We start from the raw sequence: 54,641 nt of genomic DNA, 5'->3' as shown, positions 1-54,641 counted from the left end.
GCGGAGCATGGCCGCGGAGCCTAGCCGCGGCACATTAATTTTCCCTTGGGAAGGCCGCGTCAGGGCGTTGGATTGACGGCATCCATGATCGTGATCTTCCGGCCCGGGCTCGCCCCGACGCGTGATTGGGTGACGAGGATCGTCGTGCCGCGGGCCAGCGCGCCGCGCACCGACCGGTAGAAGGCGCGGGGCATCCGCACCTTGTTGAGCACCGACTCGTCGATCGCGCGGCCGGCTTCCTCCTCGTGCCCGGGCAGGCCGACATAGATCCAGCGCGGCGATCCGTCGGGTGCCGCGGCCAGCGTGATGACGTGGCTGCCGGGATCGTCGTCGTCGATATGCGCCGCGGCGCGGCCGATCTCGATTCCGCCGCGAAGCACGACGATACGCTGGTCGCTTTTCGAGACGATGATGGTCAGCGGACCGGCAGGCGCCAGATCGGGCTGCCAGCGATATTCCTCGCCGTCGAGCTGGCGGTCGGCGAGCGGCGTTCCCCTGGCATCGAACGGGGCGAGCAGGCTGGCGTCGCTGGTGCGGACATGGTCGGCGGCATCGCCCTGCACGACCACGGTCGCGCCCAGCCCGGTGATCCCGAACACTGCCTGGGCAAAACTGTAAGGCAAGTGCACGCAGCCATGGCTTTCGGGATAGCCGGGCAATCCGCCGGCATGGAGCGCGACGCCGTCCCAGGTCAGCCGCTGCATATAGGGCATCGGCGCGCTGCTATATTTGCTCGAACGGTGTTTGGCGTCCTTCTGGAGGATGGTGAACACCCCGGTCGGCGTCTCATGGCCGGGCTTGCCCGAGGAGACCGTGCTCACTGCGATCCGCACGCCGTTGCGATAGACCGTCGCGCGCTGGGCGGAGAGATCGACATAGACGAGCACCGGCCCCTTGGGCGCGACTTGCGGCGCCCACACCCATTCGCCAGGCTTGAGCCGGTCCGCCGCGCGCGCCAGTTCGACTGCGGAGCTGGCTTTGGATCCCTGGGCGAGAGCGGGCGTGGCGATCGCCGCGGCAGCGATCAGGAAGGAAAGCAGGATGGCCGATCGCTTCATACGCTTCACTCCTGTCAGGTCGTGGCTCAACTCCGAACCGGAATCCCTGCCGCCGCCAGCGCCGCATGCGCTTCGGCGATGGTCGCCTCGCCAAAGTGGAAGATCGATGCGGCGAGCACTGCGGAAGCATTGCCGTCGCGGATGCCCGCGACGAGGTGGCTGAGGTTGCCGACGCCGCCCGATGCCACCACCGGCACGGTCACCTGGTCGGCGATCGCGCGGATCAGTTCGAGGTCATAGCCGTCGCGCGTCCCGTCGCGGTCCATCGATGTGACGAGCAGTTCGCCGGCGCCGAGCTCGGCGAGCTTGAGCGCATGTTCGACGGCGTCGATCCCGGTCTCACGTCGGCCGCCATGGGTGAACACTTCCCAGCGTTCGCCGACGCGGCGTGCATCGACCGAGGCGACGACGCACTGGCTGCCCATCCGGTCGGCGATCTCCGCGACGACTTCGGGGCGGGATACCGCGGCGGAATTGACCGCGACCTTGTCGGCGCCGGCGAGCAGCAGCGCGCGGGCGTCCTCGACGCTGCGCACCCCGCCGCCGACGGTGAGCGGCATGAAGCAGACCTCTGCCGTGCGGCGGACGACGTCGACCATCGTTCCCCGGCCCTCATGGCTGGCGCCGATATCGAGGAAGCAGAGCTCGTCGGCGCCGGCGGCGTCATAGGCGCGTGCCTGCTCGACCGGATCGCCGGCGTCGATCAGGTCGATGAAGTTGACGCCCTTGACGACGCGGCCTCCGGCCACGTCGAGGCAGGGGATGACGCGGGCACGGACGGTCAAATTCCCCTCCCGCTTGCAGGAGGAGTTAGGGGAGAGGAAGGCAGCGAGCGATCAGCCTGAATTGGCAGGCCCTCCCCCTCCCGCAAGCGAGAGGGCAGCGATCGGTGCGCGCTCATCCCTTTGCCACTCCGATCGCTTCGGCGAGATCGAGTCGGCCGTCGTACAGCGCCCGCCCGGTGATGACGCCTTCGATCCCGTCGCCGACGTGCCCCTTGAGCGCATGGATGTCGCCGATATCGGTTACTCCGCCGCTGGCGATTACCGGGATCGAAACTGCGCGCGCCAGTGCAACCGTCGCCTCGACATTGCACCCCTTGAGCAGCCCGTCGCGGCCGACGTCGGTGAACAACAACGCCGCCACGCCGGCATCCTCGAAGCGGCGGGCGAGGTCGGCCACCGACACGTCGGAGACATCGGCCCAGCCATGCGTCGCGACCATGCCGTCGCGTGCGTCCACCGCGACGACGATCCGCCCGGGATTCTCGCGTGCGGCTTCGCGGACCAGATCCGGATTCTCCAGCGCTGCGGTGCCGATCACTACGCGTTCGACGCCGAGATCGAGCCAGCGCGCGATCGAATCGCGATTGCGGATGCCGCCGCCCAATTGGACCTTGCCGCCGAAGCGCCCGAGGATCGACGCCACTGCGCCTCCATTGACCGATTCGCCTGCAAAGGCGCCGTCCAGATCGACGACGTGGAGCCATTCGGCGCCGGCATTGGCAAAGCGCTCCGCCTGCGCGGCGGGATCGTCGCCATAGATAGTGGCGCGGTCCATATCGCCCTCGGCGAGGCGGACGACCTGCCCGCCTTTGAGATCGATGGCGGGGAAGACGATCAAGGACGCCATGCGAGGAATCTCTCCAGCAGCGCCAGCCCAAAGCGCTGGCTCTTTTCGGGGTGGAACTGGACGCCGGCCAGGTTGTCGCGGCCGATCGCGGCGGTGACCGGGCCGCCATGCTCGGTGGTCGCCAGCACGGCATCGCCTTCGAAGGCGAAGCTGTGGAGGAAATAGGCCTCGCCGGCTTCGATCAGCGGGTGCTCGGCGGCGGGGATCACATCGTTCCAGCCCATATGCGGCACGCGGACGCTGGGGGAGGGCGGCAGCTGGCGCACGACGCCCGGGATCCAGCCTAACCCGGCATGCGTGCCGAGTTCTTCGCCGGTGGTGGCCATCAATTGCATGCCGACACACACGCCGAGGAAGGGCGCACCATCCTTCAGCACGCGCTGCTCCAGCGCCGCGATCATGCCGTCGATGCCACGCAGCCCCGCCGCGCAGGCGCCGAATGCGCCGACGCCGGGCAATACGATGCGATCGGCCTTCGCGACTGCTCCCGGATCGGCGGTGATGACGAGTCCTTCGGCGCCTGCAGCCTTGAGCGCATTGTGGACCGAGTGGAGATTGCCCGCGCCGTAATCGATCAGCGCGACGCTCACGGAAGCAGCGATTCCAGCCCCGGCGCAGCCATGCTCGGGGTGAACTCGACGAAGTCGTTCTCGGCCACGCCGGCGAGCCGGTACGGATCCTGCGCCGCCCATGCCTCGATTTCGCTCCGATCGCCGCGCGCGATCAGCACGCCGCCGGTTTCGGGCTGGCGGCCGGCGGTGATCAGCCGGCCCTCGGCCAGCGCAGTGCGCAGCCAGGCGACATGCGCATCGCGGTGCGGCGTGACGTCGCCGGTGTAGCGGAGGAGCACGATGATCATCAGAGTACGCCCTTGGTGCTGGGGATTGCGTCGGCCTTGCGCGGATCGATTTCGATCGCCTCGCGCAGCGCCCGGGCGAGACCCTTGAACATGGCCTCGGCGATATGGTGGTTGTTGCTGCCGTAGAGCGTCTCGACATGGAGCGTCACGCCCGCGGTTTGGGCGAAGCTGTGGAACCAGTGTTCGAACATCTCGGTATCCATCTCTCCGAGGCGCTTCTGGCTGAACTCGGTCTTCCAGACGAGGAAGGGCCGGCCGGAGATGTCGATCGCCACCCGCGCCAGCGTCTCGTCCATCGGCGATAGCGCGTCGGCGTAGCGGCGGATGCCCTTCTTGTCGCCCAGCGCCTTGGCAACCGCCTCGCCGATCGCGAGGCCGGTGTCCTCGACCGTATGATGCTGGTCGATATGGAGGTCGCCTACTGTCTTGACGTCCATGTCGATCAGCGAATGGCGGCTGAGCTGCTCGAGCATGTGATCGAAAAAGCCGATGCCGGTCGAAACCGCATAGGCGCCGGTGCCGTCGAGGTTCACGGTGACCTCTACCGAGGTTTCGCTCGTCTTACGGCTGATCGTGGCGGTGCGCATCGCGCCCCCATAGCGGGCGCGCGGCCCCAAGCAAAATAGCCTTGCTTGGGGGCAAGCAGCATACGCTTGACCCGTGGGCACGAGACGCTACCCAAGGCCAATGACTGTGCAAGTGCCCGACAGCCTGATTCCCTATGACGAAATCGTCCAAGAGGCGCTGCGCGCCGTGGTAGGACGCGTCCTGGGAACGGTCGCCGCGACCCAGGCTCTGCCGGGTGCGCACCATTTCTACATCACCTTCAAGACGCATGCGCCGGGGGTGGACATCCCCCAGCGGCTGATCGAGCGCTTTCCCGACGAGATGACGATCGTCCTCCAGCACCGGTTCTGGGATCTCAAGGTCGACGACAGCAAATTCTCGGTGGGGCTGAGCTTCAACCAGGTGCCGGCGATGCTCAACATCCCATTCTCGGCGATCACCGGCTTCCACGATCCCGCGGTAAACTTCGAGTTGCGCTTTCAGGCACAGGACGTGCCCGAAGGCCCGGAGCCGCACGAAGAGGCCGAGAATGACGGCCCGACGATCACCCCGGCGGACGACGGCTCGAATGTCGTCTCGGTGGATTTCAAGCGGAAGAAGTAATCGGTCCGGGGACGGATTACTCCGCCGGAGGCAAGCCTGAGCATACTGCCGGGCGCTATCTGTAATCCCTAGAACGAAATCCGCGCCCGGCCGATCAGGCGGTCGCCGCTGTGGCGCGCATCGGCGAAGGGCGACAGGCCCGGGCGGTTCTCGATATCGGTGCCGACATAATCGAGCCCAAAGGTGATCGGGAAGCTGTTATATTCCAGTCCGATCCGCCAGTCGTTGTAGGTCCCGGTCGGCCGCAACCGCGCGGCACGGATGGGATCGTCGGTGTCGCCCGAGCTTCGCCCGATCGCCGCGGAAGCGCTGAGCGGGGTCATCGGCACCCCGGCATTGGCGCCGGCGTAGAGGTAAAGGTTGCTCCCGCCGATCGCCGACTGGTCGGGCGCATAGACAGCGCCCGCGTTCAGCTGGACCGGGCCGAGGCTGTAGCTGCCGCTGCCGCCCAGCTCGATATAGTCCATTCTGCTGCGCGCGCCGGCGAAGACATGCCCGGTGACGTGTCCGCGCACGCGGAACGGCCCCAGGTCGGTCACGGCGCCAAGCTCCAGATCGGCGACCACCTCGGCGCCGTCGTGACGCACCGAATCGCGCACGGTGGCAACGCGCGCCGATGCCTCCAGCGGGCCGAACGGCACGAGCAGGTCTGCCGAAGTCGCGATCCGTCCCTCGCTCCAGCTCAGGCCGCGGCGGCTTTCGTCGGTCGCCGCCTCGATCCCGCCGGTCAGGCGCTGTGCCTGTGCCGGAAGCGAGGTGATGCCGCCAATCAGGATCGTAGTGAACACTAGGGTACGCATTGTCATCCTTGCCGATTTCCGTTCAGCCGCTCGAGTTCCGCCTGGAGGACGCTTTCGTCCTCGCGCGCCAGCGCGACCACCTGGTCGTGGATCTCGCCGGTGCGGCGGGCGACCTGCGCGGCGATAGCGTTGCGCCCGCCATTGCACCAGCCGGGCTGATGCCCCTCGACGACGCCGTCGCGCGCGATCTGGCGGCTCAGGCTCGCCCCCGATCCGTGGACCGCGCTGCGCTCGACATGGATGTTCGCCCGCCACACGCAGCGCAATGTCGCGGGCGTGCCCGGCTTGGTGGCGCTGCCGATCTGGCGGTGGCTGATCGACACGCGCGTCTTGTAGAGTGCGTCCACTGCGCCCTCGGCATGCTTGACACGCGTGCGATGCTCGATGGCGGGAAGGGCCGGGTCGATCGCGGCCATCAGGCCCAGTGCCAGAACGATGCTCATGATGATCTCTCCTTGCGGTGCCCAGGCCCATGCTGGCCGGTGACATCCGCCGAATGGGGACGCCCGGCGGGACGCGCAACCGCCCGGAAACACTTCCTTACGCAGCCGCTTGGCAATCTGCCCGCGCAGCCGCTAGAGCCCGCGGCGACTAATCGCCCCGCGCGGCGGAATGGATGGAGGAAGCTGTGACCACTCGCACCGAAACCGATTCGATCGGCGCCATCGAAGTTCCCGCGGACAGCTATTGGGGCGCGCAGACCCAGCGTTCGATCGAGAATTTCCCGTTCGGCGCGATGGAGCGGATGCCGCTTGGCATCGTCCATGCCCAGGCAATCGTGAAGCAGGCCGCGGCGCGGGTGAACCGCAAGCACGGGCTCGACGCCACGGTGGTCGATGCGATCGAGGCCGCGGCGCAGGAGATCGTCGCGGGCAAGCTCGACGACCAGTTCCCGCTGGTGATCTGGCAGACCGGCAGCGGCACCCAGACCAACATGAACGTCAACGAAGTGATCGCCGGGCGCGCCAACGAAGTGCTGACCGGCAACAAGGGCGGCAAATCGCCGGTGCACCCCAACGATCACGTCAATATGAGCCAGTCGTCGAACGACAGCTTCCCGACCGCGCTGCACGTTGCCACTGCGATCGCCACCCGCGACGTGCTGATCCCGGCGCTCGATCAGCTCACCGCCTCGCTCACTGCCAAGGCCGAGGCCTGGGATCATATCGTCAAGATCGGCCGCACCCACACCCAGGATGCGACGCCGCTGACGCTGGGCCAGGAATTTTCGGGCTATGCCGCACAGCTGGTGAGCTGCAAGGCGCGGATCGAAGGCGCGCTCAACGGCAATATCCGCAAGCTGGCGATCGGCGGCACTGCGGTCGGCACCGGGCTCAACGCGCCGGCGGGCTGGGCCGAGGACATGACCGCGGCGATCAGCGACATCGCCGGAACGGCGTTCGAGAGCGCGCCGAACAAGTTCGAGCAGCTCGCGGCCAAGGATGGTCTCGTGTTCTTCTCGGGCGCGCTCAACACGCTGGCGGTGGCGCTCAACAAGATCGCCAACGACATCCGCTTCCTTGGCTCGGGACCGCGCTCGGGGCTGGGCGAGCTGTCGCTGCCGGCCAACGAGCCTGGCAGCTCGATCATGCCGGGCAAGGTCAACCCGACCCAGTGCGAATCGCTGACGATGGTCGCGGCGCAGGTGATCGGCAACAACCAGGCGGTGACGGTCGGCGGCATGCAGGGGCATTTCGAGCTCAACGTGTTCATGCCGCTGATCGGCGCCAATGTGCTGCGCTCGATCCACTTGCTTGCAGTGGGAATGACCAGCTTCGCAGAGCGCTGCGTCGACGGCACCGAGGCGAACGAGAAGCAGATCGCCGACCTGGTCGGCCGCTCGCTGATGCTGGTGACCGCGCTGGCGCCGGTGATCGGCTATGACAATTCGGCCAAGATCGCCAAATACGCGCACGAAAAGGGGCTGACGCTCAAGCAAGCCGGACTCGAGCTCGGGCTGGTCGATGAGGCGACGTTCGACCAATATGTGAAGCCTGAGACGATGATCGGGCGGTAACTCCGAATTCCTCCCCGGAACGGGGAGGAACTTGAGCGGGCTTCGACCGCTTAGCTCCCGAACAGCTTTCAGGAGCCCCACATGATCGGCAACGCAATCGCCGCCTTTATTGGCCACAAGATCGATGCCAGCGACGGCGAGGGCGGCACGCTCGGCGCGGTAGCCGGAGTCGCGGCGTGGAAGATCGCCAAGAACGTCGTTCCCGCGGTGCTGGTGTTCGGCGCGATCGCCTATGGCGTGCATCGCTTCGCCAATTCGGAGAGCGCGATATGATCCGCAACCTGATCGGCGCCTTCATCGGCAATCGGATCGACCGGCGCGACGGCCGCGGCGGAGTCAAGGGCGCCGCGATCGGCTATGTCGCCCAGCGCGCGATCACCCGGATGGGCGTGCCGGGGCTCGTCCTCGCGGGCGGCTATGGCCTGTGGAAGATGCGCGCCGATCGCCGAAAGCAGCGCAAGGCGTGACTTGACGGGGGCCGAGTCCGCACGCCAGTAGCGCCCATGCCCCATCGCACCGAGAACGATCCGCACAAATTCCGCCGCCGCGGCGTCCTCTTCGTGCTGTCCTCGCCGTCGGGGGCAGGCAAGTCGACTATCGCGCGCAAGCTGCTGAAGGCGGACTCGTTCCTCGAAATGTCGGTGTCGTACACTACCCGGCCGATCCGCCCGGGCGAAGTCGATGGCGTCGACTATCATTTCGTCGACCTCGAGAAATTCCGCGAGATGGTGTCGAACAACGAGTTCCTCGAATGGGCGCACGTGTTCGACCATCGCTACGGCACCCCGCGCGAGGGGGTGAACAAGATCCTCGCCTCGGGCCGCGACGTGCTGTTCGACATCGACTGGCAGGGCGCGCAGCAGCTGTTCCAGCTCGCCGGCGGCGACGTGGTCCGCGCGTTCATCCTGCCGCCGTCGCTCAAGATCCTGCACGAGCGGCTGCTCAAGCGCGCCACCGACTCGGTCGAAGTGATCGACGCCCGCATGGCCCGCGCCACCGCCGAGGTCAGTCACTGGGACGGCTATGACTATGTGCTGGTCAACGACGAAGTCGAGCAGTGCTTCGAGTCGGTCCACACCGTGATCAAGGCCGAACGCCTGCGCCGCTCGCGCCAGACCGGGCTGATCGGGTTCATCCGCGGGCTGAATAAGTAGGCTTCATTCGGGCTGGTCTTCGCCGACCGTGCCATGCAGTCCAAGTGCTTCCGGTAACTGTTCTACGAAGGTCCTGTCTTCGCCTTCATAGTTCGATGCTATCGACCGAAAGCTCGCCGACAAAGCGTGCTGCGACGATTCGTCGAGTGCGTTGAGATCGCCGGCAAGTTGCTCCAGCGCTTGCATGGCAGCGTCCTCATCCAGGATATCCTGCGGTGAGAACTCCAGAAACATGACCAGGTTGGCGATGGCTCGCGCCATTTGGTCCATCATGGCTTGATATCCCCATCATGTCCGCGCCACCGGGCGCGCATCTTGCGAATGGAAAGTCACACAGGGGTCACACTGTCAGCCAGTTCCGCTGCCGATCGGTTCTATCGAGGCGTGGGCGATCTCGAAGCTTTCCAGCACGGCGAGCGCCCGCGCCGAAACGATAAGCTGGAGATTAGGGGTCAGGCCAAAATCGTCTCGCGACGGGTTGCTGCCCGGCTTCATCCAGAGAAATTTTGGCAAATCGCGGTTTGGATGCAGGTCCTCGAACTGCGGCGATTTCGATATCTTCACATCCTCGAACTCGGCACCGGACAGGCGTGACTCCAAGATTGCTTCGGATAGCTTTGCCGTAGCGATGTAGAATGGCGTGCTCTCGAGCAGATCGTCGCCGAGCCAACCATCAAATTCGTAGTGGAGCCGGTCAGCCGTGACGAGCTTCCCCGGTATCCTGATGATTTTGGTGTCAGCTCCCCAGCTTCCGGCGACTTCCGGCTCTACGCTGTAATATTTTGTCATCGGGCCTCTCAGCGCTTAGGGTTGAAACGCGAACCGTATTTTGAATCTATCTCAGTTGCTTTCTTCAGGATTTCATCTTTGGAGGGATTTATTCCTCTCGCCTCATAGTTCTTATAAAATCTATTCCACTCTTTGCGGATTTCGCTGAGGTGCACTTTTGAATTAAGGTCGCGGGGAATGCCGCGGAGGTTTTCGAGAGAATGTATCTCGCTCTTCGTCACAACGTCGGGAAATCGCCTCATAATCTGCTGCTCGACAGCGTGATGTACGACCACCCTGTCCTTGAGGTTGGGATGGGCGTCGAAAAAGGTGGTTCGATAGTTGGTTGATACCGCGGTGCCGAATTGGGCGCTCGCACTCTCGGAGGCCGCGGCGATCTTTCCGGCCGTGCCGATGCGCGCCGCCGTGGAAACTTTAGTGACCACAGCGCCCGGCACGACTGCCAATCCCACATTGCCGCCTAATGACCCAATGGCATAACCGATGTCGTGCGCCGACGCGTTAGCTATGGAATGTGCTGCCCGGCTGATTTGAATATGAGCAGGCGTATCTTCGGCCTCGATCGCATCGTCTATCATGCGAGCGAGACCGAACTCGAGGTTGCGCACGGTGGTGGCAGGGTGCGTGGTCACCAGCGAATAGAGACCGGCAGCCGCTGCCTTTCCGACGTCGGAAACTCCCTGACCGAACCCGTGTACGAAGTCCCCCGCCTTGCGCAGCGGATTTCGTGGACGTGACGCAAGCGCTTTCTTGTGAAGCTCGCTGCGGCTTTCAATCGCAGCTTTAGCGCCAAGCTTTTTTCCATGTATCGCGAGTACTTCTGCCGCCCACGCGTCGATTTCCTCGTCACTATTGAAGGGTGGTATCGATGGGTCTTCGCGGAACGTGAGAGGCGGCGCGTCCTGGCGCCTTCCGCCAGGTAAGCCCCCCTTTCCAGGAGCGAAATACCGTCCCTCTCCGGCGAACGTAAACTTGCCGTTCTCCGGATCATGCCAGGGATTGAACTTGCGCTCATACCCCAGAACGTCTGGCCGCCTGCCGGTGCGCAACCAGATGCCAAAGCTGCGCCGTCGCTGTTCTGCCGCGATGTCCATATGTCGCCCCGCTTTTCCAAGGGCGAGAACATTTGAGCAACATTTTCCTACAAGTCAATCGTTGATCCAGGGGCGTCGCGACGAGGCTTCGATTGTCCCAGCTCCGCCCGCATGGCCCGCGCCACCGCCGAGGTCAGCCACTGGGACGGCTATGACTATGTGCTGGTCAACGACGAAGTCGAGCAGTGCTTCGAGTCGGTCCACACGATCATCAAGGCGGAGCGGCTGCGGCGCTCGCGCCAGACTGGGCTGATCGGGTTCATCCGGGGACTGAACAAATAGGCACGTACGAGGTTCGCTCCCCGGCGGGCATCACTTCAGAAGCGGCAGAATCTCCTCGTCGAGAAATTTCAGGCGGCTCTCCAGCGCCGCCGCATACTCAGGCGTTGCCGGCACGTTGACCGGGATCATATCCGCAACCGATGCGCCGTCGCGCGCCGCCTGCACCCACTCCTCCATCGCACCGATATAGCCATCGAGTGCCTCATAGGGGCTCTTGGCGTCCTCGCAGGTGATGTAGGCGGGCGGGATGTCTCCAACGAAAACCCAGACCCAGTGATCGACATCGTCGCGGCCGGGCTCGATTCCGAACAGGAAGATCGAGAATATGCCGTCGAAGTGAGCTCCCAGGAACTCCGATGTGATATTTCCCCACTCGAAGAAGGTTAGAAATGACCGTGCTTCGGACAGAGCGTCCCGCAGTTCGCTACTGAGGGAGAGATCGACGTCGTCCACCGAGCTGACAGTGCCCAGATCGGGAGCGATTTCGGCGGGATCGTACATCATGCCCCTCTCCGCTGCGGTCCGCTTGTATCGGCCGGGGTGATCAAGCGGGCTATTCGCATCAAAGCTGGAAGCTGTCATGCTCTTCCCAGGGGGGATATACGATTGGCTTGTCCCCGAAATACCGGGCTACGATCCGTGTTCTGCGGTCGAGCGGCTCTTCGTCCGGGTCGATTTCCTCAGGATAGACGAAGGTCGCCTCGAACCGGCCATTGCGGACGATATACTCGATTTCGGCCCAGCGCTTCTCACCTTCCTGGGCGTACCATAGATCGAGTAGCGCATCGCCCAGCCGATCGAGATCGGGATCGCGATACAGGATATGATTTCCCAGATTCTTGAAAATGGAGGGGCCCACGGATGCTCGTTCGACTTCGGCGTGCAGAAGCGTGCCCTCCAGCGGGTACTCAGTATCCTCGGCCAGTAGCTGGCCGATCAGATCAAGCAGCTCTTCCGTTCTATTCTTTTTCACTCTTTCCTCCCTGAGGTTCGTTTGGGAACTTCTTGCTCTTCCTAACGCCATCTATCCAGAACCAGACATTGAGAACTGATGGTCGCTGGGACGAACCTTCGTAAACCGGGACAATCTTGACCCGCACATTTTTGCCGTCGTGCTTGGCCCTCGCCCATTCTTCCTCCAGTTTGGCGTAGTCGCTCTGGTTGAAATTTCCGTCCTGGGCGAAATGATTGAAAGCCTCGGTCGGCCCGTCGAACCGGCGCGCTATATAATGTCCGCCGTGATCGCTCGCGCGCCTGTCCGGACCGCCTGCGGCAAGTTGTGCAGATCGTGAACGGCCCTGCTCGGAATTCAAGGTGATCTCCCCCGACACTCGGCGCGTGCGGTTCTGCTCGTCAATTTCATAGAGATACCCGTTGCTCGATACCGGTCGCCACTGATCCGTCGGGCGCGAACCGACCGTCGCAACCTGGGCCGTTTCAGGGTGTTTTGCTTGCGGCTTGGGCGAGTCATTCCAGCGCCCACTCGCGCCTCCTCCGCCGGATTCGCCGCCACCTTCCGAGAGACCGCGCGCTGATCGGGGTTTCTGCCTTTGCGGCGCGGGGCGCCCGGGCGGATCTCCCCAGCTTCCGGTCGCACCGCCGCCACCGAAACCCCCTCTGCCGCCATCCGTGGATTCCTCTCCGATCTCTGCGCGGGATTCCCGCCTTTGCCGGGCTTGCGGAGCGGATGATTTGGCTGGACTTGCGCTCGCGCCGTCACGTCGGGCGCTTTGATGCGAAGAACGGGATTGCTGCTCGCCCCGCTTTGGTGATCATCGGAGCGGGCAACATTCGGGATCGCTTCCGCCTGGGTTCTAGGTGGATTGGCGAGTTTGAACAGATACCGCTGGTACTGCTCCTCGATGGCCCTCCGACGGTCGGAGTCGTACCTAAATTTGGCTAGCTCCCCGGCCCGCCAGGCATCTGCCTCCTCCTTGGTAGAAATAGGGGGCAGGCGAGGGTCTTCGGCATAGCCGCCGAACTTAATCCGTGGAGCGCTGCCGTTTTCCTGCGCGGTTGCGCCGCCAGGATCATAGTATCGACCCGACCCGCGAAAGGTGAACCGACCGTCCTTCGGGTCATGCCAAGGATTGAACTTGACCTCGGGTTGATCGCCAGGCGTCGGTCGCCTGCCGGTGCGTAACCAGACGCCAAAGCTGCGCCGTCGCTGTTCTGCTGCAATGTCCATGTGTAGCCCCCGCTGCTCAAGGGCGAGAACATTTGAGCAACATTTTCCTACAGGTCAATCGCCGATCCAAGGGGCCGTCGAGACCGGACCGATCGGTTGACCAGTGGCCGGCAGCGTCGTGGTCAAGCGGGGTCAAGTGACGAAGTTGACGCAAAAGCAGGTTTTGGAGCGTTGCTTGACTCGCTAATGCTTTGATTTTCAAAGATTCAGGCTTCGAGATGGTTGACTCGGAGTAAAGTGGCCCGGCGGCCACGCGGCACGGAAGCGCCACTTACGCATCTGCGACGCGCCACTAACGCGACACCAACGCGACATCCAAGCGTACCCGCCTTGTAACGCTGACGCCGCATCGACGGGTTGGTCGACGCGGCATCGAGAGGAGGGCGACAATATCAAGGAGCGGCCGCCTGGCGGCGACGCGTCGATCCCAGCAAATGAAATCCAACATTGCAAGGGAGCGCAAATGCCTATTCGGCGACCGCCACTTCGCCGGCGCGGACCCAGCCGGTGACGGTCCTCTCACCGGCATAGGCGACGCGCAGCCAGCCGGCGCGGCGACCGAGGATGCCGACCGCGTCGCCATCGACGACATAGGGGGCCTTGGCGGCCGCGCCCGGGCTGGGGCGCAGCACCGCGCGCCGGGCGGTGACCAAAGCGACGCCGGTCCAGCCCTTGGCGGCCTTGCCGAGATCGGCCTTGAACGGCTGGCCGACCATGTCGCCGCTGGTGTTGAGGCAGCCGCCGTGATTTGCCTGGAGCATCAGCGAAGCCTCCGTGCCGCGGAACGCCAGGCTGCCCTTGATCGGCTCCTCGCCGGGATACCAGGTGCGCACTTGCCCGCGGCCGTTACTCAGCGTTCCGCGCAGCAGGAAGATGCAAGTGAACTGCGGCGCCGCCTCGCTGCCATTGCCGGCGCGGGCTTCGGAGAACACGCCCGAGACGGTGTTGCCGGTCACCGCGAGGGTGAGTTGCTCGTAGCGACCGGAGGTCTGGGCCGAGGCGGCGGCGGGGACGGCGAGGGCGAGGGCTGCCAGGAGGATGCGCATGGGGGGAGGCTAGGGTGCGCGTGTGGCCGCGGTCAATCGCAGTCGAGCCACCGATTCTGGCCGGCTGCTGCCCAGAGCTTTCCCTTGGTACCGCGTAAGCTAACGCTTCAGATCACTGTGTCACCAACTGGCGATAGTGGTTGCTAGTCGAATGCGCGGTGGGCTCGGACTTCGTCTTCAATCCGGTCCACGAATCTGGTCAGGTCGCGTTCCTCATAGACATCGACGGAGCCAGGTGATTTTTTGAGAATGCGGATTGCTCGACGATAGGCCGGCATCAGACTATCGTTTGCCGGGGCTCCGACAATGAAATGGGCGTGGAATGGCTCGGCAGGATCGGACGTGACTGAGGTCAACTGCCCCAGCCAGCGATGGGCCTTGCGCACGATCCCTTCCTCGTCCGCTAGGTCCAACGAGACCGGCTCATAGGCGTGCCACACACCATTTTTCCAGGCATGCTGGAAATGAACCTTGTCGCCATCACCTACGATCGTTTTCTCGCCAAGTTCGACGGGGACGCCGCGCTCTTCAAGAAGCTTGCGGACTGGCTTCCAGACTTCCTCATCCGATCGGCGGGCGTTCGAGCGCTCATCATATTGGGCCACATGACGCTGGAAGAGGCGTTTGAACGTCACTTCGAAGTCCTCTGTGAGCCCCGCGCCGACAGGCGACCATTGTAGCGCGCTGTCGTCGCTTACCAGGATGCGCTGGGCAAAGACCGAAGCATCGAGTTCGCTCGAAAAGCCAAGTGCATCGCGCTCAACCTCGGGGCGTAATTTACGTGCAGCACGATCGATCGAGGACATCGCCGACAGGAAGTCAGCTTTGACTAGATCAGGGAACATCACGCGCATGCGGCCGATCGTATGCCGAGTCGCCGCTCTCAGCGCGCCAGACTCCCCGCGGGCAGGCGGCAAAAAGGCCACAATCCCGACATTGACGAATTCCCCCGTCACGCGGTCGTGCACATATCGCAGCACCGTGAATGTATATCGACGCTTGGTCACGATAGTACTCTTCGCACCTCCGCCACGCATCCCTCGATATTCTCACGCACAGCTTTAATTTTGTCGATAGCTGCGCGAAACGCTCCTCGCGCAGCCTCCCATTCGGGAGGAAGAACGGCCTCATAGTCGTCGAATTGCGCGTTGGACAGCCCCTGCCAGCTTGCAAGGATCGGATTCCAGTCGACCTCACGTCCCTTCAACGCATCACGAAAGATATGCTGCCCGGGCTGCTCCATGAAGTTGAGTGCACCCAGTATCCACGGCCTCGGAACTCCAATTAGCATCGGCGGAAAGGCCAACTCGTGATCGAATATCCGGATCTCCTCGCCGCGCACTAAGCAGTTAGGGTTAGCGGCGCGCCGATCAGGATTCTCGATCACGGCGTCGAAAAGGAGTATGCCTGCGGCGGTAGCCGTCATTTTCCCAACAGGCACCGTACCCGATATCCAAGCAGAATAAGCCGAGGGAAGGAGCCGCGAGCCGAACGCGACCCCGCAGCCAGTACGTGCAAGGCCTGCCCATTCCGCATTGGGAATAATGTCGATGAAATCGGGGTCGAGTTGAAGGAGGAAAGGCTCTGGGATCGGGATCCCTAGGTCACCGGCAAGAAGCGCGGAGACGACTTCCATGGAGAGAGACGTCACGCCCTGATCACAGCCGGCGGCTAGCTTCGCCACGACTTCTACAGAAGGGTTGCCATTTTCGCATATCAGGAGGGCTGGTCTGGTCCTGCCATTTCCCATGCGTCGGACGAATTCGGTTGGGATCAGCCTCGAAATCACGGCAAACGAATACGATGATTTGTTCCGTGTTTGCAACGCTGGGCGAGTAGGCTGAATGCATCTAGGCTGAACGAGGTTATCGCTATTTTGCAGGAGGCGAATGGCCGATAGTCCAGACACTCGCGGACTTCTAATTCACCGTACCCTAAACCAGCCCCAGAAACCGCACCCCCGCGTCAAAATCCCTCCGCCGCGCCTCGCGCGCCTGGGTTGCCAGCACGTCCTCGCCCCATTGCTCGGCCTGCCAGTCCTCGTCGACATGGGCGGCCTGCCAGATGGCTTCGGGGGTGGCGGCGTCCTCGGCAAGCGCGAGCGCGGCGACCAGCGAGCCGCTGATCGTCACGATCGGGGAGAGGGCGGCCAGGCGGAACGCGTCGAGCGCGGTGATGGCGTCGGCGAGCTGGACGACGGTCGCTTCGGGCTGGGGGACATGCATCACGCCGGTCGCCAGCTCGAAATGAATGTCGTAGCGCCCCCGCGCCCAATCGAGCAGCGGGTCCCAGATCGCGGCCTGGCGGTCGACCAGGGCGGCGGGCTCCGCGGCGCGGTAATAGAGGAGGTCGCTTTCGCCGTATGCGGCGAGGCCGGCGGCGAAGCGCGCGGGATCGGGGGCGACGCGGTCGATCGCGGCATTGGCGAGCCCGGTGAGCGGCATCGTCCGCGGATCGAGCGTATCGCCGATCCCGCGCCATTCCTGCGCGATCGCTTCGGCAAGCGCGCGGGTCGGCACTTCGAGCGGGACGCGGCCCGGCGTCCGCACCGGCTTGCCGTCCAGCGCCAGGCCATTGCCGGGCTCGACCGTAACCTGCTTCCAGAATCGTCTCACGGCTGCTCCGGTGTCCGCCAGCGCCGCGCGAGGCTGCGCGGCACGACCGCCATAACGTACAAGGCGGACAGAAGGATCGCGCCGCCCAGCACGCTGCCTGCCCAGCTGTTCGAGCGCCCGGCGACGAGCAGCCCGAGCACCGCGCCCGCAGTGGCGAGCAGGTTGACGCCGACGATCAGGTAATAGCGCTTCTGCGCGAGGCGGTCGGCGTCGGTCATAGGGCCTCCAGATGCGCGGGCAGCGCGGCGGCATTCTCCACGACATGGCCCGCGCCCGCTTCGCGCAGTTCATGCATGGTGTGGTATCCCCATGCAACACCTACTGCATGCGTGCCCGCCGCGCGTGCCATCGCCATGTCGAAGCTGGTGTCGCCGATCATCGCAGTGGTCTCGGGCGACGCGCCGGCCTCGGCCATCGCGGTCTCGATCATCGAGGGGTGCGGCTTGGAGGGGTGGCGGTCGGCGGTCTGGAGCGTGACGAAGCGGTGTGCCAGCCCGTGATGCGCCAGGATGAGGCCGAGCCCGCGATCGGACTTGCCGGTGGCGACGCCGAGCAGCCAGCCATTGGCGTCGAGCGTCTCGATCGCGTCGGCGACGCCGTCGAACAGCGGTTCGGGATCGAGGGCGCCGTTCGAGCGCATCGCGTGGAAGGCGCGCTTGTAATCCTCGGCAAGCAGTTCGTGCTGACGCGCCTCGCCCTGGGGCAGCAGCTGGGCGATCGCCGGGACGAGGCTGAGCCCGACGATCCGCCGGATGGCTTCGCGCGGCGGCGGATCGAGCCGGGCGGTGGCGAAGCAGTCCTCCATCGCGCGGCAGATATTGGCCTGGCTGTCGACTAGCGTGCCGTCGCAGTCGAACAGCGCGAGGCGGTTGGGGGCCGCCGTCACTTCTTCGGCTTCGGCTTCGGCTTTGGCTTCTCCTCGCCGCGGCCGCGCCGTTCGCCGCGGCGCTCCTTGCGCACCGACTTGGCATGGGCGCGCCCCAGCGCCTTCTTCTGATCGCGGCTCATCGGCGGACGGTCGTCGAGCGCGTCGGTGTTGCCCAGCGACAAGTCGAAGCCGAGCGTCTTCATCGATTCGGCGAAATGATCGGGCAGCTCGGCGGTGACGTCGATCTTGCCCTCGTCGGGATGATCGATGCGGATGCGCCGTGCGTGGAGGTGCATCTTTCGCGAGATGCCGCCGGTGAGGAAAGCTTCCTGCAGCCCGTATTTGCCGTCGCCGACGATCGGATGACCGATCGCCGCCATATGGACGCGCAGCTGGTGGGTGCGCCCGGTGAGCGGCTGGAGCTCGACCCAGGCGGCGCGATTGCCCGCCATCTCGATCACGCGATAGCGCGTGCGGCTGGGCGCGCCTTCCTTCATGTCGACCTGCATCTTCTCGCCGCCGGTGCCCGGCTGCTTGCCGATCGGGAGCTCGATGAGGCCGTCCTCGATCTCGGGCACGCCCATCACCAGCGCCCAATAGAGCTTCTTGGCGCTGCGGCCGGAGAAGTGCTTGGAGAAGAAGGCGGCGGCGCGGCTGGTGCGCGCGAGGAGCAGTGCGCCGCTCGTATCCTTGTCGAGGCGGTGGACCAGCTTGGGGCGACCCTCGGCTTCGAACTGGAGCGCGTCGAGCAGGCCGTCGACATGCTCGAAGGTCTTGGTGCCGCCCTGCGTGGCGAGGCCGGGGGGCTTGTTGAGCACGATCGCCTGGGCATCCTGGTGGATGACCATTTCGCGGGCGAAGGCGGTTTGCTCGTCGCTGAGCGGCGGACGGTCGGACTTGGGCTTGGCGACGCTGGCCTTGACCGGCTCGGCCGGGGGCACGCGGATCGTCTGGCCTGTGGCGATGCGATCGCTCGGATCGGCGCGCGCACCGTCGACGCGCAGCTGCCCGGTGCGGGCCCAGCGCGAGACGATGTTGAAGCTGGTGTCGGGCAGATGCCGCTTGAACCAGCGATCGAGCCGGATGCCGTCGTCATCCGCGACGACGATGAACTGGCGGACGTCGGTGCTCATGCTGCTGCCCTTGCGATGCCGAGGCCGATCGCGAGCGCCGCCACCGAGCCGATTACCGAGGCGAGCACATAGCCCAGCCCCATGCCCCAGTCGCCGCGCTCGATCATGGTCATCACGTCGAGCGAAAAGGCCGAGAAGGTCGTGAACCCGCCGAGCACGCCGACGCCGAGCAGCAGCCGCCATTGCTCGCCGCTCTCACCCAGCCGCACCAGCCCGCCGGCAAGCACGCCCATGGCGAGCCCGCCGATCAGGTTCACGGCCAGCGTGCCCCAGGGGAAGTTCGGTCCGAACAGGGCGAGCGTCGCGCGGCCGACAAGGTGCCGCGCGCCGGCACCGAATGCGCCGCCGAGCATGACTAGAAAAAGGGAAGGCATCGGAAGCCGGTAGCGCGGAATGCCCGCGAGGGGAACCGCGCTGTTCGTGGCAGCCGCGCTCAGCTGCCGTTGTTGGCGACCAGATCGACGTCGGTGCCGCCGTCCCTGCGGGCGGTGAGGAACAGCACATAGGCGCCGTCGTCGCGGCCGCGGGTGCCGCCGAGGATATGCTGGGCGCCGTCAAGCTGGTGCTCGGCGCTGTACCCGGCGCGGACCGCCTTGGTGTAATACCAGTCGAGCAGTGCCTCCAGCGGCTGGCCGGCCGAGAAGCTGACGACGCGCAGCGCGCATTTGCCGCCCTGCGCGCCGGCGGCCTCGATCACCCGGGCCTGCGGATAGAGCGGCAGGTCGGCGGGGAGCCGCTGTGCCCAGCCTGCCGAATATTGGAGCGCGCCTGCGCAGCCCTTGATGCCCGCATTGGGCTGGCGCGCCGCAATGCCGCCCAGCGTCACGGAATCGCGCGCGGCCCGGCACTGCGGGCAGTCCTTGCCCGCCGCGACCGGGGCAGGAGCCTTCAGCATGCCCGCGGTATCGACCTTGCTGCCGTTGGTGGCGACGGCGTCGCTCGGCACGCCGCCCGAATAGGGGGCGTTGGGCGGGCGGATCGCGTCGCCGTTCGCCTGACGGCCAAGCTGCGGATCGACCATGATCTGGTCCTGCAGCGCGCCGGTCAGCGCCGGATCGGCGGCGTTGCCGAGCTCGGCGTCGCTGATCATGTTGTTCGCCGGGCCCGCGCCGCCGCAGCCGGCAAGCGCCAGCGGCAGGAAGACGAACAGGAAGAAACCGAGTGTGCGGGCCATGCGAAAGACGCTCCTTTGGGCATCGTCACCCTGCGCGCGACGAGGTTAAGGAAGCGTTGGGAAGTGCGCGAGTGATGCGCTTTAGCTTGCCAACACACTTGGCAATCTCCATGTTGCCGCGATGCTCAATATCGTCTCGATCCTGATTGGCCTGTTCGCGATGCTCTTCGCGTTGGTGGGCGTGATCCCGTTCCCGTTCATCCCGCTGCTGAACTGGATCGCCTTCCCGATCGCGCTGGTCGGCGCGGTGATCGGGATGCTGTCGCGCAGCAATAGCGGGCGCAACCTCAACCTGATCGTGATGGCGATCAGCGGCTTGCGCCTCTTCCTGACCGGCGGGCTGATCTAGCGCATCGCCCTGCGGCCGCGCGCGCAGGCGCTACGGTATCGTATAGGCCGAGCATTCCGGAAGTGGCGCATCGGGCCGATAGGCGCCCGCTGCGGCGTCGAAGCGAAACCGGCGCGCGAAGCTGCATTCCGGGTCGCGTTCGTGGACGAGGTCGGATTTCTTCAGCCGCGGTTTCGCAGTCGAATCTTCCGTCCGCGAAACCCCGCGCGGGAAGGCACGTGCTTCAGTGGAATAGGCCAGCGCCGGCAGGCTGCCTGTGGTTTCGCCCGCTAGCGTGAGGCTCGCGGAAAAGCTGTATTCGTCATGACAGGCACCGCGGCGATAGCGCATGTCGCGCTCGCTGAAACAGGCCCGGATCAGCAGCGAGGCGCCGACCGGCACCTGCAGCACCGGCTTGGGAGCTTGCCCGTCCAGGGCAAGGCGAAACAGCTGCAACTCGGTGGCGCTGCCGCCGCCGCCCGAATAGGCGGTGCTCGTCCGGGTTTCGACACCCGCCAGAAAGCCGCCGTCCTTCAGAAGGATCAGCCTGGGCCAGACGGCGTAGGTCTCGTTCGAATAGGCCTCCGACCGCGCATGCGGCATCGGTGGGGCCGGGTCGCCGGTGCGGACGACCGGCAGGACCGGCGCTTCCGCGTCCTGCGCCTCGGAGAGCGATACGCACCAGCGCCGATCCTCGCTGCAATATTCCGCGCCCTCGCTGCCGCGCGGCACGAGGGACAGCATCCGATCGGGCGCAGGATGCACGGCCGCGGCGCTCGCGGTTTGCGGAAACAGCAGCATTGCGACGAAAAGGCCGGGCATTGGCGCTCCTGATTTGGACCGTGCAGATCCTCCGCCCACGCCGTGCAGTCAAAAGAAAAGGCCCGGCGCTTGTGCGCCGGGCCTCTCTCGCCTGCGTGGCAGAGCTGTTAGCGGCAGCGCACGTTGCCGCGGTCGACCGACGAACCCAGCGCCGCACCTGCCGCTGCACCGAGCAGCGTGCCGAGGGTGGCGTTGCGGCCGTTCGACAGCGTGTTGCCGAGGAGGCCACCGGCGACGCCGCCGACGATTAGGCCGGTCGTGCCGTCGTTGCGGCGGCAATAATAGCGGCCGTCATTGCCGCGATAGACGCGGTCGTTGCGGCTCAGGCGGCGCTCCTGATAATTGCGGCCGTCGCGATAATATTGATCGGCATAATAGGCGCTCTCGCCGCGCGGGAGGCGATTATAGTCGTAGTTGCGATACTGGCGCCAATCGCGGCTCTCGCGGCTGCCGCGCCAATTGCGGGCATCGCTGCGATATTCGCGCTGCGCCTGCTGCAGGTCGCGGCGGCACTCGCGCATTTCGCGGTCATATTCGCGGCGATTTTCGGCGCGACGAAGTTCGCGGTTACAGTCGCGCTGCGCGTCGCGGACGTTCTCGCGATACTCCTGGCGCGGGGTTTGTGCCATCGCGGGAACCGCCGGGATGGCCACGGCGGCGATCGCCGCGGCAAAAAGAATACGCATGGTCTGCTCCTGTTTATTGCAGCTGCAGACCCAACGTGTCGTCACCCCTAGGGGTTGCGTGAACGCGAAACTACCTCGCGTTCACGTCGCTGACAGGTTCAGATCCGGGCATCCCCGGGATAGGCAAACAACAGGTCGCTGCCGGTTTCGGCATGGAGTTCGCACGCCCCGGTCAGCGTCACGCATTCGCCGGCGCGAAATGCCACGCCGTCGACCACGCCTTCGCCCGCCAGCGGCACCAGCCAGCCGGTGACTCCATCGGGCAGCGCGAAGCTGCGATGGCCGCCTTCCCAGCGCTCGAGCACGAATTTGGGCCCTTCGACCAGGATCGCACGATCGTCCGCCACCTTGCCCGGCATCGGATGCGGCACGAAGGGCGTGGGGTCCGAGACCGCGACGCCTTCCTCGAGATGCAGTTCGCGCGGGCGGCCGTAATCATAGAGCCGGTAGGTGGTCTCGCTGTTCTGCTGAACCTCGACCAAGGTGATCCCGGCGCCGATCGCATGGACGGTGCCCGACGCGGAATAGAAGAAGTCGCCGGCCTTTACCGGCTTCCAGTCGAGCAGATCCTCGATCGAGCCGTCCAGCGCGGCGGCGCGCAGCGTTTCGCGATCGACCGGGCGCTTGGTGCCGAGTGCGATCGTCGAATCGGGTTCGGCGTCGAGGATCACCCAGCATTCGTCCTTGCCGCGCGGCAAGCCCTGTTCATGGGCCTGTTCGTCGTTCGGGTGGACCTGCACCGACAGCTTCTCGCTGGTGAACAGATATTTGATCAGCAGGTCGGGGGTGGCGTTGCCGGGCGTCTGGAACCAGACTTCACCCACCGGCTCCTGATCGGGCGCCGGATCGGCGAAGCCCGGCCAGAGCCGGTGACGGCCCCACGGCTTTTCGACGCGATGCGTGGCGAGGAGCGTGGCAGTCACTTGGATATTCTCCGGTCCGGATGCGCAATGAATTGTGCAACGCACCAATCGCGTCAAGCGATCCCGCATGGGGTGACCGAAGGGCGCCGCAATCTCCTGCGCCACAAAGCCGCCGCGAAAAGGATTGTTTGACGCCACCACGCTCGGCTAAGACCGCCCGATATGCGTATCCCCAATGCCCGCGCGCTCGCGCTCGTCCTCGTTCCGGTACTGGCCCTTTCGGTCGCCGGTTGCGCCAAGAGCGGCCCACGCTCCGACCTGCCCTATGTCGCGCGCGACGTCGGCACGCTCTACAGCGCCGGCAAGGAACGGCTCGACCAGCGGCAGTACAAGCTCGCCGCGGCTCTGTTCGACGAAGTCGAGCGCCAACATCCCTATTCGGTATGGGCGCGCCGCGCGCAGCTGATGGGCGCGTTCAGCTATTATCTGAACCAGGATTATTCGCAGGCGATCGCCTCGGCACAGCGCTTCCTCGCGGTCCATCCGGGCAACCGCGATGCGCCTTACGCCTATTATCTGATCGCGCTGAGCTATTACGAGCAGGTCGCCGATGTTACGCGCGACCAGAAGATCACGCAGCAGGCGCTCGATTCGCTCGGCGAGCTGACGCGCCGCTACCCCAACACCCGCTACGCTGCCGATGCGCGCCTCAAGATCGATCTCGTCCGCGATCACCTCGCCGGCAAGGAAATGGAGATCGGCCGCTTCTACGAGGGCCGCGGCCAATGGCTCGCTGCGACGATCCGCTTCCGTACCGTGGTCGACAATTACCAGATGACCACCCACGTGCCCGAGGCACTGCTGCGGCTGACCGAGAGCTATCTCTCGCTCGGCATGCCCACCGAGGCGCAGAAGGCCGCCGCAGTGCTTGGCGCCAATTATCCGGGCACCGACTGGTACAAGCGCGCCTATGACCTGATGCAGGACAATCAGGACAAGCTCGCCAAGGTGCAGACCGCCGCGAGCTGATGCTCGCAAGCGCTTCCGTTCTGCGTCCGTTCCTGCAATAGGGAGCGCGCATGCTGACCGCGCTTTCCATCCGCGATGTGGTGCTGATCGAGGCGCTCGACCTCGAATTCGGCACCGGCCTGGGCGTGCTGACTGGCGAGACAGGCGCCGGCAAGTCGATCCTGCTCGATGCGCTGGGCCTCGCGCTCGGCGCGCGCGGCGAGAGCGGGCTGGTGCGCCAGGGTGCGGCACAGGCAACCGTCACCGCCAGCTTCGACACGCCCGAGCGCGACGGCGCCATTGCGAACCTGATGGCGCAGAACGGGCTCGAGCTCGAACCCGGCGAGCCGCTCCTCATCCGCCGCATCGTCAAGTCCGACGGCGGCAGCCGCGCGTTCGTCAACGATCAGCCGGCGTCGGCGGGACTGCTGCGCGAACTCGCGCCGCACCTTGTCGAGATCCACGGCCAGCATGACGATCGCGGCCTGCTCAATCCGCGCGGCCACCGCATCCTGCTCGACATCTTCGGCCGGCTCGATGCCGGCCCGGTCGCCATTGCGCATCGCGCCTGGCGCGAGGCGGAGGATGCGCTGGCGGTGGCGCGCGCCGAACAGGATGTCGCCGAGCGCGACCGCGAATGGCTCGACCACGCCGTGACCGAACTCCGCGCGCTGGCGCCCGAGGCGGGGGAGGAAGAGCGCCTTGCCGAGCGCCGCGCGACGATGCAGCGCGGCGAGAAGGTCGCCGGCGAGCTCCAGTCGGTCGCGCAGCTGCTCGAAGGATCCGAGGGCGGGCTGAGCCAGCTCCGCCAGGCGGCGCGCATCCTCGAACGGATCGCCGACAGCCATGATGCGCTCGCCGAGGCGCTCGCCGCGATCGACCGCGCGATCACCGAGGGCGTCGAGGCGCAGGACCGGATCGACGCCGCGGCGGAGGCGCTCGCCTTCGACCCCGCCGCGCTCGAAGCCGATGAGACGCGGCTGTTCGAGCTGCGCGCGCTCGCCCGCAAGCACCGCGTCCAGCCCGACGAACTGGCCGATCTGCTCGAACAGCTCACCGCGCGGCTGTCGCGAGTCGAAAGCGGCGGAGCGGGGATCGCCAGGCTGGCGCTGGCCGTCGAGGAGACGCACCGCGACTATCGCGAGGCGGCGCGTGCGCTTTCGGCGGCGCGCACCCAGGCGGCGGGGCGCCTCGACGCGGCAGTCGAAACCGAGCTCAAGCCACTCAAGCTCGACGCCGCGCGCTTCCGCACCGTAGTCGAGCCGCTCGACGAGGGGCAATGGTCGCCCGCGGGGATGGACCGCGTCGAGTTCGCGGTATCGACCAATCCCGGCGCGCCCTTCGCGCCGCTGATCAAGATTGCCAGCGGCGGCGAGCTGTCGCGCTTCATCCTCGCGCTCAAGGTGGCGCTGGCCGAGGAAGGCGGCGCCGGCACGCTGATCTTCGACGAGATCGATCGCGGCGTCGGCGGCGCGGTGGCAAGCGCGATCGGCGATCGCCTCGCCCGGCTCGCGTCGAGCGCACAGGTTCTCGTCGTGACGCACAGCCCCCAGGTCGCCGCCCGCGGCGCGCAGCATCTGCTGATCGCCAAGCGCCATGACGGCCTCGTCACGCGCACCGGCGTTACCCCGCTCGACGCTGCCCAGCGCCGCGAGGAAATCGCCCGGATGCTGTCCGGCGCAGAGATCACCCCGGAGGCACGGGCCCAGGCGGAACGGCTGCTAGCGGCCTGATTCTGAACGCAGGTTCAGACTCGTTTCGGTTCTGCGACAAACCGCGACACAAAAGGCCGAGCCGTGGGACACTTACGCGACGCGCGCGTTTCATAACCCCTTTTGACCGCAGCCGCGGTCCAGTTTCGAAAGAGGAGTTAGTCATGAAGAAATTCGCACTCGCGCTCGCCGGCCTCGGCATTGCCGCCGCGGCTGTCCCCGCCACTGCCATCGCAGCCCCGGCACCTCACGCCGCGAGCTATCAGGGCGGCTGGCAGAACATCAATGCGCGCCAGGTCCGGCTCGACGCGCGGATCAACCAGGGCATCCGCTCTGGCGCGCTCAGCCGCAGCGAAGCCACGCGTCTGCGCCAGCAGTTCCGTGAGCTCAGCCGGCTCGAGGCGCGCTATCGGGCAAGCCGTCCCGGCCTGACGCTGGCCGAGCGCCGCGATCTCGACCGCCGCTTCGACGCACTCTCGGCGCGGATCCGCATCGAGAAGAACGACCGCAACAATCATCGCGGCCGCCGCTCGTAACTTAAGGCGCCCATCGGGCAATGACGGGCTCCGCTGCAAGGCGGGGCCCGTTTCCGTATCGGTTCGCCATGTCTAAGCCATTGCACACCCAAGAAAAATTAGGGCAGCAATCCAGACACATCCTTCCTACAATAGGGCATGGCCACAGCCCACACCCCGTTCGATTCGGCGACGCTGCTCGTCGTCGATGACGATCACGACATTCGCCATCTCCTCGCCAACAGCCTCGGCGCGCGCGGCTTCAACGTCGAGACCGCGGCCGATGCGCGCGGCATGGACGAAGTGCTCGCCCGCACGCCGGTCGATTGCGTGATCCTCGACATCATGATGCCTGGGGAGGACGGCCTGTCCGCATGCCGCCGCATCGCGCGCCGCGACGGGCCCGAAGTGATCCTGCTCAGCGCGCTCGGCGAGGAACAGGACCGCATCCTCGGGCTGGAAGTAGGCGCGAGCCATTATCTTCCCAAGCCGTGCAGCCCGCGCGAGATCCTCGCCACGGTGCGCGCCGCGCTGCGCAAGCGCGATGCCGCGCCAGCGCCGGCAAGCGAAATCTACGCGTTCGACGGCTGGCGGATCGATCTGGGCAGCCATGAGCTGTTCGATCCCAACGGCGTGCTGGTCGGGCTCACCGACGGCGAGTTCGCGGTGCTGCGCGTGTTCATCGAACGGCCGCGCCGCGTGCTCTCGCGCGAGGCATTGCTCCAGGCGGCGCGGGGGCCCGATACCGACGCCTATGACCGCGCGATCGACGTCCAGGTCAGCCGCCTGCGCCGCAAGCTGCGCGCGGGCCCCGACGAGATCATCCGCACCGTCCGCAATGAAGGCTATCTGTTCGTGCCGCGAGTCGTGCGCGCATGAAGCCAGCCGGGAGCGCGGCGCGATCGCCGCTGTTCCTGCGCATTTTCCTGCTGATGCTGGGTTGCGTCGCCGTGGTCCAGCTGATGAACCTGGCGCTGCTGATCGCGGTCCAGACGCCCTCGGCAAAGCTCTACACCGTCGGTCAGGTCGTCCATGCGATGGGGCGGGGACATGATCCGGCCGGGGACCTGCAGGTCGAGCGCGTCCCCGCCGTCCAGCCCGTTCCGTGGAACCCGCGCGCCGAACGCATCGAGGCGGCGCTGGCCTCGGCGCTTGGCGTCTCCGCCGAATCGGTGCGGATCAGCTTCCCGACGCCGTTCCTCCAGCGCGAGCAGGTCTATCGGCGCACCGGCGTGCCTTCGCCTGCGCCGATCAGTCCGGCGGTTGCGCGCGACGTGGTCATCACCGGGGGATTCTCCGCGGCGTTGCGCCAGCGCGACGGCCAGTGGCTGCGAGTCGAGCCGGCCGAGGGCTTCGAGCCATGGCGCTGGTTCGTGCTGCTCTGGCTGATCTTCTCGGCGCTCGCCGTTGCGCCGTTCGCCTGGGCGCTGGCCCATCGCTTCGCCAAGCCGATCCGCGCCTTCGCCGCCGCTGCCGAGCGGCTGGGCCGCGATCCGCGCGCGCCGCAGCTCGAACTGGAAGGGCCGAGCGAGATCGCCGAGGCCGCCGCCGCATTCAACACGATGCAGGCGCGGCTCAATCGCTATGTCGACGATCGCACCACGGTGATCAGCGCGGTCGCGCACGATCTGCGCACGCCGCTGATGCGCCTCGGGCTGCGGCTCGAGGATGCGCCCGATGCGCTGCGCCATGCCTGCGAAGGCGATATCCGCGATATGCAGGGGCTGGTGTCGACGGCGCTCGCCTATGTGCGCGAGACCAGCGAAACGCCGGTGCGGCGCCCGCTCGATTTGCGCTCGCTCGCCGAGACGGTGGTCGACGACCTTGCCGATCGCGGCGAGGCAGTGACGCTCGCCCCGGGCGAGCCGGTGGTGCTCAACGGCAATCCCGCGGCGATCAAGGCGATGGTTACCAATCTGGTGATCAACGCCGTCAAATACGCCGGCGGCGCGGATCTGACGCTGGCGCTGGCCGAGGGTCATGCCGTGCTCGACGTGCGCGACGACGGGCCGGGGATCCCGCCCGAGGATCTCGAACATGTCTTCGAACCGTTTTTCCGCGGAGAACGCTCGCGCAACCGCGATACCGGCGGCGTCGGTCTCGGCCTGCCCAGCGCTCGCGCAGTCGCCCGTGCGCATGGCGGTGATGTCGAATTGCGCAACCGCGCGGAGGGCGGGCTGATCGCTACCCTGCGCCTGCCGGTCTGAACCTTCCCGGCCTACGACCATGAAGGCCTTTCGTCGCCCTCCGGCATCATGATAGCGCTGCCCGGCCTGCGGGCGAAAAATGGGAGAGGACGATGGGGAACGGACAAAGCCGCCGCGAGATCCTGACCGGCTCGGGCGCCGCGATCCTGGCGGCGAGCCTGCCGGCGTGCGGCTGGGCGCAGGAACCGCCCAGGCGCAAGCTCGGCTATGCGATCGTCGGGCTGGGCAGCTATGCCACCCGCCAGATCATGCCGCGGCTCAAGGATTGCGAATTCGCCAAGCTGGCGGCGCTGGTCAGCGGCACGCCCGAAAAGCTCGAACGCTATGGCAGCGAATACGGCATCCCCAAGACCCACCGCTACAGCTATGCCAATTACGACAGCATCCGCGACAATCCCGATATCGATCTCGTCTACGTCGTGCTGCCCAACTCGATGCACGCCGAATATTCGATCCGTGCCAGCCGGGCCGGCAAGCATGTGCTGTGCGAGAAGCCGATGGCAGTCTCGGTTGCCGAATGCGAGGCGATGATCGCCGCCGCGAAGAAGGCCGGCAGGAAGCTGATGATCGGCTATCGCAGCCATTTCGAGCCGTATAATCGCCGCGGCATCGAGCTGGTGAAGAGCGGTTTTATCGGCCGGCCGCGGCTGATCGCCTCCGAACATGGCTTCAATGCGCAGCCCAACCAGTGGCGGCTCGATCGGCCGATGTCGGGCGGCGGATCGATGATGGATATCGGCATCTACAGCCTCAACGCCGCGCGCTATCTCTCGGGCGAGGAGCCGATCGAAGTCAGCGCGATGGAATCGACCGACAGGAGCGATCCGCGCTTCCGCACGGTCGAGGACCGGATCGACTGGCAGATGCGCTTTCCGTCAGGCGCGCTTGCGACATGCGTGTCGAGCTACAGCTCGAACCATAATGGCTGGCGCGCGACCGGGACCGAGGGCTGGGTCGGGATGGAGCCCGCCACGCCCTATGAGGGCCAGCAGATGTGGACGCGCAAGGGCGGCAAGACCGAGCAGGTGACGCTGCCGCTACCGCCCAAAAACCAGTTCGTGGCCCAGCTCGACCATCTTGCCGAATGCGCGATCAGCGGCCGCGAGCCGATCGTCGCGGGCGAGGAGGGGCTCAAGGACATGCGGCTGATCGAGGCGATCTATCGCTCGGCGCGGGAGGGCAGGGCAGTGCGGCTGCCCAAGGCATGAAAGCGGATCGGCATGTTCGTCATAACGCTGCTGCGCCGGCCGTTCGTATAGAGGAAGCAACATGACTCATTTGATTCTGACCCGCCGCGCCGCGCTCGCCGGAATGGTGGCGCTTCCTTTCCTCCCCACATTCGCGCGCGCCGAGACGATCGGCAGCATAACCCGGTTCGATCCGGCGCTCGATGCCGTGATCGACGCGAACACGCCGATCGAGGTTCTTTCCACCGGCTATAAATGGGCCGAGGGGCCGGTATGGGTGAAGCGGGGCGGCTATCTGCTGTTCTCGGACGTGCCCGCGAACATCGTCTATCGCTGGAAACAGGGCGAGGCGGTCGTTCCCTTCCTCGACCCCTCGGGTCTCGTCGGCCCGATCCCCGCGGCGATCCGCGAGGCGGGTGCCAACGGCATGGCGGTGGACGCACAGGGCCGGCTGATCCTCGCCGATTCAGGCACGCGCGCAGTCACCGCAGTCGATCTCGCGACCAAGCGCCGGACGATCCTCGCCGACCGGTATCAGGGCAAGCGCTTCAACAGCTGCAACGACGTGGTCATAGGCAGGAACGGCGCGATCTATTTCACCGATCCGCCCTATGGCCTGGCCGAGGGCGATACCTCGCCGCTTAAGGAACTCGCCTTCAACGGCGTGTTCCTGCGCACTGCGGACGGCAAGGTCCGGGTGATCGACGACACGCTCAAGCGGCCCAACGGGATCGGACTATGCCCGAAGAAGACGACGCTCTACGTCGCGATGTCGGATGAGGCGCGCCCGCAGATCCTCGCCTATCCGCTCGACGCCGCCGGCATGCCGCGCGCCGCGCCTACCGTGTTCCACGATTTCAGCGCGCCGCTTGCCCGCAAGCTTCCCGGGCTTCCCGACGGGCTCAAGGTCGACAAGGCGGGACGCGTCTTCGCCAGCGGCCCTGGCGGCATCTATGTCCTCTCGCCGCAGGGCAGGGCGCTCGGCCTGATCGCCACGGGCAAGGCGACGGCCAATTGCGCATTCGGCGAAGACGGCAAGACGCTGTTCCTGACCTCCAGCGACATGCTCGCGCGCGTCCGGCTGAAAACCCCGGGCTGGTGAACCGGGGAATCGCCGCCTAGATCGGATCCATGTCCGAACCCGAGGCGATTCCCGCGGCCACCGTGATCGTGATGCGCGAAACCGCCGAAGGTCCGCCCGAGCTGCTGATCGTCGAGCGCGCCAAGGCGATGTCGTTCGCCGGCGGCGCATTGGTGTTTCCCGGCGGTCGCGTCGATCCGGGCGATCATGTGCTCGCGGCCACGCTGGAAGGCGATCCCGACGATCTCGCGGCGCGCATCGCCGCGGCGCGCGAGACGATCGAGGAAGCGGGTGTCGCCGTCGGCGTGACGGTGGACCCGGCGGCTATCCCCGATCTCCAGCGCCGCCTCTATGCCGGCGAGGCGATGGGTGCGTTGCTCGACGAAGCGGGCGGGGCGCTCGATCTCGACGCGCTGCTGCCCTTCGCGCGCTGGCTTCCGGCCGGGGTGCACCACAAGGTGTTCGACACGCGCTTCTATCTCGCCCGCGCGCCCGAGGGCGCCGAGCCGGTGGTCGACGGCAATGAGAATGTCCGCGTGTTCTGGGCGTCGGCGCGCGCAGTGCTCGACGCGGCCGATCGTGGCGAGGCGACGATCATCTTCCCGACCCGGCGCAATCTCGAACGCCTCGCGCTGTTCGCCGGCTTCGCCGATGCCGCCGCCGATGCTCGCGCGCACCCGGTGCGCACCATCACGCCGTGGATCGAGGCGCGTGACGGCGGCGATCATCTCTGTATCCCCGACGATCTGGGCTATCCGGTGACGTCGGAGCCGCTCGCCCGGGCGATCCGCGCATGAGGACGATCCGCCAGGCGATCCTTGCCATCGTGATCTTCGCGGTGCTGCTCGGCATCTTCTTCGCGATCTATGCGACGGTGCGGAACCGGCCGCAGGATCTGCCCTGGACCAAGCTCGACCTCGGCCAGCCGATCGGCGCCTTTACCGGCCGCAAGCTCGCCGGGCTGACCGATGATTTCGCCCAGTGCCGCGCGCTGCTCCAGGCGGCCGGGGTGCGCTACACAATCCTGCCGACGGTGAAGTCGGGCGAGAAATGCGGCTATTCGGATGCGCTGCGCTTTGCTCCGGGCGGTGCGCAGCAGATCGAGTTCACGCCCTCGCGGCTCGGCGTGTCGTGCCCGGTGGCCGCCGCGATGGCGATGTGGGAGTGGAATGTCCTCCAGCCTGCCGCGCAGAAGCATTTCGGCGCGCGCGTGGCGCGGATCGAGCATCTTGGTAGCTATTCATGCCGCCGCATGTACGGCCGCAGCGCGGGCGACTGGAGCGAGCACGCTACGGCCGATGCCGTCGATGTCGCGGGCTTCCTGCTGTCGGACGGCACGCATGTCGGCGTGCTCGAGGATTGGCAGGACGGGGGAAAGAAGGCGGCGTTCCTGCGCGAAGTGCGCACCGGCGGTTGCAAGCTTTTCTCGACGGTATTGTCGCCCGATTACAACGCCGCCCACCGCGACCACCTACACCTCGACCAAGCCGAACGCGGCGAGATGGGGTGGCGGGCGTGCAGGTAGTGTAGAAATCCTCCCCTCGCTCAGCGGCGGAGGGGCATGCGCAGCATGACGGAATGGGCCTAGCCTCGACGCGGCGTTTGCGTAGATCCCCTCCGTCGGCCCGGGCGCCACCTCCCCCGCTTGCGCGAGGGAGGATTTGGAAGCGTTCAGTTGGGCAATGCGGCTGCGTCGACCTTTTCCACCCATTGCGGGAAGAAAGCCGGCTGGCGGTTCGACCAGCCTGACGCAGTCGCGGCGGCTTCGCTGATCGACTGGAGCAGCTTGCGCCGCAGGTCCGGATGCAGATGCGGCAACGCCGCCGCCGAGCAGAACGCCGCGGGCAGCCAGGGACGAACCTCGGCGCCGATCAGCCGCTCATAGAGGAAGCGATAGGCCGAGAAGCTGGTCAAACGGCCCTGGCCGAGATCGAACGCCGACACGGTCACCAGCGGCGCGATGAACGGCTCGATCGTGTCGAGATCGGTGTCGTCGGGCATCAGCGCCCGCAGCTCGGGAATGCGCTCGTACATGCGGGCCTGGGCGCGGATGCTGGCGGCTTCGACCACGTCGCGCCCCCAGCGCTCAAGCGCGTCCTCGCGCTCCAGCCCGATGTCGAGCGCGCGGCGGACATAGCGCTGCGTCGCCGCGCTGAACCCCGCAAATTCCTTCATTTCGGCCAGCGTCATGGCGCCCTCGGCCGGCTTCATTCTCGATGCCATCACCTTAACTCCCACCCCACTCAATCCCCATCGGTGATCATGCAGCGGAATGGTTAACGCGCCGCTTAATCGCCCGTTGGCTCCCGTTCATTATAGGAATGGAAAAGGTATTGCAGCGCAACATTGCTGCGATGAATCGAGTCGGCGCATGCGGAAAACTTCGTAGCTGATGTTCCTGAGCAACAGGCGACGGTTATGGGCCGCTTATCGGACGACCGACTTCGAAATTAACAAATCATAAACCTTTGGAGGAGTCGAAAAGGGCCGTTTTCTGCGGTTTCTTGGGCTGTTCCTTCAGCCCATCGGCTCGCCGCAACGGTTCGTCGGATCGGTGAACCGCAGGGGTATACCGCCGGCCTATGATGCGGTTAGCAACACTCAACAGCTAGATTCCTGACCGGGGGGTCCATGAAGTTTCGTATTTTCACAGCGCGTTTCGCGCTGTTGGCGTTCTGCGCCCTGATGACTTCGGCGCCTGCCCAGGCGAAGAGCGCCTATCTGCAGTGCGCACCCTATGCGCGCCAGATCTCGGGCGTGAAGATCCACGGCAATGCCTGGACGTGGTGGGGCCAAGCCGCCGGCCGCTACGAGCGCGGCGATACGCCGAAGGTCGGCGCGGTGATGTCGTTCAAGAAGACCGCTAAGAACCCGTTCGGCCATGTCGCTATGGTTTCGGAAATCGTCAGCGACCGCGAAGTGCTCCTCACCCACGCCAACTGGTCGCGCCGCGGCGGGATCGAGCGCGGCGTTCGTGCCGTCGATGTCTCGGCGGAGGGCGACTGGAGCGAAGTGCGCGTGTGGTTCGCCCCGCTGGGCGGTCTCGGCACGTCGAGCTATCCCGTCAATGGCTTCATCTATTCGGACGGCGCCGAGGATGACGACGCATTCGATGCGCCGGTCATCATGGCGAAGAAGGCCGACAAGGTGCTCGTCGCCTCGCTCACTCTCGACCTCAGCGACCTCAAGCTCGAGACCGGCGTCAATTAAGCCTTTGGCGTGAACGCCAGCGCGACGCCGTTCATGCAATAGCGCTTCCCGGTGGGCCGCGGCCCATCGTCGAAGACATGGCCGAGATGGCCGCCGCAGCGCTTGCACAGCGTCTCCACCCGCGTCATCCCCAGCGACTGATCGCGCTTTTCGACGATCGCGCCGGGCAGCGCGCGATAGAAGCTCGGCCACCCGGTTCCGCTGTCGAACTTGGTCGACGAGGCGAACAGCGGCAGCCCGCACCCGCCACAGGCATAGGTCCCGGCGCGCTTTTCCTTGTTGAGTGGGCTCGTGCCGGCGAACTCGGTCGCGCCCTGGCGCAATACTCGATAGGCGGCGGGGGTCAGGCGCTTCTTCCACTCGGCATCGGTGAGCGTGAACGGGAAGCGCTGCGCCGCCTCGGCGGGCACGCCTCCGCAAGCGGCGGTGATGGCGCCGAGCCCGGCGACAGTGAGGAAGGTGCGGCGATCGTGTGTCATTGCGACGAGATGGGTATCGTCGCGTCCGCTGCCAAGCTTTTCGACAGCGCCTCGCGCTGTTCCGCCTCTTCCGAGCCCAGCGGCCGATCCTCGCCCTTGTCCGCGGCTGCGCGGCTCTCCTCGGCCAGCGCCGAAAGGAGCGGATCCTTCAGGCAAGCCGCTGCAAACTCCAGAAATTCGAGTCCATAACAGCTGGTATAGCCCTTGAGAGAAGGCAATATCGCCGTGCGATTGGTGATCAGCTGCGTGGTCACCGTGGCTTCCCATGATCGGATGACATCGAAGCGCTGGCGCTGCTCGCGTCGGTTGGTCAATGGATAAATCCACCATTGGGTGGCCAGACGCTTCTCCGCCTGGGACCAGGCAAATACCTCCTCGAGATAATAGAGCGCAGCCCCGCCGAAATCCAAAACCTCGCGCAAGCTGCCGGAGCGGCTGGCGGTGGGCTTCAACGCTTCACTAGCAAGGGCGCGGTGCTCGCTCGCGGCGTCGCGCGCTTCCAGATAGCGCAGGAACATCTGATGCATGTGCGCATGCGACGATGCCTGGGTACTGGCAAGAAAGGATTTGAGCGCGATCACGCCGCCCGCGATGGCGGTGCCGCCGAGGAGGGTCGCCCCCACGACTCCAGCCCAATCCCAGAGCCCATGGGAAGTATGCGCCACTAACCAGCTCGACAGCGCCCCCATCAAATCCCCCCGTCTTCATTTCAATACCGGCTCAGCTCCACCGGCATCTTCTTGTACCCGTGGACGAAACATGCCGCTACCCGCTCGGGCTCGCGCAGGACGTTCACGCGCAGCCGCCGCTTGGCCATTTCCTCGAGGAATATCCCGATCTGCAGCTCGGCCAGCCGCGCGCCGACGCAGCGGTGGATGCCGTGGCCGAACGCGAGATGCCGCCGCGCATTCTCGCGATCGACGATGATCTTGTCGGCATTGGGAAAGATGCTCTCGTCCCGATTGGCCGAGAGATACCACAGCGCCAGCTTGTCGCCTTCGCGGATCTTCTGCCCGTCCAGCTCGGTATCCTGCGTCGCGGTGCGGCGCATATGTGCCAGCGGCGTCTGCCAGCGGATGATCTCCTGCACCGCATTGGGGATCAGCGCCGGGTTCGCCTCCAGTTTGGCGCGCTCGTCGGGGGATTGCTCGAGCCCCCAGGCATAGGCGCTCATCGAATTGCGCGTGGTATCGTTGCCGCCGACGATCAGCAGGATGAGGTTCCCGAGGAACTCCATCTGGTCCATGTGCGCCATCGCGTCCGAATGGATCATCATCGAGATCAGGTCGGGCGTCGGCTCCTTGCCCAGCTTAGCCTGCCAGAGATTGCCGAAATAGGCGGCGCATTCGAACAGGATCGTGCGGCGCTGGTCCTTGCGCACCGGATCCTTGGCAATCTCGATATCGCCCGCCCAGTCCGACCAATGCGTAAGCAGCCGCCGCTCTTCCCACGGAAAGTCAAACAGGATCGCCAGCATCTGCGTGGTCAGCTCGATCGACACGGTATCGACCCAGTCGAATTCCTTTCCCACCGGCAGTGAATCGAGGATCTCGGCGCTGCGCGTGCGGATGTTCCCGTTCATCCGCACCATCTCGGACGGAGTGAACGCCGGCGCGACCGTACGCCGCTGGCCGGTATGCTTGGGCCGGTCCATCGCGATGAACATCGGCATCTTGATGTCGCCTTCCATCAGGTCGGCGATGGTGATGCCGCCGGCCTGCGACGAATAGAGACCGGGGAGCGATTCGACCTGGACGATCGGCTTGTACGACGAGACCGACCAGAACGGGCCGAAGGCGCTGTTCTGGGTATAATAGACTGGAGCCTTCTCGCGCAGTTCGCGGAACGGCGCCTGCCAGACATCGTCGCGGTACAGCTCCGGCCGGCTCATATCGAGCGGATCGACTGCGTTTCCCGGAATCGACTCGGTCGCCAGCGTCGCCATTCTGCCTCTCCTATTTGTCGGAGAGAAGAACCTTAACTGACAGCTGTGTCAATAGTGCGCCGCTCGGCCCGCCGCTTGCTCCGCTTCGGGCTACCCGAGTTGAGCACACCGCGGCGGAACAGCCGCGCCGCGACCGTCACGGTGATTGCCACCCACAGCGCCTGCCAGGCCAGCGCCAGCGCATGCGGCCACAAGGCCGGCGAGTTGGCAGCGTGCGCCGCCATCGCCAACGGCGAGCTGAACGGGAAGATTTCGGCAGCAAGTGCGATCCAGGTGCCGGGATTGCCCGCGGCATAGGATGCCAGACCGAACATCGCGAACTGGAAGATCGTGATGGGCAGCGACAGCATCTGGATCTCGCGCTGCGTGCCGGCGAGCGATCCGACGCCGAGGAAAACCGCGCTCTGCAGCATGTACGCCATGGTGAAATAGACGACGAACAGCAGCGGGAAGATCGGCCCGACCGCGACGCTCAGGTCGCTCAGACCATCGGCGATGCTGGTGGGCAAGAAGCGCGGCAGATTGGCGAACAAGGTGCCCCAGAAGCAGACGAACAGCATCGCCGACCCGAACGCGCCGAGCAGCTTGCCGAAGAATACACTCTCAAGCGGCACTGCTGCGGCGAGCACTTCGATGACCTTGTTCGAACGCTCCTCGGCCATCGCGCCGACGGCCTGGCCCGACAGCATCAGCGTGAGGAAGAAGATGCCGAGCGTTGCGAAGAAGGCGGTCTGGCTTCGCCCACCGCCGCTCGCCTGGCCCGACGTGACGATGACGATCTCGGGCTGGCTGAGCGCGCGCGCGCCACCGCTCCGCTGGACGCGCAGCGTATATTCGGCGAGCTGCGCCAGATAGTTTGCGTCCGACCAGCCGGAGGGCCGGCGCAGGATCTGCGGGCGTTCCAGCGAGCCGTAGAGCACGGCCGTCGCGTCGAATTGCTTGCTGTCGAGCAAGGCGCGCGCTTGCGCCGCGAGATCGTAGCCCTGGCCTTCGACGTGCAGTGCCGGTCGTGCCTTGGGCGTGGGGAAGAGTTTGCGAAGCGCCTGGTCGGCCGTGGTGATCTCGGCCGCCTCCTTCGGCGCGGCGATTACGACGACGCGCTGGCGTGCCTCGCCGCTGCCCGCGGCGCTGCTCGCGGTCAGGCTGCCGACCAGCCCGAAGCCGATCATCAGCAACGGGCTCAGCAGGAAGAGCAGGAACGTCGGCGTCATCACGGTCGCCGTGAAGTCGCGGCGCGCGACGGTGAGGGCCTGGCGGAGCATGCGGGCGATGTTCATGCCGCATTCTCCAGCGCTTCGGGGCCGACGATCTTGACGAACGCGTCGTGGAGCCCTGGCCGCTCGATCGACAGCCCCGAGATCCCGTAGCCCGCGTCGATCAGCCGTACGAGCAGACCCTCGATTCCTTCGGACGGCACGGTGAACCGCCAGCTGCCATTGTCGCGCTCGGCATCGGCGGGGAGCAGCGCGCCGGCGGTCTCAGCATGGTGGTGCGGGGTGTAATGCGCTTTCAACGGCAGCATCGCACGCGCTTCGTCGACGGTGCCTTCGAACTTCACCACGCCGCCCGCGATGATCGACAGCCGGTCGCACAGCCGCTCGGCATGCGCCATGACATGCGTCGAGAACAGGATCGTCGCGCCGCGATCGCGCTGGCCGCGGATCAGCTTCTCCAGCCGCTCCTGATTGACCGGGTCGAGCCCCGAAAAGGGTTCGTCGAGGACGAGCAATTCGGGTTCGTGGACCACCGAGCCGAGCAACTGGACCAGCTGCGCCATGCCCTTGGAGAGCTTGCGGATCTTATCGTCGGCAGCATGGCCGAGTCCGGCCTGTTCGAGCAGTTCGCCTGCGCGCTTGCGGCCGATGCGCCAGGGCAGTCCGCGCAGCGCGCCCATGAACGCGATCGCCTCGCGGCACTTCATGTTGGGGTAAAGGCCGCGCTCTTCGGGAAGATAGCCTACGCGGTCGCTGGCATCGCGCGGCGCGTCATGGCCAAGCAGCATGCGTTCACCTTCGTCGGGCTCTATGATCCCCAGCAGCATGCGCAGCGTCGTGGTCTTGCCCGCGCCGTTGGGGCCGAGCACGCCGTAGATCAGCCCCTTGGGCACGGCGATGCTGACGCCGTCCACCGCACGCCGCTGGCCGAAACGCTTGACGAGGCCGGTGGCGCTTACGGCCAGGCTGGTGCTCAAATGGGTGTCCTCCGTTGCGCTTCGTGGTAGCGGGTCGGCGTGCGCGAAGACAAGCCATTGGAAGAACGGATCAAGGCGAAAGCGGCCGAAATCGGTTTCGCCGACTGCGGCGTCGCACGCGCCGATGCGGCGCCGGCCGCGGGCGCGCGGCTGCATGAATGGCTGCGCGACGGCTCGCACGGCTCGATGATCTGGATGGAGGAACGCGCGCATCACCGCGAGAGCCCGGCCGCACTGTGGCCTGAAGTGCGCTCGATCATCGCGCTCGGCATGAGCTACGCGCCCGCCGGCGACCCGCTGGCGCTGGCCGGGGAGGGCGAGGTCGGCCGCATCTCGGTCTATGCCCAGGGCGGCGATTATCACGACCTCATCAAGCGCCGCCTGAAGGAACTCGCGCGCTGGCTGGTCGCCGCCGCGCCGGGTGCCGACGTAAAGGTGTTCGTCGATACTGCGCCGGTGATGGAAAAGCCGCTGTCGGAAGCGGCCGGGCTCGGCTGGCAGGGCAAGCACACCAATCTGGTCAGCCGCACGCATGGCAGCTGGCTGTTCCTCGGCGCGATCTACACCACGTTGGATCTCGCGCCGGATGCGCGCGGCGTGACCACCTGCGGCAGCTGCGACGCGTGCCAGACGGCGTGTCCTACCCAAGCCTTCCCCGCGCCCTATCGCCTCGATGCGCGACGCTGCATCTCGTACCTGACGATCGAGCACAAGGGCCCGATCCCGCACGAGTTCCGGGAAGGAATCGGCAATCGTATCTATGGCTGCGACGATTGCCTGGCGGTCTGCCCGTGGAACAAGTTCGCCGCCGCGGCGCAGGCCAATCTCGCCTTCGCGCCGCGCGCGGAACTGACTGCGCCCGCGCTGGCCGACCTTCTTGCGCTCGACGATGCGGCGTTTCGCGAAGTGTTCGCCGGATCGCCGATCAAGCGCATCGGCCGCGACCGGATGGTCCGCAACTGCCTGATCGCCGCGGGCAACAGCGCGAGTTCGGCGCTGGTCGCGCCGGTGCGAGCCTTGCTGAGTGATCCCGACGAGACGATCCGCGAGGCGGCGATGTGGGCATTGGAGCGGCTGGAAAAGGCTTAAGCCCGTTCGCCGCAAGCTTGTCGAAGGGCCGTTCTTCCTTCCCTGCGACGGACAGGGAGAGCAGTGCTTCGACAGGCTCAGCACGAACGGATTTGGTTTAGCCCGCTTGCCTCACCGACCCGCCGGTCGCCGTGCTGCTAGCGCCGCCAGGCAGCTCGCCTGGTCGATAGGCCCGCCGTCGCGCTGCCGAGTGTCGAGATAGGTCACCACTGGCTCGCCGCGGCCGCTGGACGGCGGATAAAGATAGGTGTCGAGCACGCAGATCGGTCCGGCGAATTGGAGCTTGCGTGCGCGGCCTTCGCTCATGTCGAGCTGCGGCGTGCCGAACTGCGCGATCAGCCGCGGTGCGGTCTGGCCCTTTACCGCGGAAACGCTCACCGGCGCAGATCCGGGCGCGGCGGAGGGCACGGGGAGATAGGCGGCCGGCCGCGCTTCGGGGATCATCTCGCCCCCGCAGCCGCCCAGCGCCACCGCGCCCGCCAAAACCCAGAACCTCATGCGTCTCTCCCGCGGTGGAATGCGTGCGTCGCCATCGCCGCGCCGAGCACCGGCGCCACCAGATTGAGCAGCGGCACCACGAACAGCCCGGTGCCGGCTGCGCCGAGCGCGAAGCGGCGAAGCCGCGTGCCCCGCCGCCACTGCCCGAGCTGCGCATAGGGCATATGGCGCACCGCGACCATGTCGCCAAGGTCGCGGCCCAGCAGCCAAGCATTGACGACGAAGAACGCGACGGCGGTTCCCACCCCGGTGACCAGCAGCATCAGATAGAGCGGCGCGAGCAGCAGATTGAACCCGATCGTCCGCGCTGCCGAGCCGACGCCCATCGTGATCGATCGGCCGAGCGGTACGCTGCGCGCGGCGGCATGCGCTGCCGGATAATGCTTCGCCTCGACCGCGGCGACGACGTCGTCGGCGAAGATGCCGACCACTGCCACGGCGACTGCGCGGAACAGCAGCCACCAGCCGAGCAGGAACAGCAGCAGCGTCGCGACATCGGCAAAGGCCCCGGCGTCGCTGCCGAACCCCATCCATTCGCTCGCTGCACCGCCGAGCCGGCCCATTATGTGCCACAGCGCGAAGCCGAGCCCGGCAAAGACCAGCATCGTCACCGCCAGCGACTTCAATAGGACCAGCAGCACCGGCCGATCGGTCAATTGCCCGAGCGCAAGGAAGAAGCCCTGAATCATTGCGCTATTCCTTGCCCGTCACTAGGGCGTCCGCGCAACCCTATCGCGCCCATCGGAGCCCGCAACTTGACCAGCCCCACCTATGACGTTGTCGCCATCGGCAATGCGATCGTCGATATTCTCGCCCAGGCCGAGGACAGCTTCATCGAGGAAATCGGTGTCGCCAAGGGCTCGATGCAGCTGATGTTCTCACCCGAGGAAGCCGACGCGCTCTATGCCAAGATGGGCCCCGGCCGCGAAGTCTCGGGCGGCTCGGCGGCGAACACCGTCGCCGGCATTTCGGCACTCGGCGGCAAGACCGCGTTCATCGGCCAGGTCGCCGACGACCAGCTCGGCACGGTCTTTGCGCACGACATCCGCGCCGCCGGCGTCGATTTCGCCACGGAAGTCCGCCCCGGCCAGCCGACCACTGCGCGCTGCCTGATCTTCGTGACGCCGGACGGCCAGCGCACGATGAACACCTTCCTCGGCGCGTCGCAGTTCCTGCCCGCCGCCGCGCTCGACGAATCGGTGATCGCCAACGGCGCGATCCTCTATCTCGAAGGCTATCTCTGGGATCCCGAAGAGCCCCGCGCCGCGATGCGCAAGGCGATCGAGATCGCGCGCGCCAATGGCCGCAAGGTCGCCTTCACACTGTCCGACGTGTTCTGCATCTCGCGCCATGGCGACGATTTCCGCAAACTGATCGAAGACGGGCTGATCGACATCCTGTTCGCCAATGAAAGCGAACTGCTCGCGCTTTGCGCGCACGAGGATTTCGAATCGGCCGTCGCGCACATCCATGGCAAGGTGCCGCTGCTCGTCGTAACCCGCAGCGAGAAAGGCGCGATGGCGCTCCAGGGCACCGAGCGCGTCGAAGTCCCCGCGGAGCCGATCGCCAGGCTGGTCGACACCACCGGTGCCGGCGACATGTTCGCGGCGGGCTTCCTGTTCGGCCAGGCGCAGGGCCGGGGCCTGCAGGAATCGCTCCGCCTTGGCGCGATCTGCGCGGCAGAGATCATCCAGCATTACGGCGCGCGCGCCGAAGCCGACCTCGCCAAGCTGGCGCGCGACTCGGCCGCCTGATCGGTGCACCGGGGCGGCCGCAACGGTCGCCCCGGCGGCTAGCCCCCCGAGCTCTGGCATTCCCCCGGCCCGAAACCTGCAAGATTCCCTAGAAACCTGCGGATTGAAGCGCGTGCGTAACGATCCTGATGAATAGTCGACCGTCTTAAGTCCTGTGTAACTTAGCCTATGTTAGGGTCTCCCTAGACATGGTGCCAGGAACCGGACTTTGCTGCGACGGATAGCGCCCAGCCAGAGCAGGATGGGAATGTACATCCAGGGATTCGAAGGCTCTTGGTTCAGCCACCCTTTCTGGCGCACGCGATTCCTGCTCGAACGTCCTGAGGACTTGGCCGCTTTGCTGGCGAGTGACGTGGCTGCTGTCGTAATCGACGTGGAGCGCGGCATCGGACCTGCCGACAGCGCGCCGCCCACCGCCGCGGCGATTACCCCTCCCAAGCGCATCTCGATCGTCGCGGTCCCTACCGCCAGCGTCACCGATGCCGCCAAGGCCGATCGCGAGCGCGCGCGCAAGACGATCGCCCGCTCCAAGCGCGTGATGAAGGGCGTGTTCGACGGCGCCCGGCTCGGCAACCCGGTCGATGCCGAAGCGGTGATGCCGGTGGTCGAGGACATTTCCGACGCCGTCGACCGCAATCCCGCGATGTTCATCGACATGGCCCGGCTCAAGTCGAAGGACGAATATACGTATCTACACTCGGTTTCGGTCTGCGCGCTGATGGTCAATCTCGCGCGCCAGATCGGCCTCGACGAGCCGGTCGTGCGCTCGATGGGACTTGCCGGGCTGCTCCACGATGTCGGCAAGATGGCGGTGCCCGACGAAATATTGAACAAGCCGGGCCGGCTGAGCGAAGAAGAGTTCGCGCTGGTCCGCACGCATCCCGAACAGGGCCATGCGATGCTGGAGAATGGCGGAGGCGTCACTCAGGAAGTGCTCGACGTCAGTCTGCTCCATCACGAGAAGATCGACGGCACCGGTTATCCTTATGGGTTGAAGGGCGACGCGATCAGCCTCGCCGCGCGCATGGGCGCGATCTGCGACGTGTATGATGCGCTCACGTCGGACCGCCAGTACAAGCAAGGCTGGACGCCGCTCAAGGCCGCCACCGAGATGTATGGCTGGGAAGGCCATTTCGACCGCGAGCTGCTGTTCAAGTTCTTCCGCGGCATCGGCATCGTTCCCACCGGCGTGCTGGTGCGGATGCGCTCGAACCGGCTCGGCATCGCGCTGCCCGATGGATCGAAGGAGACGCGCAGCAAGGTCCGCGTCTTCCACTGCGCGCTCGAACGCGTGCCGCTCACGCTTGAGGACATCTTCCTGACGAGCTCGGGCGGCAGCGACCATATCGTAAGCGAGGAAGATCCTGTCCATTGGGGCTTTGCCGACTGGCGCACCCTGTCCGAACGGCTGAGCGCGGGGCGTGCCGCCCGCGGCTGACGCGTCGGACAAATTGTCCACCCCTCCTGCCGTAGTTGCAAACGGTTCTTAATAGCAGTACTGGCCCCGCGACGCCGCGTATCGTGGCATGGTTCGAATTCGGGGACTCAAGTTGACATCGAAGCTTTCTCTCAGCCTCGGCGTGGCACTGGCCGCGCTGGCATCGCCTGCTTTCGCCCAGACGGCCGAAGAGGACGCGACGTCGCAGGACGAGATCGTCGTCAGCGGCCGCTATACGATGCCCGACAAGATCGACACCGCGACAGGGCTTGGCCTCACCACGCGTGAGACGCCGCAATCGGTGAGCATCGTCACCGCGCAGCGCATCATCGACCAGAACCTGATCAGCGTCGCCGATGTGATCAACAATGGCATCGGCGTCTCGGTCAACGAAGTCGACGACGTCCGCAACACCTTCTTCGCGCGCGGTTTCGAGATCCGCAACACCCAGGTCGATGGCGTGCCCGCGGCCTGGACGCTCGCCGGCGGGAATGGCGAGACAAGCATCGACATGTCGATCTACGAGCGCGTCGAGATCGTCCGCGGAGCGACCGGCCTGCTCTCGGGCGCCGGCGATCCCTCGGCCTCGGTCAACCTCGTTCGCAAGCATGCCGACGCCACCGAATGGACCGGCTATGCCAATGCCAGCATCGGAAGCTGGGACACGTATCGCGTGTCCGCCGACATCGGCGGCGCACTCGACGCGAACGGCCGCTTCCGCGTCCGCGCTGTCGGCCGCTACGAAAACGGCAAGAATTTCACCGATCTGTTGCACACCAAGAAGTGGGTGCTCTACGGCGTAGTCGATGCCGACTTGACCGAGACCACGCTGGTCCGTGCGGGCATCAGCCATCAGGACACCAAGCCCAAGGGTGCGACCTGGGGTGCGCTGCCGACCTTCTACAGCGATGGCACGGTCACCACCGATCTGGCGCGCTCGCAGACCACCGCGGCCGAATGGACCTATTGGAACTCCACCAACCAGAACATCTTCGCCACCGTCCGGCAGGAGATCGGTGACCGCTGGAGCGTCACTGCCAACTATAATCACCTGAAGAACACCGGCGACACCCAGTTGCTCTATATGTACGGCACCGCCGACCGCGCGACCGGCACGATCGCCAGCAGCAATCCGTACAAGTCGAAGGGCGACAGCGTTCAGGAGAGCTTCGACGGCCAGATCAAGGGGCTCGTCAACGTCTTTGGCCGCGACCATGAGGTCGTGGTCGGCGCACTGCACAGCATCCTCAACCGCCACACTGACAATTTCGTGGCGCCCTACACGGAGAACAATCCGGCCTGGGGCGTCGGGCCGAACAACTGGGCCACCAACGTCCCGGTCCTCGGCCGCGAAGGCGCGGACTTTCCCGAGCCGGTGTTCGGCACCACCGCGGTCCGCAACGAGCAGGAGCGGATCGAGCAGACCGGCTATTACGGCGCGGTCCGTCTGAACGTCGCCGATCCGCTCAAGGTCATCCTGGGCGGCCGTCTCGCAAGCTGGCACCAGGAGGGCTTCGCCTGGACGGGCACCAGCGACTATGGCGCCGACGACAAGTTCATCCCCTATGTCGGCGCGCTGCTCGACGTGACATCGAACCACCGTCTGTATGCGAGCTACACCAAGATCTTCCAGCCGCAGAACCTGCGCACGCGCGCCAACGAGCTGATCGCGCCGCTCGACGGCAAGGCCTATGAGGTCGGCCTCAAGAGCGCCTTCTTCAACGAAGCGCTGCAGACCTCGGTCGCACTGTTCCGCATCAAGCAGGACAATGTCGGTCAGATCGACGGCAGCCCGATCCCGATCCCCGGCGGCATACCTTTCCAGCCCTATAGGGCGGCGCAGGGCGTCACCAGCGAGGGATTCGAGATTGAAGTCACCGGCCGGCCGCTGCCGGACTGGAACATCAATCTCGGCTATAGCCAGTTCAAGGCCGAGGACCGCGACGGCGTCGCCGCCAACACCGAGCAGCCACGCCGCCTGCTGAAGCTCTTCACCACGTACACGATCGATCGCCTTACCTTCGGCGGCGGCGTGAATTATCGCAGCGAGGCGTTCACCAACGGCGCGAATCCCGTCACCGGCACAGCCTTCCGCTTCGAGCAGGACGGCTTCACGCTGGTGAACCTGATGGCACGCTATGCGCTGACCCAGAACGTCCAGCTCCAGGCCAATGTCGAGAACCTGTTCGACGAGACCTATTACAGCCAGATGGGCACGTTCAGCCAGTATCGCTACGGCGCGCCGCGCAACTTCACCGTGAGCGCGACCTACCGGTTCTGAGTTCGCCGATCGGGACGCGGCGTCTGGCGTGCGTCCCGATCGGGCCAATCAGCCCTTGGATGCGATCCAGCGCTCGATCTTTTGCTCGAGGATGTTCATCGGCAGCGCGCCGGTCATCAGCACCTGTCCGTGGAATTCCTTAAGATCGAACCTGGCGCCCAGCGCCTTCTCGGCCTTGGCGCGCAGTTCGAGGATCTTGAGCTGGCCGATCTTGTAGGCGAGCGCCTGCCCCGGCATCGCGATGTAGCGCTCGACTTCGCTGGTCGCGTCGGTCTTCCCCATCGAGCTGTTGTCGAGCATGTATTTGATCGACTGGTCGCGGGTCCAGCCCTTGGCGTGGATGCCAGAGTCCACCACCAGCCGCATCGCGCGCAGCATCTCGTCGTTGAGCCCGCCGAAGCGCTGATAGGGATCGGTCTCCATGCCGAGCTCGTCCCACAGCGTCTCAGCATAGAGCGCCCAGCCTTCGACATAGGCAGTGTTACCGCCGAAGCGCATGAAGTTGGGGAGCGCCGCATTCTCCTGCGCCAGGCTGATCTGGAAATGATGGCCCGGCGCGCCTTCGTGCAGGTACAGCGTCTCCTGCCCCCAGGTCGATCGCGAGGGCAGGTCATAGGTGTTGTAGTAGAATACACCCGGCCGCGTTCCATCGGGCGCGCCCTGCATGTACGAGCCGCCGGCATCGTTCTTCTCCCGATATTCGGGCACCGGGCGGATCTCGAGCGGGGTCTTGGGCAAGGTCGAGAAGATCTCGCCGACCCGGGCGTCGACACGCTTGCCGATCGCGTAATATTCGTCGCGCAGCGCGATCTTGCTCGCCGGTCGGAATTTGGCGTCGGTGCGCAGGAATTCGAAGAACTCCGGCAGCGTGCCCTTGAAGCCCGTCTGGGTCTTGATCGTCTCCATCTCGCGATGAATCCGCGCGACTTCGCTGAGGCCGAGATTGTGCACGTCATCGGCGGAGAGCGGCAGCGTCGTGTTCTGCTCGATCAGATAGGAATAGAGCTTGAGCCCGCCCTTCATGTGGACCAGGCCGACGCCTTCACGCGCAGCGGGCAGATATTCCTTGGAGAGGAAATCGCGCAGGCGCTGATAGGCCGGGAAGATCTCGTCGCGGAGGACGGCTGCCGTCTCCGCGCGCAGCCGCGCCTGATCGGCGGAGGGAATGTCGGCCGGGAATGCCTTGAGCGGGGCATACATCGTCGATCCCTCGACGCCTTCGGCCAGTTGGCGGTCGAGCTGGTCGATGACGTTGCGGACGACCAGTTTGGGCTGGACGACGCCTGCCGCCATTCCCTGGCGGAAGCGCCCGATCGTCGCATCGATATACCAGGCGTAGCGATGGTGGCGGGCGATGCTGTCCAGATAGTCTTTCACCGTCTTGTATGGCGCGGCGCTCTGGCCGGAGGCGAGGTCGGGGTAGAAGACATGGATGCCGGTGAAATGGTCGATCGGCCGGACGACGTTGAGCGGCAAGATCTCGGCGCTCAACGAGCGCAGCGCGAGCTCGGTCTGCCACTTGAAGATGTCGTAGGCGAGCTGATCGGTGGTCGATAGCGTTGCGCGATCGATCCGGCCAAGCGCCGCAAGGTCCTTCTCGCCCGCCGCGCGCTCGGCGTTGAAATAGGCGTCGCTGATATTGTCGCCGAGCTGGTCGGCATAACGCATGTCGCCGCGGAACAGCGCGTTGATCGGATTGCGGCGAAGGCTGTCTTCGTCGCTTTCCTTGAACAGTGCGTGGAGCGCCGCGGATGTCTCCTGCTGCGCTACGGCTGGCGGCGGTGCACTCTGCGGCGCCGCGGGGGAGTCGATGCCTTTCGTGGTCGCGCAAGCGGAAAGGAGCGCGACTGCAGATACGGCGACGAGAAGTTGAACGCGCAAGATGGTGCTCCCGACAAGAACTATACTGTGTCGATGCGGCACCGGCGCGTTGCTGACAAGCCCTGCGCGAGCGGACCTTATGCCGGCGCGGCGCCCTCACGCTCCACTTCGCGCCATCCGATATCGCGCCGGCAAAAACCGGTGGCGAAATCGAGTGCGTCCACTCCGCGATAGGCAGTCGCCTGTGCGGTTCGGACCGAGTTACCGCGTGCCGTCACTGCCAGTACGCGCCCGCCGCTCGCAACCAGCGTGTCGCCCTCCAGCCGCGTGCCGGCATGGAAGATTTTCGCGCCGGTGGCTTCCGCCGCGTCGATCCCGCGGATCGCGCCACCGGTCTCGGGCGTGCCCGGATAGCCGTTCGCCGCCATCACCACGGTCAGCGCGGTGTCCGCCGAGAAGACCGGATCGGACCGGCCGGCTAGCTCGCCCTTCGCAGTGGCTAGCATCAGTTCGAGCAGGTCGCCTTCATAGCGCAGCATCAGCACCTGGCATTCCGGATCGCCGAAGCGGGCGTTGTACTCGATCAGCTTGGGACCGGTACGAGTCAGCATCAGCCCGGCATAGAGGATGCCCGAATAAGGCGCGCCCATCCGCGCCAGCGCTTCCACCGTCGGCCGCACGATCGTGTCGATCGCCTCGCGCTCCAGCGCCGGAGTCAGCACCCGCGCGGGACTATAGGCGCCCATGCCGCCGGTGTTCGGGCCAGTGTCACCGTCGCCGACGCGCTTGTGATCCTGCGCCGATCCGAACGGAAGCAGCGTGGTGCCGTCGGTCAGCACGAAGAGGCTGGCTTCCTCGCCTTCCAGGAACTCCTCGATCACCGCGCTGCCGCCGGACACCGCGAAGATCGCGCGGATCGCCTCTTCTGCTTCCTCGTGCGTCATCGCCACGGTGACGCCCTTGCCCGCGGCCAGCCCGTCGGCCTTGACCACCACCGGCAAGTCGAAGTCCTGTAGTGCGGCCAACCCGCCGTCGCGGCTCTCGACGCGGACATAGCCCGCGGTAGGGATCTTCTCGCGCGCGCAGAGATCCTTGGTGAAGCCCTTCGATCCCTCGAGCTGCGCTGCGGCCTTGTTCGGCCCGAACACGCCGACGCCCATCGTGCGCAAATTGTCGCCGAGCCCGCCGACCAGTGGCGCCTCGGGCCCGATCACTACGAAGCCGATCGAATGGCGGATGCAGAAATCAATGATCGCGCGGTGGTCGTTAAGCGCAATGTCGACGCATTCGGCATGCTGCGCTATTCCCGGATTGCCGGGCGCGGCATAGAGCTTCGCAAGCAGCGGCGATTGCGCCAGTTTCCACGCGAGCGCATGTTCGCGGCCCCCTGATCCCAACAGCAGGACGTTCATGCCCGATCCCTTTTTCGATACGTCATCCGGGCGGCTCGTAGCCGAGCAAATGCCGGGGGACAACGCACCGGCGCTCAGCGTCAGCGAACTGTCGCTTGCATTGAAGCGGATGGTGGAGGGCGAGTTCGGCCATGTCCGGCTGCGCGGCGAGATTTCGGGCTGGAAGCGTGCCGCCTCGGGCCATGCCTATCTCGCCCTCAAGGATGCCGATGCGGTGATCGACGGGGTGATCTGGCGCGGTGCCGCCAGCGCGCTCGCCTTCGCCCCGCAGGACGGTCTCGAAGTGATCGCGACCGGCAAGCTCACCATCTATCCCGGACGCTCCAAATACCAGATCGTGATCGAGCGGATGGAGCTCGCCGGCGAAGGCGCGCTGATGGCGCTGTTCGAGAAGTTGAAGGCAAAGCTGGCGGGCGAGGGGCTGTTCGATGCCGCGCGCAAGAAGCCCTTGCCCCATATGCCGCGCACAATAGGCGTAGTGACATCGCCCACCGGCGCCGTGATCCGCGACATCCTCCACCGGCTCGCAGATCGCTTCCCCACGCACGTCCTGGTCTGGCCGGTAAAGGTGCAGGGGGAGGGCGCTGCCGCCGAAGTGGCCGCCGCGGTCCAGGGCTTCAACGCGTTGCCCGCCGATGGCCCGATCCGCCGTCCCGACTTGCTGATCGTCGCGCGCGGCGGCGGTTCGGTCGAGGATCTCTGGTCGTTCAACGAGGAAGCCGTCGTCCGTGCGGTCGCAGCCAGCGAAATCCCGGTGATTTCCGCCGTCGGCCACGAGACCGACACCAGCCTGTGTGATTTCGCCGCCGATCTGCGCGCGCCGACGCCCACCGCCGCCGCCGAGATCGCAGTGCCGGTGCTGGCCGACGTTCGCCATACCGTAGCCACGCTTGCGCACCGCACCGAGCGTTGCGTCCGCCGCTATCGTGAACGCGCGGGCGAGCGGCTCGCCGCACTTGTTCGCGTGCTGCCGCGCCGCGATGCGCTGCTCGGCCCCCAGCGGCAGAAGATGGACGACCTTGCCGGCCGGCTCGATCGTGCGCTCGAACGCCGCGTGACGCTGGCGCGCGGCCAGCTCGACAAGGGCGCCGCGGCGCTGCGCCCGGCGATGCTTGACCAGCGCCTCGCCGCGGCGCGGCAGAAGTTCGAGGGGCTCGGCCGCCATCTCGACCTCGTCCATCCTAATCGCCCGCTGGAGAAGGGCTATGCCTGGGTCGAGGCGCGCGGCACGCAAAAGGTGGTCGCCACCGCCGAGGGCGCGCGCGCTGCGCAGGCCGTGACGCTCCACTTCAGCGATGGCTCGGTCGATGCCCGGGTTGAGCGGCCCGGCGGCAAATCCTACAGCGGTTCAGCTCCGGAACAGCCAAGCCTGTTATGAAACCAGCAACCGGACCGAGAATGCCATGCTGACTTCCAACACCGCCCGCGCCGCCAAGCTCCACTACATGGCCAACAGCTTCCGCGTGCTCGCCGCCGGCGATCACGTCGCCTGCGCCGTCAGCGGCGAGCAGATCCCGCTCGAAATGCTGCGCTATTGGAGCGCCGAGCGGCAGGAGCCCTATGCCAGCGCCGAGCAGGCGGCCAAGGCGCTACACGGCAAATGAGAACTCGGGGCCTCGCTACCGTCGTACTGGTGACGGCATCGCTCGTCGGCTCGGCGCAAGGCCACCAGGCGCGGCCGGCTGCGCCCGCCCTTCAACAGCAGGATCGCTTCGGCCTTATCGGGCAATTGGTCCAGGGCGGCTTCGCGATGGGCACCGCGCCGCGCGGGACGACTTTGCTCAGCCTCGGCGGTGCGCCGGTCCAGCTGGCGCCCGATCGCCGGTTCCTGATCGCGTTCGATCGCGATGCCGGTCCGACCACGCTCCTCGTCGCGCGGTTCGCCAATGGCACTGAAGTTCGCCAGACGCTGTCGATCGCGCCGCGTGCCTGGGACATTTCCCGGCTCAACACGCTGCCCAAATATCCGGTGCCGCGCCCTGAATTCGAGCGCGCCCGTCCCGCCGAACTTGCCCAGATCAACGCCGCACGGGCGATGCAAAGCGACGCGCAGGGATGGCGCCAGACTTTCCTCTGGCCGGTTACCGGGCGTATTTCGACGCTGTTCGGATCGCAGCGCATCTATCGCGGCGAGCCGGGATCCTATCATTCGGGCATCGACATCGCGCGCCCGACCGGGACGGTGGTGCTGGCGCCGGCCGACGGCGTCGTCGTGCTCGCAGCTGCAAGACCGTTCACGCTCGAAGGCAATCTGCTGATGATCGATCACGGCATGGGGCTCAACACCGCCTTCATGCATTTGACTCGAATCGACGTGAAGCCGGGGCAGCAGGTCCGGCGCGGACAGCCGGTCGGCACGGTAGGCCGCACGGGCCGCGCGACCGGGCCGCATCTCCATTGGAGCCTCAAATGGCGCGACGCGCGGATCGATCCGCTGCTTGTCGCGGGGCCGATGCCGGCAGCCGACTGACCTGAATATTGCACCCGCTAAGGGCGCCTACAGGGCCGTTGCACGCCGATTTCGTAATGTTGCATTTCGGTAACAGAATTTATTTGTTGCAGGTGCAGCATGCCGGAGCAATTTACAGTTGCGTTCATACCGTGCTTTTTCCCGAATATTGCGGCTTCGGCCGTGAAAGAGGGAAAAAAGGACGTGGCAATGAAACAACAGCTCGCCCAGTATCTACGGCGGACAGCGGCCCCGATGGCGCTTTGTGCCGTGCTGCTTGCAGCGCCGGCCTATGCCCAGGACGTGCCGGTATCCGGACCCGTCGAAGGCCAGACCGCCGACGAAGCTGCGACGCCCCAGGGGGATATCGTCGTCACCGGCTCGCGCATTCCGCAGGCCAACATCACTTCCACCGCGCCGGTTACCGTCATCGGTGCCGAAGACGTCAAGCTGCAGGGCACGACTCGCGTCGAGGATCTGCTGAACTCGCTTCCGGGTGTTTTCGCTAGCCAGACGTCCGCCATGGCGAACGGCGCGGACGGCACGGCCACGGTCGATCTTCGCGGCCTCGGTTCGGCCCGCACGCTCAGCATGGTCAATGGCCGTCGCCTGCTTCCGGGTGATCCGAGCCCGAGCAGCGGTTCGGCTGCCGACATCAACATCATCCCCGCAGCGATGCTCAAGCGCGTCGAAGTGCTGACCGGCGGCGCGTCGTCGACCTACGGCGCGGACGCAGTCGCCGGCGTCGTCAACTTCATCATCGACACCGATTTCGAAGGCGTTCGGGTCGATGCGCAATACGGCATCTACCAGCACACCAACCGCAACGACCTGACCCCGTCGCTGCTCAATGCGCAACAGGCGCTCGGCCGCCGCGGTTTCGACTATCCGACGAGCAGCGTCGTCGACGGTGCTGCATTCGACGCGACCTTCGCGGTCGGCACCAGCTTCGGCGGTGACGAGCGCGGTCACGCCACGGCCTATTTCGGCTATCGCAAGGTCAATGCAGTCACCCAGTCCCGCCGCGACTTCAGCGCATGCACCATCCAGAACACCGGCGCCGGCGCGCCGACCTGCGGCGGTTCGGCGACTTCGGCCGAAGGCAATGTGCTCGTGTTCGACGGCGGCACTTCGACCTTCTTCAACTTCCAGCCGGGCGGCGGCTTTGCGCCGGGCTCGACTCGCTTCAACTTCGCTCCGACCAATTATTTCCAGCGTCCGGACGAGCGTTACACTGCGGGCGTCTTCGCGAACTACGAAGTCGATGCGGCATTCAAGCCGTACCTCGAGTTCATGTTCATGGACGATCGCACGGTCGCGCAGATCGCGCCGTCGGGCAATTTCGGCAACACGCTGACGATCAACAGCGACAATCCGCTGATCTCGCCGGCGCAGCGCGCGGTCATCTTTGACCAGGAAAACCTGATCAACGGCTTCCTGGGCAACTTCCCGCTCGCGATCGGTGCGCCCTACAATCCCAACCCGGCCCTGCCGGCGCGGACGTTCTTCGACCCGATCACCGGCACGGCGTATAACCGTGGCTATCTCCAGGTGCTCCGCCGCAACGTCGAAGGCGGTCCGCGTCAGTCGGATCTCCAGCACACCAACTATCGCGGTGTGATCGGCGCTAAGGGCGATCTGGGCGATGAATGGTCGTACGACGCCTATTACCAGTTCGGCCGCGTCAAGTATCAGCAGGTTTATTCGAACGAGTTCTCGGCTGCGCGTCTGACGCGTGCCCTGGACGTGATCGATGATCCGCGCGTTGCCGGCGTCAATCCGATCTGCCGTTCGGCGCTCGACGGCACCGACACCAACTGCGTGCCGTACAACATCTTTGGCGGCATCGGCGCTGCGAGCCCGGCATCGGTCGCCTACCTCTCGGCGACGGGCTTCCAGAGCGGCCAGACCACCGAGCAGGTGGCCAACGTGTCGTTCACCGGTCAGCTGGGCGGCTACGGCCTCCAGACCCCGTGGGCGAGCGAAGGTGTCGGCATCAACGTCGGTGTCGAATGGCGCAAGACCGAGCTCGAGCTCAAGACCGACAACGCCTTCCAGACCAACGATCTGACCGGTCAGGGCGGCGCGACGTTGCCGATCTCGGGCAACTTCCGCGTGTTCGAGTTCTTCGGCGAGACGCAGATCCCGCTGGTGCAGGACAGCTTCATCGACCTGCTGTCGCTCAACGCCGGCTACCGTCACTCGGCGTACAAGACGAGCGCCAGCCGCAGCTATGATACCGACACCTACAAGGTCGGTGTCGATTTCGCGCCGATCAGCGACGTCCGGTTCCGCGGCACTTACAACCGTGCAGTCCGCGCACCAAACATCCAGGAACTGTTCTCGACTGCGACTGTCGGCCTCAACGGTTCGGAAGATCCGTGCGCCGGCATCGGTGCGATCACCGCAACCAACTATGGCTGCCTTGCACAGGGCTTCGTGGTTGGTCAGGGCACCGCGGCGAACCCGGCTGGCCAGTATAACGGCCTGATCGGCGGCAACGCTGATCTGCAGCCGGAAAAGGCGACCACCAAGACGCTCGGCGTCGTCTTCCAGCCTAGCTTCGTCCCGCGCTTCGCGCTGACGGTCGACTATTTCGACATCAAGGTCGAACAGGCGATCCGTTCGTTCGGGCAGGACTCGATTCTCGCGGATTGCACCGACAACGCGACTGCCACGTTCACGCCGGCGTCGTGTGCGCTGATCAATCGTGACGCGGCGGGTTCGCTCTGGCTCACCCCGGGCGGCTTTGTCAGCGATCTGCCGAACAATGTCGGCGAGCTGCAGACCAAGGGCATCGAAGTGGGCGCGTCCTACTCGATGGAGCTTGGCAGCTTCGGGCGGCTGTCGCTCAACATGAACGGCACCTACCTCGACAGCTACAAGGTCAACAACGGCCTGACCGAGCCTTATGACTGCGCCGGCCTCTATGGTCCGACCTGCAGCGTGGGCGGCACCACGGAATCGGGCGCACCGCTTCCCGAATGGCGCCACAAGCTGCGTGCGACGCTGCAGATGGACGGCGGCGTCGGCCTGTCGGTCCAGTGGCGTCATATCGGGCCGATCCATGCGGAGACCACGACTGACCAGGCAAGCCTGGCGGGCGCGTTCAACTATGAGCCGGGCACGCGTCTGCGGGCGATGAACTACGTCGATCTGGCGACCAGCTTCGCCATCGGCGAAGCGTACACCTTCCGTCTCGGCGTCAACAACCTGTTCGACCTCGAGCCGCCGCTGGTGACCTCGGGCAACGCAGGTCGCGGGGGTTCGAACCTCTGCCCGACCGGTCCGTGCAACGGCAATACCTATCCGGGCACCTATGATGCGCTGGGCCGCTACCTGTTCGCAGGCGTGACCCTGAACTTCTAAAGTTCGGAACTCGAAAGATCGGGGCGGCTGACGCGTTCAGCCGCCCCTTTTTTTGCGTCCTGCGCCTGCACCGCAACGCTTGCCCCGATCGCGCCTGCCGGTTCATAGCTGAGCGATGGCCAGTGCACCGATGCTCGACGCAACCACTGCGGAAGCGCTCCGCGAAGCAATGCGCGCTGCGCAGGCGGGCGACTTCCCTCGCGCCCGTTCGCTCGCCGAAAGCGCGATCCCACGAAGCGCCGATCCGACTCCGCTGCACGCCTTCCTCGGGATGGTCTGTGCGCGGGGAGGGGATCTTGCCGGAGCCGCCGGTCATCTTCGCCACGCCCATCTCGGCCGCCCCGCGGATGCGACGATCGCGTGCAATCTGGTCGCGGTGCTGATCGATCTGGGCGATCGCGAAGCGGCGCTCGACGT

General features: G+C 65.8%; 62 protein-coding genes and 1 pseudogene (2 of these 63 only partly in view). 26 read left to right on the top strand and 37 right to left on the bottom strand.

All coding sequences use genetic code 11. From position 1 onward, the window contains the following. The 7 genes from BXU08_RS10880 to hisB form a co-directional block, all read right to left on the bottom strand. Window positions 1–9 carry the start of a hypothetical protein gene (locus BXU08_RS10880; protein ID WP_077510080.1) on the bottom strand. It extends 183 nt beyond the left edge of the window, so only the first 9 of its 192 coding nucleotides appear in the window; its start codon is at window positions 7–9; its stop codon lies off the left edge, out of view. A gap of 50 nt (window positions 10–59) precedes the next feature. Beyond that, window positions 60–1,058 (bottom strand): L,D-transpeptidase, encoded by a 999-nt coding sequence (locus BXU08_RS10875; RefSeq protein ID WP_077510079.1) that lies wholly within the window; start codon window positions 1,056–1,058, stop codon window positions 60–62. A gap of 26 nt (window positions 1,059–1,084) precedes the next feature. Next, window positions 1,085–1,843 (bottom strand): imidazole glycerol phosphate synthase subunit HisF, encoded by a 759-nt coding sequence (hisF, locus tag BXU08_RS10870; protein ID WP_077510078.1) that lies wholly within the window; start codon window positions 1,841–1,843, stop codon window positions 1,085–1,087. Between the two features lie 112 nt (window positions 1,844–1,955). Beyond that, on the bottom strand, window positions 1,956–2,690 hold the full coding sequence (gene hisA / locus BXU08_RS10865) for a 1-(5-phosphoribosyl)-5-[(5-phosphoribosylamino)methylideneamino]imidazole-4-carboxamide isomerase (protein WP_077510077.1): 735 nt from the start codon (window positions 2,688–2,690) through the stop codon (window positions 1,956–1,958). Further along, window positions 2,678–3,280 carry an imidazole glycerol phosphate synthase subunit HisH gene (gene hisH, locus BXU08_RS10860; protein WP_077510076.1) on the bottom strand — a complete coding sequence of 201 codons (603 nt, stop codon included), beginning with the start codon at window positions 3,278–3,280 and terminating at the stop codon, window positions 2,678–2,680. Before hisH ends, hisA begins: the two co-directional genes overlap by 13 nt. Beyond that, window positions 3,277–3,549, bottom strand: coding sequence for a YciI family protein (locus tag BXU08_RS10855; protein WP_077510075.1), 273 nt, complete (start codon window positions 3,547–3,549; stop codon window positions 3,277–3,279). The genes hisH and BXU08_RS10855 overlap by 4 nt, the downstream gene beginning before the upstream one ends. Continuing rightward, entirely contained in the window at window positions 3,549–4,136 is a 588-nt protein-coding gene (gene hisB / locus BXU08_RS10850; RefSeq protein WP_077510074.1) for an imidazoleglycerol-phosphate dehydratase HisB, read from the bottom strand. The genes BXU08_RS10855 and hisB overlap by 1 nt, the downstream gene beginning before the upstream one ends. 100 nt (window positions 4,137–4,236) lie before the next feature. Between hisB and BXU08_RS10845 the strand changes: the two genes are divergently transcribed. Continuing rightward, the gene (locus tag BXU08_RS10845) at window positions 4,237–4,719 is read left to right on the top strand and encodes an SspB family protein (protein ID WP_077510073.1); all 483 of its coding nucleotides are present in this window, start codon (window positions 4,237–4,239) and stop codon (window positions 4,717–4,719) included. Window positions 4,720–4,787: 68 nt separating this feature from the next. Here the strand turns inward: BXU08_RS10845 and BXU08_RS10840 are convergent, their stop codons facing one another. Together BXU08_RS10840 and BXU08_RS10835 are read right to left on the bottom strand one after the other, a co-directional pair. Next, on the bottom strand, window positions 4,788–5,519 hold the full coding sequence (locus BXU08_RS10840) for a TorF family putative porin (RefSeq protein ID WP_077510072.1): 732 nt from the start codon (window positions 5,517–5,519) through the stop codon (window positions 4,788–4,790). 2 nt (window positions 5,520–5,521) lie between these two features. Then, the gene (locus BXU08_RS10835; protein ID WP_077510071.1) at window positions 5,522–5,962 is read right to left on the bottom strand and encodes a hypothetical protein; all 441 of its coding nucleotides are present in this window, start codon (window positions 5,960–5,962) and stop codon (window positions 5,522–5,524) included. 185 nt (window positions 5,963–6,147) lie between these two features. Between BXU08_RS10835 and fumC the strand changes: the two genes are divergently transcribed. The 4 genes from fumC (at window position 6,148) to gmk (ending at window position 8,690) form a co-directional block, all read left to right on the top strand. Continuing rightward, the gene (fumC, locus tag BXU08_RS10830) at window positions 6,148–7,536 is read left to right on the top strand and encodes a class II fumarate hydratase (protein WP_253190342.1); all 1,389 of its coding nucleotides are present in this window, start codon (window positions 6,148–6,150) and stop codon (window positions 7,534–7,536) included. Between the two features lie 81 nt (window positions 7,537–7,617). Further along, window positions 7,618–7,809: a hypothetical protein gene (locus tag BXU08_RS10825; RefSeq protein WP_077510069.1), complete on the top strand. Its 192-nt coding sequence runs from the start codon at window positions 7,618–7,620 to the stop codon at window positions 7,807–7,809. Next, window positions 7,806–8,003, top strand: a complete 198-nt coding sequence (locus tag BXU08_RS10820; RefSeq protein WP_077510068.1) for a hypothetical protein — start codon at window positions 7,806–7,808, stop codon at window positions 8,001–8,003. Before BXU08_RS10825 ends, BXU08_RS10820 begins: the two co-directional genes overlap by 4 nt. A 36-nt stretch (window positions 8,004–8,039) precedes the next feature. After that, on the top strand, window positions 8,040–8,690 hold the full coding sequence (gene gmk, locus BXU08_RS10815) for a guanylate kinase (protein WP_077510067.1): 651 nt from the start codon (window positions 8,040–8,042) through the stop codon (window positions 8,688–8,690). A gap of 3 nt (window positions 8,691–8,693) precedes the next feature. Here gmk and BXU08_RS10810 read toward each other — a convergent pair whose 3' ends face one another. The 3 genes from BXU08_RS10810 to BXU08_RS10800 form a co-directional block, all read right to left on the bottom strand. After that, window positions 8,694–8,963, bottom strand: coding sequence for a hypothetical protein (locus BXU08_RS10810; RefSeq protein ID WP_150125505.1), 270 nt, complete (start codon window positions 8,961–8,963; stop codon window positions 8,694–8,696). A gap of 75 nt (window positions 8,964–9,038) precedes the next feature. After that, window positions 9,039–9,479, bottom strand: a complete 441-nt coding sequence (locus BXU08_RS10805; protein ID WP_077510066.1) for a hypothetical protein — start codon at window positions 9,477–9,479, stop codon at window positions 9,039–9,041. An 8-nt stretch (window positions 9,480–9,487) separates the two neighbouring features. Next, on the bottom strand, window positions 9,488–10,573 hold the full coding sequence (locus tag BXU08_RS10800; RefSeq protein ID WP_077510065.1) for a hypothetical protein: 1,086 nt from the start codon (window positions 10,571–10,573) through the stop codon (window positions 9,488–9,490). A gap of 108 nt (window positions 10,574–10,681) precedes the next feature. Between BXU08_RS10800 and BXU08_RS10795 the strand changes: the two are divergent. After that, window positions 10,682–10,855: pseudogene (locus BXU08_RS10795) on the top strand (guanylate kinase); the annotation flags it as partial. A gap of 30 nt (window positions 10,856–10,885) precedes the next feature. Here the strand turns inward: BXU08_RS10795 and BXU08_RS10790 are convergent. The 12 genes from BXU08_RS10790 to BXU08_RS10730 form a co-directional block, all read right to left on the bottom strand. After that, on the bottom strand, window positions 10,886–11,359 hold the full coding sequence (locus BXU08_RS10790) for a hypothetical protein (RefSeq protein ID WP_216352868.1): 474 nt from the start codon (window positions 11,357–11,359) through the stop codon (window positions 10,886–10,888). Window positions 11,360–11,417: 58 nt separating this feature from the next. After that, window positions 11,418–11,828 carry a hypothetical protein gene (locus BXU08_RS10785; RefSeq protein WP_253190341.1) on the bottom strand — a complete coding sequence of 137 codons (411 nt, stop codon included), beginning with the start codon at window positions 11,826–11,828 and terminating at the stop codon, window positions 11,418–11,420. After that, complete coding sequence (locus tag BXU08_RS20460; protein ID WP_077512277.1) at window positions 11,815–12,501, bottom strand: DNA/RNA non-specific endonuclease; 687 nt, start codon at window positions 12,499–12,501, stop codon at window positions 11,815–11,817. The genes BXU08_RS10785 and BXU08_RS20460 overlap by 14 nt, the downstream gene beginning before the upstream one ends. 1,009 nt (window positions 12,502–13,510) lie before the next feature. After that, entirely contained in the window at window positions 13,511–14,089 is a 579-nt protein-coding gene (locus BXU08_RS10770; RefSeq protein WP_077510062.1) for a hypothetical protein, read from the bottom strand. A gap of 143 nt (window positions 14,090–14,232) precedes the next feature. Continuing rightward, window positions 14,233–15,096, bottom strand: coding sequence for a DUF3037 domain-containing protein (locus BXU08_RS10765; protein WP_171982496.1), 864 nt, complete (start codon window positions 15,094–15,096; stop codon window positions 14,233–14,235). Beyond that, on the bottom strand, window positions 15,093–15,878 hold the full coding sequence (locus BXU08_RS10760) for a HipA family kinase (protein ID WP_366926583.1): 786 nt from the start codon (window positions 15,876–15,878) through the stop codon (window positions 15,093–15,095). The genes BXU08_RS10765 and BXU08_RS10760 overlap by 4 nt, the downstream gene beginning before the upstream one ends. 145 nt (window positions 15,879–16,023) lie before the next feature. Next, on the bottom strand, window positions 16,024–16,704 hold the full coding sequence (locus BXU08_RS10755; RefSeq protein WP_077510059.1) for an ATP12 family chaperone protein: 681 nt from the start codon (window positions 16,702–16,704) through the stop codon (window positions 16,024–16,026). Beyond that, window positions 16,701–16,922, bottom strand: coding sequence for a hypothetical protein (locus tag BXU08_RS10750; RefSeq protein ID WP_077510058.1), 222 nt, complete (start codon window positions 16,920–16,922; stop codon window positions 16,701–16,703). The genes BXU08_RS10755 and BXU08_RS10750 overlap by 4 nt, the downstream gene beginning before the upstream one ends. Then, window positions 16,919–17,590, bottom strand: coding sequence for an HAD-IA family hydrolase (locus tag BXU08_RS10745; RefSeq protein ID WP_077510057.1), 672 nt, complete (start codon window positions 17,588–17,590; stop codon window positions 16,919–16,921). Before BXU08_RS10745 ends, BXU08_RS10750 begins: the two co-directional genes overlap by 4 nt. Next, entirely contained in the window at window positions 17,587–18,705 is a 1,119-nt protein-coding gene (locus BXU08_RS10740; RefSeq protein WP_077510056.1) for an RluA family pseudouridine synthase, read from the bottom strand. The genes BXU08_RS10745 and BXU08_RS10740 overlap by 4 nt, the downstream gene beginning before the upstream one ends. Then, window positions 18,702–19,079: a fluoride efflux transporter CrcB gene (gene crcB, locus BXU08_RS10735; RefSeq protein WP_077510055.1), complete on the bottom strand. Its 378-nt coding sequence runs from the start codon at window positions 19,077–19,079 to the stop codon at window positions 18,702–18,704. Before crcB ends, BXU08_RS10740 begins: the two co-directional genes overlap by 4 nt. A 59-nt stretch (window positions 19,080–19,138) precedes the next feature. Continuing rightward, window positions 19,139–19,879, bottom strand: coding sequence for a hypothetical protein (locus BXU08_RS10730; RefSeq protein ID WP_077510054.1), 741 nt, complete (start codon window positions 19,877–19,879; stop codon window positions 19,139–19,141). A 121-nt stretch (window positions 19,880–20,000) separates the two neighbouring features. On the opposite strand from BXU08_RS10730, the gene BXU08_RS10725 reads away from it, so the two are divergent. Continuing rightward, window positions 20,001–20,228, top strand: coding sequence for a hypothetical protein (locus BXU08_RS10725; RefSeq protein ID WP_077510053.1), 228 nt, complete (start codon window positions 20,001–20,003; stop codon window positions 20,226–20,228). Between the two features lie 30 nt (window positions 20,229–20,258). On the opposite strand, the gene BXU08_RS10720 is transcribed toward BXU08_RS10725, so the two are convergent. The 3 genes from BXU08_RS10720 to BXU08_RS10710 all read right to left on the bottom strand — a co-directional run bounded on the left by BXU08_RS10720 (window position 20,259) and on the right by BXU08_RS10710 (window position 22,638). After that, complete coding sequence (locus tag BXU08_RS10720) at window positions 20,259–21,008, bottom strand: hypothetical protein (protein ID WP_150125502.1); 750 nt, start codon at window positions 21,006–21,008, stop codon at window positions 20,259–20,261. A gap of 128 nt (window positions 21,009–21,136) precedes the next feature. Continuing rightward, the gene (locus BXU08_RS10715; protein WP_077510051.1) at window positions 21,137–21,715 is read right to left on the bottom strand and encodes a glycine zipper 2TM domain-containing protein; all 579 of its coding nucleotides are present in this window, start codon (window positions 21,713–21,715) and stop codon (window positions 21,137–21,139) included. 98 nt (window positions 21,716–21,813) lie between these two features. Further along, the gene (locus BXU08_RS10710) at window positions 21,814–22,638 is read right to left on the bottom strand and encodes a class I mannose-6-phosphate isomerase (RefSeq protein WP_077510050.1); all 825 of its coding nucleotides are present in this window, start codon (window positions 22,636–22,638) and stop codon (window positions 21,814–21,816) included. A 162-nt stretch (window positions 22,639–22,800) separates the two neighbouring features. On the opposite strand from BXU08_RS10710, the gene BXU08_RS10705 reads away from it, so the two are divergent. From BXU08_RS10705 to BXU08_RS10665, 9 genes are all read left to right on the top strand, one after another. Continuing rightward, window positions 22,801–23,607 carry an outer membrane protein assembly factor BamD gene (locus BXU08_RS10705; protein ID WP_077510049.1) on the top strand — a complete coding sequence of 269 codons (807 nt, stop codon included), beginning with the start codon at window positions 22,801–22,803 and terminating at the stop codon, window positions 23,605–23,607. 50 nt (window positions 23,608–23,657) lie between these two features. Beyond that, window positions 23,658–25,319, top strand: a complete 1,662-nt coding sequence (recN, locus tag BXU08_RS10700; RefSeq protein WP_077510048.1) for a DNA repair protein RecN — start codon at window positions 23,658–23,660, stop codon at window positions 25,317–25,319. A gap of 143 nt (window positions 25,320–25,462) precedes the next feature. After that, on the top strand, window positions 25,463–25,834 hold the full coding sequence (locus BXU08_RS10695; protein ID WP_077510047.1) for a hypothetical protein: 372 nt from the start codon (window positions 25,463–25,465) through the stop codon (window positions 25,832–25,834). 138 nt (window positions 25,835–25,972) lie between these two features. Beyond that, window positions 25,973–26,692, top strand: coding sequence for a response regulator (locus BXU08_RS10690; protein WP_077510046.1), 720 nt, complete (start codon window positions 25,973–25,975; stop codon window positions 26,690–26,692). Then, the gene (locus BXU08_RS10685) at window positions 26,689–28,020 is read left to right on the top strand and encodes an ATP-binding protein (protein WP_077510045.1); all 1,332 of its coding nucleotides are present in this window, start codon (window positions 26,689–26,691) and stop codon (window positions 28,018–28,020) included. The genes BXU08_RS10690 and BXU08_RS10685 overlap by 4 nt, the downstream gene beginning before the upstream one ends. A 92-nt stretch (window positions 28,021–28,112) precedes the next feature. Next, on the top strand, window positions 28,113–29,228 hold the full coding sequence (locus BXU08_RS10680) for a Gfo/Idh/MocA family protein (protein WP_077510044.1): 1,116 nt from the start codon (window positions 28,113–28,115) through the stop codon (window positions 29,226–29,228). A 61-nt stretch (window positions 29,229–29,289) separates the two neighbouring features. After that, on the top strand, window positions 29,290–30,309 hold the full coding sequence (locus tag BXU08_RS10675) for an SMP-30/gluconolactonase/LRE family protein (RefSeq protein ID WP_253190339.1): 1,020 nt from the start codon (window positions 29,290–29,292) through the stop codon (window positions 30,307–30,309). A gap of 29 nt (window positions 30,310–30,338) precedes the next feature. After that, entirely contained in the window at window positions 30,339–31,085 is a 747-nt protein-coding gene (locus tag BXU08_RS10670) for an NUDIX hydrolase (RefSeq protein ID WP_077510043.1), read from the top strand. Continuing rightward, a complete protein-coding gene (locus BXU08_RS10665; protein WP_077510042.1) occupies window positions 31,082–31,813 on the top strand; it encodes an extensin family protein in 732 nt (243 codons plus the stop codon). The genes BXU08_RS10670 and BXU08_RS10665 overlap by 4 nt, the downstream gene beginning before the upstream one ends. 146 nt (window positions 31,814–31,959) lie before the next feature. Here the strand turns inward: BXU08_RS10665 and BXU08_RS10660 are convergent, their stop codons facing one another. Beyond that, window positions 31,960–32,511, bottom strand: a complete 552-nt coding sequence (locus tag BXU08_RS10660) for a hypothetical protein (protein ID WP_077510041.1) — start codon at window positions 32,509–32,511, stop codon at window positions 31,960–31,962. Between the two features lie 408 nt (window positions 32,512–32,919). Between BXU08_RS10660 and BXU08_RS10655 the strand changes: the two genes are divergently transcribed. Continuing rightward, on the top strand, window positions 32,920–33,498 hold the full coding sequence (locus tag BXU08_RS10655) for a CHAP domain-containing protein (RefSeq protein ID WP_077510040.1): 579 nt from the start codon (window positions 32,920–32,922) through the stop codon (window positions 33,496–33,498). Here BXU08_RS10655 and msrB read toward each other — a convergent pair. From msrB to BXU08_RS10630, 5 genes are read right to left on the bottom strand one after another with little or no spacing between them, the layout of a single operon-like run. Further along, on the bottom strand, window positions 33,495–33,977 hold the full coding sequence (msrB, locus tag BXU08_RS10650; RefSeq protein WP_077510039.1) for a peptide-methionine (R)-S-oxide reductase MsrB: 483 nt from the start codon (window positions 33,975–33,977) through the stop codon (window positions 33,495–33,497). The genes BXU08_RS10655 and msrB overlap by 4 nt on opposite strands. Further along, window positions 33,974–34,666, bottom strand: coding sequence for a hypothetical protein (locus BXU08_RS10645; RefSeq protein WP_150125501.1), 693 nt, complete (start codon window positions 34,664–34,666; stop codon window positions 33,974–33,976). Before BXU08_RS10645 ends, msrB begins: the two co-directional genes overlap by 4 nt. A gap of 20 nt (window positions 34,667–34,686) precedes the next feature. Then, window positions 34,687–35,922, bottom strand: coding sequence for a cytochrome P450 (locus BXU08_RS10640; RefSeq protein ID WP_077510037.1), 1,236 nt, complete (start codon window positions 35,920–35,922; stop codon window positions 34,687–34,689). A 32-nt stretch (window positions 35,923–35,954) separates the two neighbouring features. Further along, window positions 35,955–37,199: an ABC transporter permease gene (locus tag BXU08_RS10635; protein ID WP_077510036.1), complete on the bottom strand. Its 1,245-nt coding sequence runs from the start codon at window positions 37,197–37,199 to the stop codon at window positions 35,955–35,957. Continuing rightward, window positions 37,196–38,113 carry an ABC transporter ATP-binding protein gene (locus BXU08_RS10630; RefSeq protein ID WP_077510035.1) on the bottom strand — a complete coding sequence of 306 codons (918 nt, stop codon included), beginning with the start codon at window positions 38,111–38,113 and terminating at the stop codon, window positions 37,196–37,198. The genes BXU08_RS10635 and BXU08_RS10630 overlap by 4 nt, the downstream gene beginning before the upstream one ends. 39 nt (window positions 38,114–38,152) lie before the next feature. Here BXU08_RS10630 and queG point away from each other — a divergent pair, with 39 nt between their 5' ends. Further along, a complete protein-coding gene (gene queG, locus BXU08_RS10625; protein ID WP_077510034.1) occupies window positions 38,153–39,202 on the top strand; it encodes a tRNA epoxyqueuosine(34) reductase QueG in 1,050 nt (349 codons plus the stop codon). 111 nt (window positions 39,203–39,313) lie between these two features. Here the strand turns inward: queG and BXU08_RS20200 are convergent, their stop codons facing one another. Together BXU08_RS20200 and BXU08_RS10615 are read right to left on the bottom strand one after the other, a co-directional pair. Beyond that, entirely contained in the window at window positions 39,314–39,700 is a 387-nt protein-coding gene (locus tag BXU08_RS20200; RefSeq protein ID WP_077510033.1) for a hypothetical protein, read from the bottom strand. Next, complete coding sequence (locus tag BXU08_RS10615) at window positions 39,697–40,389, bottom strand: EI24 domain-containing protein (RefSeq protein WP_077510032.1); 693 nt, start codon at window positions 40,387–40,389, stop codon at window positions 39,697–39,699. Before BXU08_RS10615 ends, BXU08_RS20200 begins: the two co-directional genes overlap by 4 nt. Window positions 40,390–40,455: 66 nt before the next feature. Here BXU08_RS10615 and BXU08_RS10610 point away from each other — a divergent pair, with 66 nt between their 5' ends. From BXU08_RS10610 to BXU08_RS10600, 3 genes are all read left to right on the top strand, one after another. Beyond that, window positions 40,456–41,454 carry an adenosine kinase gene (locus BXU08_RS10610; protein ID WP_077510031.1) on the top strand — a complete coding sequence of 333 codons (999 nt, stop codon included), beginning with the start codon at window positions 40,456–40,458 and terminating at the stop codon, window positions 41,452–41,454. A gap of 208 nt (window positions 41,455–41,662) precedes the next feature. Then, the gene (locus tag BXU08_RS10605; RefSeq protein ID WP_077510030.1) at window positions 41,663–42,892 is read left to right on the top strand and encodes an HD-GYP domain-containing protein; all 1,230 of its coding nucleotides are present in this window, start codon (window positions 41,663–41,665) and stop codon (window positions 42,890–42,892) included. Window positions 42,893–43,004: 112 nt separating this feature from the next. After that, complete coding sequence (locus BXU08_RS10600; RefSeq protein ID WP_253190338.1) at window positions 43,005–45,173, top strand: TonB-dependent siderophore receptor; 2,169 nt, start codon at window positions 43,005–43,007, stop codon at window positions 45,171–45,173. Between the two features lie 48 nt (window positions 45,174–45,221). Here the strand turns inward: BXU08_RS10600 and BXU08_RS10595 are convergent, their stop codons facing one another. Together BXU08_RS10595 and purD are read right to left on the bottom strand one after the other, a co-directional pair. Continuing rightward, entirely contained in the window at window positions 45,222–47,054 is a 1,833-nt protein-coding gene (locus tag BXU08_RS10595; RefSeq protein WP_077510028.1) for a DUF885 family protein, read from the bottom strand. Window positions 47,055–47,131: 77 nt separating this feature from the next. Then, entirely contained in the window at window positions 47,132–48,406 is a 1,275-nt protein-coding gene (gene purD, locus BXU08_RS10590) for a phosphoribosylamine--glycine ligase (protein WP_077510027.1), read from the bottom strand. Here purD and xseA point away from each other — a divergent pair. The 5 genes from xseA to BXU08_RS10565 all read left to right on the top strand — a co-directional run. Further along, a complete protein-coding gene (xseA, locus tag BXU08_RS10585) occupies window positions 48,405–49,784 on the top strand; it encodes an exodeoxyribonuclease VII large subunit (protein WP_077510026.1) in 1,380 nt (459 codons plus the stop codon). The genes purD and xseA overlap by 2 nt on opposite strands. Before the next feature lie 25 nt (window positions 49,785–49,809). Continuing rightward, window positions 49,810–50,010: a DUF2093 domain-containing protein gene (locus BXU08_RS10580; RefSeq protein ID WP_077510025.1), complete on the top strand. Its 201-nt coding sequence runs from the start codon at window positions 49,810–49,812 to the stop codon at window positions 50,008–50,010. Further along, complete coding sequence (locus tag BXU08_RS10575) at window positions 50,007–50,876, top strand: M23 family metallopeptidase (protein WP_077510024.1); 870 nt, start codon at window positions 50,007–50,009, stop codon at window positions 50,874–50,876. The genes BXU08_RS10580 and BXU08_RS10575 overlap by 4 nt, the downstream gene beginning before the upstream one ends. A gap of 189 nt (window positions 50,877–51,065) precedes the next feature. Then, entirely contained in the window at window positions 51,066–54,224 is a 3,159-nt protein-coding gene (locus tag BXU08_RS10570) for a TonB-dependent receptor domain-containing protein (protein WP_077512273.1), read from the top strand. A 115-nt stretch (window positions 54,225–54,339) separates the two neighbouring features. Continuing rightward, window positions 54,340–54,641, top strand: the start of a protein-coding gene (locus tag BXU08_RS10565; RefSeq protein WP_077510023.1) for a tetratricopeptide repeat-containing sulfotransferase family protein. Its footprint extends 1,711 nt past the window's final position; 302 of the gene's 2,013 nt are visible here — the first part of the coding sequence; the start codon lies at window positions 54,340–54,342; its stop codon lies beyond the right edge, outside the window.

This window comes from Sphingomonas sp. LM7, from assembly GCF_002002925.1.
Lineage (GTDB): Bacteria > Pseudomonadota > Alphaproteobacteria > Sphingomonadales > Sphingomonadaceae > Sphingomonas.
This window is presented reverse-complemented; position numbering and strand designations above follow the sequence as displayed.

Coding starts and splice junctions, on each gene's coding strand:
- BXU08_RS10875 (WP_077510079.1), bottom strand. CDS start 1,058: ATGAAGCGATCGGCCATCCTGCTTTCCTTCCTGATCGCTGCCGCGGCG.
- hisA (WP_077510077.1), bottom strand. CDS start 2,690: ATGGCGTCCTTGATCGTCTTCCCCGCCATCGATCTCAAAGGCGGGCAG.
- BXU08_RS10855 (WP_077510075.1), bottom strand. CDS start 3,549: ATGATCATCGTGCTCCTCCGCTACACCGGCGACGTCACGCCGCACCGC.
- hisB (WP_077510074.1), bottom strand. CDS start 4,136: ATGCGCACCGCCACGATCAGCCGTAAGACGAGCGAAACCTCGGTAGAG.
- BXU08_RS10845 (WP_077510073.1), top strand. CDS start 4,237: ATGACTGTGCAAGTGCCCGACAGCCTGATTCCCTATGACGAAATCGTC.
- BXU08_RS10840 (WP_077510072.1), bottom strand. CDS start 5,519: ATGCGTACCCTAGTGTTCACTACGATCCTGATTGGCGGCATCACCTCG.
- BXU08_RS10835 (WP_077510071.1), bottom strand. CDS start 5,962: ATGAGCATCGTTCTGGCACTGGGCCTGATGGCCGCGATCGACCCGGCC.
- BXU08_RS10825 (WP_077510069.1), top strand. CDS start 7,618: ATGATCGGCAACGCAATCGCCGCCTTTATTGGCCACAAGATCGATGCC.
- BXU08_RS10820 (WP_077510068.1), top strand. CDS start 7,806: ATGATCCGCAACCTGATCGGCGCCTTCATCGGCAATCGGATCGACCGG.
- gmk (WP_077510067.1), top strand. CDS start 8,040: ATGCCCCATCGCACCGAGAACGATCCGCACAAATTCCGCCGCCGCGGC.
- BXU08_RS10810 (WP_150125505.1), bottom strand. CDS start 8,963: ATGATGGACCAAATGGCGCGAGCCATCGCCAACCTGGTCATGTTTCTG.
- BXU08_RS10805 (WP_077510066.1), bottom strand. CDS start 9,479: ATGACAAAATATTACAGCGTAGAGCCGGAAGTCGCCGGAAGCTGGGGA.
- BXU08_RS10800 (WP_077510065.1), bottom strand. CDS start 10,573: ATGGACATCGCGGCAGAACAGCGACGGCGCAGCTTTGGCATCTGGTTG.
- BXU08_RS10790 (WP_216352868.1), bottom strand. CDS start 11,359: ATGATGTACGATCCCGCCGAAATCGCTCCCGATCTGGGCACTGTCAGC.
- BXU08_RS10770 (WP_077510062.1), bottom strand. CDS start 14,089: ATGCGCATCCTCCTGGCAGCCCTCGCCCTCGCCGTCCCCGCCGCCGCC.
- BXU08_RS10750 (WP_077510058.1), bottom strand. CDS start 16,922: ATGACCGACGCCGACCGCCTCGCGCAGAAGCGCTATTACCTGATCGTC.
- BXU08_RS10740 (WP_077510056.1), bottom strand. CDS start 18,705: ATGAGCACCGACGTCCGCCAGTTCATCGTCGTCGCGGATGACGACGGC.
- crcB (WP_077510055.1), bottom strand. CDS start 19,079: ATGCCTTCCCTTTTTCTAGTCATGCTCGGCGGCGCATTCGGTGCCGGC.
- BXU08_RS10730 (WP_077510054.1), bottom strand. CDS start 19,879: ATGGCCCGCACACTCGGTTTCTTCCTGTTCGTCTTCCTGCCGCTGGCG.
- BXU08_RS10725 (WP_077510053.1), top strand. CDS start 20,001: ATGCTCAATATCGTCTCGATCCTGATTGGCCTGTTCGCGATGCTCTTC.
- BXU08_RS10720 (WP_150125502.1), bottom strand. CDS start 21,008: ATGCTGCTGTTTCCGCAAACCGCGAGCGCCGCGGCCGTGCATCCTGCG.
- BXU08_RS10715 (WP_077510051.1), bottom strand. CDS start 21,715: ATGCGTATTCTTTTTGCCGCGGCGATCGCCGCCGTGGCCATCCCGGCG.
- BXU08_RS10705 (WP_077510049.1), top strand. CDS start 22,801: ATGCGTATCCCCAATGCCCGCGCGCTCGCGCTCGTCCTCGTTCCGGTA.
- recN (WP_077510048.1), top strand. CDS start 23,658: ATGCTGACCGCGCTTTCCATCCGCGATGTGGTGCTGATCGAGGCGCTC.
- BXU08_RS10695 (WP_077510047.1), top strand. CDS start 25,463: ATGAAGAAATTCGCACTCGCGCTCGCCGGCCTCGGCATTGCCGCCGCG.
- BXU08_RS10690 (WP_077510046.1), top strand. CDS start 25,973: ATGGCCACAGCCCACACCCCGTTCGATTCGGCGACGCTGCTCGTCGTC.
- BXU08_RS10685 (WP_077510045.1), top strand. CDS start 26,689: ATGAAGCCAGCCGGGAGCGCGGCGCGATCGCCGCTGTTCCTGCGCATT.
- BXU08_RS10680 (WP_077510044.1), top strand. CDS start 28,113: ATGGGGAACGGACAAAGCCGCCGCGAGATCCTGACCGGCTCGGGCGCC.
- BXU08_RS10675 (WP_253190339.1), top strand. CDS start 29,290: ATGACTCATTTGATTCTGACCCGCCGCGCCGCGCTCGCCGGAATGGTG.
- BXU08_RS10670 (WP_077510043.1), top strand. CDS start 30,339: ATGTCCGAACCCGAGGCGATTCCCGCGGCCACCGTGATCGTGATGCGC.
- BXU08_RS10665 (WP_077510042.1), top strand. CDS start 31,082: ATGAGGACGATCCGCCAGGCGATCCTTGCCATCGTGATCTTCGCGGTG.
- BXU08_RS10660 (WP_077510041.1), bottom strand. CDS start 32,511: ATGGCATCGAGAATGAAGCCGGCCGAGGGCGCCATGACGCTGGCCGAA.
- BXU08_RS10655 (WP_077510040.1), top strand. CDS start 32,920: ATGAAGTTTCGTATTTTCACAGCGCGTTTCGCGCTGTTGGCGTTCTGC.
- msrB (WP_077510039.1), bottom strand. CDS start 33,977: ATGACACACGATCGCCGCACCTTCCTCACTGTCGCCGGGCTCGGCGCC.
- BXU08_RS10645 (WP_150125501.1), bottom strand. CDS start 34,666: ATGGGGGCGCTGTCGAGCTGGTTAGTGGCGCATACTTCCCATGGGCTC.
- BXU08_RS10640 (WP_077510037.1), bottom strand. CDS start 35,922: ATGGCGACGCTGGCGACCGAGTCGATTCCGGGAAACGCAGTCGATCCG.
- BXU08_RS10635 (WP_077510036.1), bottom strand. CDS start 37,199: ATGAACATCGCCCGCATGCTCCGCCAGGCCCTCACCGTCGCGCGCCGC.
- BXU08_RS20200 (WP_077510033.1), bottom strand. CDS start 39,700: ATGAGGTTCTGGGTTTTGGCGGGCGCGGTGGCGCTGGGCGGCTGCGGG.
- BXU08_RS10615 (WP_077510032.1), bottom strand. CDS start 40,389: ATGATTCAGGGCTTCTTCCTTGCGCTCGGGCAATTGACCGATCGGCCG.
- xseA (WP_077510026.1), top strand. CDS start 48,405: ATGCCCGATCCCTTTTTCGATACGTCATCCGGGCGGCTCGTAGCCGAG.
- purD (WP_077510027.1), bottom strand. CDS start 48,406: ATGAACGTCCTGCTGTTGGGATCAGGGGGCCGCGAACATGCGCTCGCG.
- BXU08_RS10580 (WP_077510025.1), top strand. CDS start 49,810: ATGCTGACTTCCAACACCGCCCGCGCCGCCAAGCTCCACTACATGGCC.
- BXU08_RS10575 (WP_077510024.1), top strand. CDS start 50,007: ATGAGAACTCGGGGCCTCGCTACCGTCGTACTGGTGACGGCATCGCTC.
- BXU08_RS10570 (WP_077512273.1), top strand. CDS start 51,066: ATGAAACAACAGCTCGCCCAGTATCTACGGCGGACAGCGGCCCCGATG.